The sequence below is a fragment of the Aeromonas sp. s10 genome, from assembly GCF_040907975.1.
Classification (GTDB): Bacteria; Pseudomonadota; Gammaproteobacteria; order Enterobacterales; family Aeromonadaceae; genus Aeromonas; species Aeromonas caviae.
In genome coordinates this window covers 1-57,671 of the sequence record NZ_JBFOCV010000003.1, presented here as the reverse complement: position 1 = coordinate 57,671, position 57,671 = coordinate 1, and the positions used below count along the sequence as shown (strand labels likewise).

Genomic DNA, 57,671 nt, shown 5'->3' with positions numbered 1-57,671 from the left:
GTTTGCATGTCTGGTGCATGGCCAGGGCTTCGCGGCCATCGGCGGCATGCAGGGTGCGCAATCCGTGGCGTTGCAGGTAAGCGGCAAGGATGTCGGCAATCTCGGCTTCATCCTCTGCAATCAGTACCAGTGACTGGGCCGCCAGGTTGGCGGAAGCAGGAAGATACGACATGGTCGGACTCGAAAATGGTGGGCTTGAACTTTATCACCGCCTCCATGGATTCTCCACAAAGCCTCGAATCATTCGCAATAGCCCCTCTCCATAATGCCCGTTCGATGTGCTCTCGCGGCAGCACCATGCCCGGGAGACGGTTTAACGAGGTGAGTATGATGTTTGTCAAACAGCGGTATGCGGGCACCCTGCTCGCCGTCATTGCCGTATTCGGATTGGCAGGTTGCGATGGGGCGTCGCAAGCGCAAGATGCGCCGACCCGTCCTCAGGTGTCGGTGATGACGCTGGCAGGTCAGGACCTGGTCATCAGCGAGGATCTGCCCGCCCGGGTAGCCGCGCTGCGCAGCGCCGAAATTCGGGCCCAGATCAGCGGCATCGTGCAGCGCCGCCTGTTCGAGCAGGGCGCCGAAATCGGCGCAGGTACCGTGCTGTTCCAGATAAATCCGGCCCCCTTCAAGGCGGATGTCGACAGCGCCGCCGCCGCATTGCAGCGCGCGGAGGCCGTGCTGGCCCGCGCCCGTATCCAGATTGACCGTCTGGTGCCGCTGCTGCGCACCGAGGCCATCAGCCGCCAGACCTATGACGATGCCGTCTCCCAGCGGGATCAGGCGGCCGCCGACGTGGCTCAGGCCAGGGCGACCCTGGCCCGGCACCAGCTGAGCCTGCAATTTGCCAGCGTGGAAGCCCCCATCGCCGGGCGCATCGATCAGGCGCTGGTGAGTGAAGGGGCCCTGGTGTCCCCCACCGATGCCACCCCCATGGCCAGGATCCAGCAGATCGATCAGGTCTACGTCGATGTGCGTCAACCAGCCTCTGTGCTGGACACCCTGCGCCAGCAGGCTGGCTCGACGGCACCGGAACTGGCGGTGGACATCCTCGGCAGCGACGGCAAGCCGCTCGGCATGCAGGGGCACATCCTCTTCTCCGGCATCGAGGTGGATGCCGGTACCGGTGACGTACTGCTGCGGGTACTGGTGGACAACCCGGAGCGGCGGCTCTTGCCCGGCCTCTACGTACAGGCGCGCATTCCCCGTGCCCGCTATGCCAACGCCCTGAGCGTGCCTCAGCAGGCGGTGGTGCGCACATCGGGCCAGACCAGCGTGTGGGTGGTGGATGGCCAGGGGCAGGCACAACTGGTTCCGGTCAACACCGCTGAACTGGTGAATAGCCAGTACCGAATCGCGTCCGGACTCAGCGCCGGACAGCGGGTGGTGATCGAGGGGATCGGCCGCCTGACCCCGGGGACGCAAGTCATTGCCCATCCCTGGCAATCCCCCGCAGTCAGCCAGCAGGCTGACGCCGGTAACCGTTGAATCGGAGACATTTCATGCCGCAGTTTTTCATTCATCGCCCGGTGTTTGCCTGGGTGATCGCCCTCTTCATCGTGCTGGCGGGGGTCATCGCCATCCCCAAGCTGCCCATCTCCCGCTATCCCTCGGCGGCGCCGGTGTCGGTGACCCTCTATGCCACCTATCCGGGCGCCACGCCGCAGACCCTGAACGATGCGGTGGTGAGCCTGATCGAGCGCGAGCTGTCTGGGGTGAAGAACCTGCTCTACTTCGAGTCGTCGGTAGATGCCTCCGGCAGCGCGCAGATCACCGCCACCTTCAAGCCGGGCACCGATCCGGAGCTGGCCCAGATGGACGTGCAAAACCGCATCAAGGCGGTCGAGCCTCGCTTGCCACAGGCGGTGCGGCAAACCGGCCTGCAGGTGGAGTCCGCCTCGTCCGGCTTTCTGATGATGGTCGGCATGACTTCACCGGATGGCCGCTTCGATGAGGTCGCGCTGAACGACTACATGGCGCGCAATATCGTGCAGGAGCTGCGCCGCATCGACGGGGTGGGGCGAGTGCAGCTGTTCGGCGCCGAGCAGGCCATGCGCATCTGGGTAGATCCGGGCAAGCTCGCCGCCTACGGGTTGACCATCAGCGAGGTGGCGCAGGCCATCGAGCAGCAGAACGTGCAGATTGCACCGGGGCGCCTCGGCGACGAACCCGCCCTGCCTGGCCAGCGACTGACGGTTCCCCTCACGGTACAGGGGCAGCTGACCACTCCCGAGGCGTTCGCCGCCATCGTGCTGCGGGCCGGTAGTGATGGCGCCAAGCTGGTGCTGGGTGACGTCGCCCGGGTCGAGCTGGGGGCGCAATCCTACGCCTTTTCCAACCGGGAGAACGGCGTGGCCGCCACCAGCGCTGCCATTCAGCTCTCCCCCGGCGCCAACGCCGTGCGCACCGCCGATGCGGTGCGCACCCGTCTCGCTCAGCTCGCCCCCACTCTGCCGGCGGGCATGGCCTATTCGATCCCGTTCGACTCGGCCCCCTTCGTCAAGGTCTCCATCGACAAGGTGATCCACACCCTGCTGGAAGCCATGGTGCTGGTGTTCCTGGTGATGTTTCTCTTCCTGCAGAACCTGCGCTACACCCTGATCCCGGCCATCGTCGCCCCCATCGCCCTGCTTGGCACCTTCGCGGTGATGCTGCTGGCCGGTTTTTCGATCAACTCCCTCACCATGTTCGGCATGGTGCTGGCCATCGGCATCATCGTCGACGACGCCATCGTGGTGGTGGAGAACGTCGAGCGCCTGATGGCCACCCAGGGGCTATCGCCCAGGGAGGCGACATCGCGGGCCATGAAGGAGATCACCGGGGCGGTGATCGGCATCACCCTGGTGCTCACGGCGGTGTTCATCCCCATGGCGTTCGGCAGCGGCTCCGTGGGGGTCATCTACCAGCAGTTCACCCTGTCGATGGCGGTGTCGATCCTGATTTCCGCCTTCCTCGCCCTGACCCTGACGCCAGCGCTCTGCGCCACCCTGCTGCGTCCGGTCAGCCCGGATCACCATGAGAAGCGCGGTTTCTTCGGCGCCTTCAACCGGGGCGTCAAGCGGCTCACGGTGGGCTACGGCGTTCGGGTCACCCGGCTGGTCGGGCGCAGCGGACGCATGATGGTCACCTTCGCCGCCCTCTGCGCCGTGCTGGCCATCGCCGCCACCCAGCTGCCCTCCTCCTTTCTGCCGGACGAGGATCAGGGCTACTTCATGACTTCCATCCAGCTGCCGACCGGCGCCACCAGCGAGCGCACCCTGGCCGTCATCAAGGAGTTCGAGGCCCATGTGGCCTCTCGCGAGGCGCTCGACACCAATCTGGTGGTGCAGGGCTTCAGCTTCTCCGGCGCCGGCCCCAATGCGGCCATGGCCTTCACCATGCTCAAAGAGTGGGATCAGCGCCATGGTGCCACGGCTGCCGAAGAGGCGGAGCTGGCACAGGCCGCCATGGCCAACAGCAAGGAAGGCACTGTGATGAGCCTGTTGCCGCCCGCCATCGACGAACTGGGCACCTCTTCGGGTTTCACGCTCTTCCTGCAAGACAGGGCCAACCAGGGGGAGGCCGCGCTGCTGGCCGCCCAGGCGCAACTGCTGGCACTGGCGGCCCAAAGCGAAGTGGTGAGCGATGTCTATCCCGACAGCCTGCCCCCCGGCGAGAGCATTCACCTCGAGATCAACCGGCAGAAGGCCGAGGCCATGGGACTCTCGTTCACCAGCGTGAGCAGCACCCTGTCGGCGGCGATGGGGTCGCTCTACATCAACGACTTTCCCAACGGCGGGCACATGCAGCAGGTCATCCTGCAGGCCGACGCGTCGGCGCGCATGCAGCTCGATGACGTACTCGGCCTGCGGGTGCGCAATGCCAGCGGCGGCATGGTGCCCCTGCGGGAGGTGGTGACGCCGACCTGGCGCCAGTCGCCGCAACAGATGATGCGCTTCGAGGGCTTCCCCGCCGTGCGTCTCTCCGGGAGTGCCGCCCCCGGGGTTTCCAGTGGCGCCGCGATGGCGGAAATGGATCGCCTGGTGGCGCAATTGCCGCCAGGCTTCGCCCTGGCCTGGACGGGACAGTCGCTGCAGGAGCGCCAGTCCGCGGCCGAGGCCCCCCTGCTGATGCTGCTGTCGGCGCTGGTGGTCTTCCTGGTGCTGGCCGCGCTCTACGAGAGCTGGTCCATTCCGCTCTCCGTGATGCTGGTGGTCCCCCTGGGCCTGCTCGGCGCCGTGGCGGCGGTGATGCTGCGCGGCATGCCCAACGACGTCTTCTTCAAGGTGGGCATGATCACCATCATCGGCCTGTCGGCCAAGAACGCCATCCTCATCGTGGAGTTTGCCCGCCAGTTGTACGGCGAAGGGCGCTCGCTGCTTGACGCTGCGGTGACCGCCGCCCGCCTGCGCCTGCGCCCCATCCTGATGACGTCGCTCGCCTTCACCCTCGGCGTGGTGCCGCTGATGCTTGCCAGTGGTGCCAGCGCCGAGACCCAGCATGCCATCGGCACCGGCGTGTTCGGCGGCATGATCAGTGGCACCCTGCTAGCCATCTTCTTCGTGCCGGTCTTTTTTGTCTTCGTCATCGGCACCCAGGCGCGCATTCAGGCCTGGCGGGCACAGCGAGCACAGCGAGCACAGCACCGATCATGTTGACCGCTGCGCGGGTTTGCTGGCCCTGAGGAGGCGATGATCATGCAGTGCATGCCTGGCACCATTTTGCGTTCCTTCGAAGAGGATGAGCGCGCCATGGTGCCGGGCCTGTGGTTCATGGCCGATGCTGCGGGGGTGGCCTTATCGCGGGTTACCTCTCCAGGGTTTGTGACCAGCGCTCCGTCGCCGGTGCATCCTTGGTCTTCTCCAAGATGGCGATCTGCTATCTGGCACAGGGGGCTTGCACCATCCCGGGTCGGTGCCGACCCAGCAGGAACCCGGCCTCAGCATCGCTCTGACGGCCGACTCCCTTGGCCTCATCGACTGCATGCTGTCTGCCATCACCAGTCAAGGCTGGACACTCCTGGTGCTTGAACCGCTGGAGAGGCCCCCGCAATGTTGATGACAGCCTGAGTCTCATTCAACACACTATGAAATCGAAGTCAATTTAAGTGTTACTCAGAAATCGACACATCGCAATCACCTCAGATACATTGCAGATCTACTCCGATACTTTCCCTCTGATCGTCAGCCTCAAGAGAAAAAGAAAATAATCCATTAAAAACAACACCATGAACTCTTTTCATTTAAAGATAACTCTTTCTTGCACATCCCATCAGCTGGTCATCAGGACACGCTTTCTGTGATTTGAAACACAAACTTTGATCATCACAGGGGATAAGCATTGCATTGGAAATCGATTTCAAGAAAATGAAGCCAGCATGATTTGTCTTGGCATCGATTGCATAGCGTCTGTTTGAGTCTTGACGGTTCATCGCGGTGGATATTTTTCCCATTGATTGGAGTGGTCAGTATGAATGCATCAAAAAAAGGACTTTTGGCGTCGTTGATCGCCGCTGCCCTGCTTGGCGGGTGTGGTGGGGCCGATAATATCGACTCGAATAGTGGCAACACCGGTGGTAATAACGGTGGCGACAACGGTGGTACCACGCCCCCTGGCGACAGCACCCTGATCCTGTTCGGGGTCGGTGCCAATGGGGGTACAACCCCCAGCATCCAGTCAGAGAAGGACAACTGGAGCTTGCAACCGGTCACCGCTTCTCCCGTCGCCATGACCAGCATCAGCGCCGTGCTCATCAACAATGCCGGTACCGATGACACCGCCGATGTGCAGGTAGCCGGTGACGGAGATGGCACCTTCATGCTCAAATCCGCCACCCCTCTGAACCTGAGCAAATACGCCTCCGGTTTCATCGAGTTCCAGCTGCGGACCAAGAGCAAGGTGCCGGAAGTGCTCAATGCCTCCATCGACAACGAATATCCCAACCGCAGCAGCCTGCCCATTGCCAGCGCCCTGACCGGTTCGGGCGACTGGGAAACGCTCACGCTGCCCATCAACTGCATGAAGCCCTTCCCCGGTGCCACGGCCATCAACCTCGCCACTGTGGGCACACCGTTCCACCTGGCCACCAAAGAAGCCTTCAACTACGAAATCACCAACATCAAGTACCTGCTCACCACCTCGGCCAAGCCCGTTGTCGACCCGGTCACCTGTGAAGCGCCTGGCGGTGCTACCGACCCGGGCACAGACCCAGGCACCGACCCGGGAACCGATCCCGGTACCGATCCTGGCACCGATCCAGGTACCAATCCGGACACAGGCTCCGGCGTCAACAATGCCCCAGCGCTGGTGGCCACCGATGCCGCACTCTACTACTCCGGTGACAAGAGCCAGGCCCAGGACCGCAGCGCCGATTACCCGGCAGCCAGCTTCGGCGGCACCCTGACCGATGAAAACCAGGTCATCACCATGGACCTGCCAGGCAATGGCGCCGCCTTCCTCGGGACCGACAGCGCCAATGGGGATCTCTCCGCCTATCAGGACGGCGCCATGCTGCTCGACCTGAAAGTCTCCAGCTACGGTGACTCCCCCAACATCCAGATCCGCATGGACGGTACCGCAGGCCCGGACTTTGGCACCTTCTTCACCATGGACAGCAACATCGTGCCCGATGACGACACCTGGTACCGCTGCATCCTGCCGGTCGCCTCTCTCATTCCTGCGGCCAACACAGGCTCGGTGCAAAAGGCGCTCTACCTGAGCGGGGCCTGGGACTCCATGGCCGGTCTGCGCTTCGCCTTCACCAACGTGGCCCTGAAAACAGCCATCCCGGCAGATTTTGACAGCAATCAGCCCTGCCAGCAGATCAGGTGACAAGGCATTGAATCTTCGAGAAATCGATTGAAAATAATTTTCTACGGATTGGAGCAATAAGATGAAATTGAAGTCACTCGCCTTGTTTGTCGGGGCATGTTGCGGGCTGGCAGTGCCCGCAGTATCGAATGCCGCCGAGAGTTTTGGCTTCCACGGTTATATTCGTGCCGGCTCGATGTTTGACGCCAAGGACAACTTCGCCAAGGCGGGGTACGAATATGAGATGGACAAGACCATGGGGCGCCTGGGCTCCGAGCTGGACAACAGCTGGGAAGCGGGCCTGAACAAGTTGTGGGATCTGGGCAGCAACAAGTCGGTCAACATCCACTTCAAGGTGGAGTCCGATGCCGACGGCCTGCAAACCCGTGCCGCGCCTCGCGAAAGCGGTGTGTCAGAAACCTATGTGGAGCTGGGTGGCATCACCCCGACCGGGACCATGTGGGGCGGCCTGCGCTATTACGACCGCGAGAACTACATCTGGACCACCGACTATTTCTACACGGACTACTCGGGAACCGGCGTCGGCATCAAAGCCATGGAGATGGCGGGTGGCAAGTGGGACTTTGCCTATATCAACAGCAACGACACCAGCCACTCCGACCGCGCCAATGGCACTGAAGCCACCATGCACACCCTCCACACTAGCGCCCTCTACGGTGCCTGGGACATGGAGATCGCACTCAAGCAGATGCCCAGCAACGAGTTCACCGGCGACAACAAGCAATATGCCACCAAGGGGGCAGAAGGAACCGTCATCTATTCCCGCGACGACTTCTTCTTCATGCCGGGCGGCTTCTCCAAGTTCATCGCCCAGGCAGGACGTGGGCTGGGTTCAGGGGACTTGCTGGGTGCCAACCTGACCAATACCGCCATGTATCGCAAGGGCTCCCTGTATCAGAAGACACTGCAGGACAAGGCGGATGGCTATAAACCCTACCAGTCCAAGGTGATGGAAGGCGATCAATCCTACCGCCTCTTCCTCTGGGGTGGCTGGTATGGCGCCAATATTCATCTGCTGCCGACCCTCTCCTACCAGTACAACGATTACGAGCTGGGTGGCCATGACTCCTGGTATGCCGCATCTCTGCGCCCGGTATTCCCGATCAATGAGTTCTTCTCCATCCAAACGGAAGTCGGATATGTGAAAAACAACCTGATCATCGACAACGTCGAACGGGGTGGCACCTCTCACAAGGTCAGCATAGTGCCGACCTTCACCGTCAATACCGGCATGGGGCCCTCACCGGAGATCCGCATTCTGACGACCTATGTCGATCACAACAACGAGACCCCCTGGCAGGAAGACCGGGAAGATTTCCTGGTCGGTGTACAGGCGGACATGTGGTGGTAGGTTAGGTCGCGATACTTATCTGCACTATAATCTCGGGTCCCTTGGGGGGCCCGCATTGCATACGAGGAAACACGATGAAGGGAACGAAGCAGTGTCTGCCTTTCCTGGTCAGTCTGCTGATGGCCGGATGCGCCGGCATGGGCCCGGAGCATTCGCCAGGATCGGCAGTCTCCGCCCTGCAGCAACAGGTTGAACAAGGTCGGGAACAATTGTCGAACAAGGTGGCGGTCGAGTCATTCAAGGAACTTCGCTTCCAGTCCCTCGGGCAGGAGAGCCGCTGGATCGATGTGAGCACCGACAGCCAGGTCTATGCATTTGATTCAGGCAAAAGCTATGTAATGGCCTTCTCGCTGCCCGAAGTCAGCCAGGCAACTCGCGTCAAAATAACCATTCCGGTCGACTATACCGTCTTCCTGCCCAGCATCCTGTTGCTGGACGAGCAATACAACGCCGTTCAAACCATTCCCGGTTCCACATTCAGTTATGACGGTCGTTCGTTAATTTCAGGGCAGAACATTCAGGGGGAATTCACCATTCCGGCCCCCATTGGCAGCGCTCGGGCCGCCTATATGGTGATCTATTCCACGGCGAAGGACATGCAGGGCAGTACCCGGCTCAACCCGGACGATCTCCAGCGCGCCATGCAATATGATCGCACCACGGATGTCGCCCGCCTCATCAATGTGGAAGTGCCTCACTCTGCTACCGGACGCCTATATTTGACGCTGGACGCAGAGCCTGCTGCGAATGCGACACAGATCGCAAAAATCATATCGCCCGTGATGGCCTCACCAGATAAATCGTTGGGTGAACTGGATTATTATCAGCATATTCGCACTGCCGTTCAGAGCAAAAACTATGAGCAGGCGCTCGCCTGGGTCAAAGCCGCCGAGCAAGCCGGTTTTACCAAGGCAAAAGAGGTCTTTTTTGCCGCCCAGCAGTAGCATTCCCTCCCCTGGCAAGGCGCATCATCGCTTGTCACCACCAGGGGAAACGGGTATCCTAACTTGCTGATTTATTAAGAAGATATTCATATAACACTGGCCATGACCAGGGGTTTTCACAGTCGAGTACGGAGGGGGGATGTCGAAGTCAGCTCAGGAGAAAAAAGCCACTGTCTATGATATCGCCCGCCGAGCCGGTGTCTCGGCAAGCACTGTATCCCGGATATTGAACGGCTCGGCCAAAGTGGCCGCAGATAAACGTCAGGCGGTGGAAGATGCCATTCAGGAATTGAATTTTCGTCCCAACCTGATGGCGCAATATTTGAAAACGGGTCAGTCCATGACCCTGGGTGTTTTGACCCAACATGTGGAGAGTCCATTTTCCAACGAAATGTTGCGGGGTGTTGAACACACTCTTCAGGGCATGGAGTATGTGCCACTGATTGTCAGCGGTCACTGGAATGCGGAAGAAGAAGTTGAGCGGTTGCGCCTGCTGGTAGCCCGGCGGGTTGATGGCCTTATTATTTTGACCGGCCACGTCAATCAGCAAACACTGCTCGAGTTTTCCCAGCAAATACCGATTGTGGCCACAGGTCACAATATCATGACCGAGCGGGTACACTCCTTCAGCATCAATAACCGGCTGGGTGGCTACATGGCGACTCGCTATTTATTGGATCTGGGTCATCGTGACATCGCTCATATCGTCGGTTTACCGGATCATAACGATGCCATCGAGCGTCATCATGGCTATCGCCAGGCCCTGGTGAGCGCAGGTATCGAATATGACCCCTCCCTGGTCATCCAGGGGGATTTCGCCGAAGTCGGCGGGCTCAATGCCGTCAAGAAGCTGGTGGAGAGCGGCCGGAAATTCTCCGCCATCTTCTGCGCCAACGATCAGACCTGTTACGGTGCCATTCTGGGGCTCAAGCAGTGCGGCTTGCGGGTGCCTGAGGATGTCTCGCTCATCGGTTTTGACGACCTGCCCTTCTCTACTTATTCCAACCCGCCATTGACCACGGTACGTCAGCCCATCTACGAGATGGGTGTCAAGATGGTCAAGACTCTGTTGGGTTTGATCGAGAACACGGAGCTGAACTCGGACGAACTGCCCGAGTTGAGCATTGTGGTGCGTGATACCACACTGCCGTACAAGGGGTGAACACAGACCGGGGCGGTTCCCTGCGCAGCATCAGATCCCAGCACAGCATCAGCGCAAAGCGGCCTTCGGGCCGTTTTTCTTTTGTCAGCCACCTGCCCAGCGAATGACTTGCCCCTGTCGCGTCTTCCACCTTGACTCTCTGACATAGCACAGAGACTACGCACAACCTGGCGTCCCTCTTCTGCCGGCCCCTCAATCCGGCCTGGCCCGATGACACCAGCCAAAGCCTGGCAATCACAACCCGATGAACCCGGTCGACCTGAATGAAACAAGGCGCCTGAAGGCGCCTTGGGGAGTGTGCAGATCCCTGCGGGAGCAGGGCCACCGTCAAGGCGCTGCGAAGGGGGATTCCGTCCCGGTGGCCGCGCTGGTTGCCAGCGTGGGGAGAGGCTCGTCCGCTTCACACAGACTGGCTCTTCTCGTGGCCGCCTTCTGGGGGGGATACCAGTTTGCCAACCCCTGCTGGATGCGCGCGGCGGCCGCTTCCGGCGTCATGGTGCCGAGCACCACGGATTGCGATACCTCCGCAAGCTCTGTGGTAAGCGATGGCTCACCCCGGGTGAGGAACTGCGCCCCCAGACGCAAGGTGGAATCGCAGGTATCCCGCCAGCCCATCATGGTGCTCGCCACCGGGTCCTTGAGCTCGAAGAAGTGATTGGAGAGGGAGAAAAAGCCGGGCACCGAATTGGAGAAACGCTCCGCAAAGTCGGCGCTTGCCATCCACTCCACCAGTTTCAGGGCGGCCTCCTTGTTCGGGCTGGCGGCATTGATGCCGATCCCCATGTCGGTGTGATCGGTGAAATAGCAGGTGTCCCCCTCCCGCGCGACGGGGGGCGGGAAGGCACCAAAATTGACCTTGCCGGTGAACTGGGCCAGCGACCAGGAGCCCGCCACTATCATGGCGGCCTTGCCCGCGGCAAAGGCATCCACCGCCTGTGCTTCGGTGGCATCGGCAGGATGATCCCCTATGTAGGGCCGCCAGCTTGCCAGCTCACGAAACGCCGCCACATAAGGGGCATCGGTCACTCGCGCCTGACCGTTGATCAGCGCCAGGCGGCCATCTTCCCCATGCCAGTAATTGGGACCGATATTCTGATAACCAAGCTCGGAGACCACCCAGCTGTCGTGAGCAGCCAGTGCCAGCGGCAGATAGCGGCCATCCTGCTTCACCTTCTCCAGCACGGCGAAGAAGTCGGCACGGGTTCGCGGCGGTGTCAGCCCAAGGGCGTTGAAGATATCGACATTGAAGTAGAAACCCTGGATCACGGAGGCAATGGGCAGGCAGAAGGTCTGGGCCCCGGAGTCGGTCTGCCAGGCGGCCTTGGCAAAGCTCGGGAAGTTCTCCATCCCGGGCAGGTCCGTCAGATCCAGCAGATGCCCCTGCTGGAACAGCCGCAGGGACTGATCATAAGGACGGCAAGTGATGAGATCCCCCGCCTTCCCTGCCGCCAGCCGCTCGGCAAGCTCCCGATCGTAATCCGCCGAGCGCTGCGAATGCAGCTTAAGGGTGATCTCGGGATGGATCGCCTGAAAACGGGGCAGAAACTGCTCCTTCCAAAGCGCCTCGTCATCCACGCGCCAGGTTTCCAGCACCAGCTCCTGGGATACCGCCGCCGTACTCAGCCCCCAGACCAGCAGGGCACTCACAGATTTCCACATCGCCTCTCTCCTACACCTTGAAACGGGCCACCAGACTCTGCTGCTGGCTGGCCAGCCCCGACAACACCTCACCACTGCTCGCCGATACCCGGGACGCCTGCTCGGTCTCGTGAGCCACGTCTGCGATGGCCGCCACGTGCTGGGCCACTCCCTGACTCACCGAAATCTGCTCCGCTGCGGCATAAGCCATGTGATCCGCAATCTCCTTGATGGCCTCCATGCGCGAGGCGATCCCCGCCAGGGCACTCTCGACATCCCGGGTCTGCTGCACACTCTGCTGGGTCTGCTCATGGCTCTGGGCCATCACGCTCGCCACATCGCGGGCGCATCCCTGCAGGTTGTCGATCATCACCTGGATCTCCTGGGTCGCCCCTTGTGAACGGGTAGCCAGCGCCCGCACCTCCTCGGCCACCACGGCAAAGCCCCGCCCGGCCTCCCCGGCACGGGCCGCTTCGATGGCCGCATTGAGGGCAAGCAGGTTGGTCTGTTCAGCCATGCCACGGATCACCTCGAGAATGTTGCCAATGTTGCTGCTGTAGCCTTCGAGCTTGCGGGTGATCGCCATGGCCCCGGCGATGTCGGTCGCCAGTTGTTCGATGCCATCCCGATTGGCCTGCATCAGATGACGTCCGCGCCGGCTCTCGTCATTGGCCTCCCCCACCTCCCGACGAACATGATCGCTCGAGCGCGCCACTTCGGTCGCACTGGTCTCCAGCTCGAAGATGGCGGCCGCCACCTGATCGGTCTGGGCCTTCTGCGCCTGCACCTGCGACATCACCTGCTCGCCGATCTCCGCGGTCTTGCGCGTCTCGCTCACCAGGTACTCAGAGCCGGTCTGGACCTCCATCAGGAGCGTCTTGGTGTGGTGGGCCAGCTGGTCGATGGAGTTCGCGACCTCACCAAGCTCGTTCCTGGCGGGGTAGCGCACCCGCAGCGTCATGTCCCCTTGTGCCATCAAACCGAGAACCCGATTGATCCGCACCAGCGGCACCTGGATGCTGCGGGCCGTACTCCAGGCAACAATGAGAGCGATGAGCACGGAACACAGGGCCACCATCACGATCCAGGTGCGGGCGCTGTCAACCGCGACGTCGGCACTCAGCCTGTCCTCCTGCATGCTCTGGTTGCTGATGGCGATAAGCCTGTCCAAGACCTCCCCCAGTTGCTGGCTCTGCGCCTCCTGCTGTTCACGCAAGCCATGGAGTTGCTGGCTGATTTGCTGACGGCGCACCAGGGTGGCAATCAGCCCCTTGTCGCCAAATACCAGCTGGGGAATGCGCGCCACATGACGGGTGAACCTGGCCTTGACGTCATCGGGGACAACAATCCGCTCCAGACGCTGGTTCGCAATGTCGATGTCTTTGGCCAGCCCCCCCTGTAGTGCCACTAGATCCGTGTTGCCGTCGGCACGCAGGATCAGCTTGAGATCCCGTGCAATACCGCTGGTGATGAGCTCCGCCTTGTTCTGCAAAGAGCGCCGACCCGCCGTGTAACGCACCAGCAGGTCTGCCGCCGAACGGTAGTTGTCGTCCAGGTGCAGCAGCTCGCTCCGCATCCGTGAGAGCACCCGCTCCAGCTCGACCGACTCTTCGTGCAGGCTCATCAACTGCTCAGAGATGGTAAACAGCCGGGGGGCCTGGTCGGTGACCCGGGCGAGTTGCCGCTCACTCTCGGTATCGAGTGTCAGGGCCGCGAATGCCTTGATGTGCTGCTCATAGCGGACCTTGTCATGGGCAACACGCTGACGGGACTCGGGGAACGCCGACGTCTCCCGGATGGCGAGATGCGCCAGGCTGTCCCTGTCGGCCATCAGCAACGCGGCGCGCAGCCGGCTGGCGGTCAGGGCCTGAGGTGTCGCCTCCTCGGTCACCTGCTGGAAACGACCGTGAATGGAGGTCGTCTTCAGGTAACTGATGGCCCCGAGCAATAGCAACAGGACCAGCAGCAGCGTAAAGCCCAATCTGATCCGCCGTACGATCGACATCCTTCTCTCCCACCTCTCCCTCCGCATAGGGGCGGAGCCGGTTATCAAGGCACCAGGAGCCCGACAGGCATCCTGGTGCATCTGGCTGACGGCTTATCGACTCAACCTGCCCTGGCAATCGAGCCTGACCACTTCCCCTGAGGCCCCCAGCAGAGAAGCCGGTACCCAGCGAACGGTCGCCATGTCGATACGCGCCTGTCCACTGGTACCCAGGATGAAGGGGGTATTGACCTTCGCGAAGTCCATGCCCTCTTCGAGGCAGCGCAGGGGCAGACTCAGGGTCACCCACTTCTGCGGGGGCAACTGGCGCAAGGCCGGAGCAATCTCGATGGATTTGCCGCAGGGCCAGCCACACTGCAGCCCCAGCGTCATGTCCCCCGCTGGCGCCTGCTGCACCCGCAGCGTCACCTGCAGCTCGCTCTCGCCCTTCAGGTAGGTGCGACGATCCGCCCCCTTGACCTGGGTGGTCTGCAACTGGATCGTGGCCCCGGAGTCGACACCCGGCTTGTTAGCCCCGAGGAAGGTGACCGCTCGCGCATCCTGCTGGCGCAGGTAGTCGATGGGCTGAACCTTGATGAAGGTCATCTCGGTCACGCTGTTGCCGGAGACTTCAGTCCCCGTCCAGTTGCTGGCATCCCCCATGCGCAGACGGTGTTCTTCACCCGCCTTTGGCCCGAACAGCTCGAGCACCTTGTCAGCGGCGCTCAGTTTGGCGGGGTCGCTCTCGTTGCAGCCGAAGGTACGATTATCCAGGGTCAGGGTATTGAGGTTGCTGACCCGGGCCGCCACAGGGGAAGGCTTGCCGTAGCTGAGCCCGTAGCCATAGGGGAAGAGCGGTGCGTACTCACCCGCTGGATCCTGCTCGAAGGCTGGGCGCTGCCAGCCCGGGATATGGGTGGGCGTGCGATTGATGGTGGTGGCGCACTTGCTGAAGGGCCATGAGAAGGAGAGGCGTCCCTGGAAGTCATGGGCCACCTTGCCCTTGGCATCCCTGAACAGCAGATCGGTGATCCCCTCCCCCTCGGTGCCCGGCAGCCAGGCGGCGACAAAGGCGGAAGAGAGATTGAGCTCCTCATTGACGTAGAGCGGACGTCCGGAGAAAAGCACGGTCACCACGGGGATGCCGGCCGCCTTCAGCCGCTTGAGGGTCAACAGATCCTCGTGATAGCTGCTCTTGAGATCCCCATAGGCAAGGGTCTTGTTGTCAGGAATGTCGCCGAACCACTCGGCATAGGGATCCTCCCCTATGACCAGGATGGCGACATCGGGCTTGGCTCCCGCAAACTCACCGGATCCCGTGCTCACCTGCACATGATCCGCACCGACGGTGGCGGTCACCGCATCCAGCACGCTCTGGGCACCGGGGAAATCACCGCGCCCGTTCTCGCTGCCTTGCCAGGTCAGGCTCCAGCCCCCCACCTGCTTGCCCAGATCGTTGGCGGCGCTCCCAGCCACCAGCACCCGGCTCTGCCGGCTCAGGGGCAGGATCCTGCCCTCGTTCTTGAGCAGCACCAGCGACTTGCGTACCGCCTCCCGGGCCAGCGCCTTGTGCGTCACGGCACCAAGTTCACCCTGCTTGCCCGCCAGCTCACGGGCCGACGGCATGGGTTTCTCCCACAGCCCGGCCCGCATCTTGACCCGCAGGATACGCGTCACGGCATCGTCGATCCGGCTTATCGGGATCTGCCGGCTCGCCACGCCATCGAGCAGGCTCTGGCGAAACTCCATCCAGTCTTTGCGCGCAGTGACCATGAAGATGTCGACCCCGGCCAGCACCGCAGGCAGGCAGCTCCCCATGGTGCAACCGGCGATCTCGCTGTGACCGTTCCAATCAGAGACGACAAGGCCATCAAAGCCCATCTTGCCCTTGAGCACGTCGGTCAGCAGATAGCGGCTGCCGTGCAGCTTGCCGTTGTACTCAACCCCGTCTTCTGGCAGCACGTCGCGGTTGAGCTCGTTGTGCCAGCTGTTGAACGAAGCCATCACCACCTGGGCACCGGCATCCAGCCCCGAGAAGTAGCCCACCGCGTGCAGGTTGCGCAGGTCCTCTTCCGAATAGAAGTTCTGACCCCGGTCGACCCCGTTCAGGGTACCGCCGTCCCCCACGAAGTGTTTCACGTTCGAGATGACATGGCGCTGGCCGCGCAGATCCGTCGCGGAACCTTGCAGGCCACGCACCATCTCTCCGGCATAGTGATAGACGATGGCGGGATCTTCGGAATAGCCCTCATAGGTCCGGCCCCAGCGATCATCCCTCGGCACCGCCACCGTCGGGGCGAAGGTCCAATCCAGCCCGGTGGCGGCAACTTCCCGCGCCGTCACCTGGCCGATACGGTAGATGAGATCCGGATCCCGCGCCGCCCCCAGGCCGATATTGTGCGGGAACAGGGTCGCCGCGAAGACGTTGTTGTGGCCGTGCACCGCATCGGTCGCCCACATGAAGGGGATGCGATACCCCCTGCCCTCAAAGCCCGCTTCCGCCGCCTGCCAATAGGTGTCGGCCTGGTGTGCCCAGTCCTGGGCCGACGCGTGTTTGTTGTTGCCGGGCCAGCCCCCCCCCCCGTTGAGGACGGAGCCAATCTTGTAGCGCGTCACCTCCTCAGGTGTCACTTCACGAAAGTCGGGCTGGATCATCTGGCCAACCTTCTCCTCCAGGGTCATCCGGGAGAGCAGAGCCTGGATCTGATGCTCCATCCCCTCGTCCCTGGCAATGGCGCTGTGGATCTGCGGCCAGGTGGAAAAATAGGGCATGGTCGACAACTCATCCGCCATCCCGGCACTCCAGATGCCGCACCCCACGAATAGGCAGGTCATAGACCTGGTGAGACCTGTAGTTTTACGCATTTTCCTTATGACTCTCCGGATGTTCTCGTTCATCGCCTGGACTCATCGTTCATGGCGAGTCGTCTTGAAAAACAGTCAAATTTGAAATCGATTGCAAAGATATTAAATGGTAAACAGAAATCTCTTCGTCATTCCAGCAGTATCTTTGTCATGCCATGATAAAGATCCCGCTGAAAGAGAAAATAGTGATGCAACTCACAAACTCGGGGGCGTGCATCACCAGCAGAATACCCAGGAAGGAACAGAGAGAACGGGTAGACTCATGCCAGGAAGATCAACAAAATAAAATTAAAACAATGATTTAAATGCAACCCACCACATTGATTTGCCGCATGAGCTGCCTGGAACGACACCGATATGGCCAAACGGCTGGGGAGTCAGAGGAATGTTGAAAGGATTCAATGGAATTCAATTCAAGTGCATGAATATATCAATAAACGAAAATTTGCCGTCTCCATCACATTTCATAAAAGCAAACTTGATCTGCCAAAAAATTTACTGTTACCTGAATCGTGAAATCGATTTCCACTCAGGGGTTGTGTGTGAATCTTGACAGTGAAATGCGGACCGCAGGATGACTCGGTCATTTTCTGCGTGAGTGCGAAAATCGACGCCATTATTTCCGTCTGTGATCAAAGGGGTAACAATGAAAACATCTCGGCTTAGTGCCCTGACGCTTGCCATGTCTTGCGTCATTGGCTTGCATGGCTGCTCCCTGCCCAGCGCAGGGGCATCTGGTTCAGGTACCTCCTCGGCATCTGCCGGGCCTGTGGGTGAATTGCTGACCAATGGGGGCTTCCAGGGAACCAATGGATGGTGGACGGCCGGGGGGACCCTGAACGCCGAGAACCAGATGGGCTGTATCACCTTCACCGAGTCGGGCTCCAATCCCTGGGATGTCATCCTGGGTCAGTCCAATCTCGGCCTGGTGCAGGGGCAAACCTACAAACTCCATTTCACTGCCATGGCCAAGAGCGACATCAACGTCAAGGCCCTGATCCAGCATGATGGCGCCCCCTACACCAACTACATGGTGCAGGACCTCGCCCTCGGCAGCACGCCCAAACCGTTCGATATCCAGTTCACACCTTCTGCCACTGACGAGAAGACCCAGTTCCAACTTCAGATGGGCACCCAGACACCGACCACTGTCTGTATCGGTGAAGCCACGCTATCGGGCCCCTCCTTGATCAAGAAATCGGAGCTGGGCAGCGTGCGCGTCAACCAGGTCGGCTATCTGAGCAAGGCTCTGAAACGGGCGACCATCGCCACCGACAGCAAGGACTCGCTCCCCTGGACCCTGCGCAATGCCCAGGGTGAGACCATCGCGGAAGGCAAGACCACGCCCTTTGGCCTGAATGCCGCATCCGGCGAGAACGTACAGATTGCCGACTTCAGTCAGGTCACCACCCCGGGCACCGGCCTGGTACTGGATGTCGCCGGCCAGAAGAGTCATCCGTTCAGCATCGGCGATGACATCTATCACACCATGAAATTCGATGCCCTCTCCTTCTTCTATCAGCAGCGTAGCGGCATCGACATCGAAGCCAAATATGTCCAGCGCCCCGACCTTGCTCGCCCGGCAGGACACAAGCCCGAGAACGTAACCTGCTTCAACAAGCAGGACGCCAAGGGCAACCAGTGGCCTGGCTGTGACTTCACGCTGGATGTGACCGGCGGCTGGTACGACGCTGGCGATCAGGGCAAGTACGTGGTCAACGGGGGGATCTCGGTATGGACCTTGATGAACCTTTATGAACGGGAGCAGCTGGCGAAAGAGGGTGACAAGAGCGCCTTTGCCGACGGCAAGGTCAAGATCCCGGAACAGCACAACGGCTACAACGATCTGCTGGACGAGTCCCGCTGGATGATGGAGTTCTTCCTCGCCATGCAGGTGCCCGAAGGCAAGAAGGCCTGGGTGCCGGTAGGCGATCAGTCCAAGCAGCTCGACAGCCTGAAACTGACCGAGATCGATGCCTCCGGCATGGTCTTCCACAAGGTCGCCGACGAAGCCTGGACCGGGATGCCGCTCCCGCCCCACAAGGATCCACAACCCCGTTTCCTGAGCCACCCCAGCACGGCTGCGACTCTGAACCTGGCGGCCACCGCCGCCCAGTCTGCTCGCGTATGGAAAGATCTGGATCCGGCCTTCGCACAGCGCAGCCTGCAGGCAGCGGAACGAGCCTGGAAGGCGGCCAACCGCCATCCGGACGTCTATGCCTATGACAACTTTGTGGGATCCGGTCCCTATGATGACACCAACCTGAAGGACGAATTCTACTGGGCTGCCGCCGAGCTGTTTGCCACCACCGGCAAAGCCGAGTACAAGCAGGCCGTCCAGCAGTCCCCTCTCTATCTGGCCGCCCCCAAGGGGGATCGCAGCGCAAGCGGTGATCTCTACTGGCAGGATCTAAGCAGCGCAGGGACCATCACGCTGGCCATGGTGCCTAACAAACTGGGCAAACAGGAAGTGGAGAAGGCGCGCGCCGCTATCATCGCCGCAGCTGACGGCTACCAGAAGAGCGTGGTGACGGAGGGTTACCTTATCCCCTATCAGGCGACCGAATACCCCTGGGGCTCCAACTCCAACCTGATGAACCGCAGCATCTTCCTCGGGTTGGCCCATGACTTCACGGGAGAGCGCAAATACCTGCAGGCCATGTCCGATGCCATGGACTATGTGCTCGGCCGCAACCCCCTCGACCAGTCCTATGTGTCGGGCTACGGCAGCCGTCCGCTGAAGAATCCGCACCACAGGTTCTGGGCTCACCCCATCGACCCCGCGTCTCCCCTGGTACCACCAGGCGTACTCTCGGGCGGACCGAACTCCATCAACTTCAGCGATCCCGTTGCCTCCACCCTCAAGGGCAAGTGTACCGGCCAGACCTGCTGGAAAGATGAGATTGGTGCCTGGACGCTGAACGAGGTCACCGTCAACTGGAATGCCCCCTTCTTCTGGACGGTCAGCGTACTGGATGAAGGTGGATTGACCCGCTGATCACCCTTCCAATGCTCCGTCCCCGTGACGGAGCATTGTTTTACTCCCCTGCCATTCTTGCCCAGGACAGCTCCCGCACCGGTCGCCACCCTCAGCTTTACGTTTTCCTTTTCCCTTTTCCCTTTTCCATCATCATTCAGAGGCTGACGGCAGCAGAACCCTCTCTTATCGATCATTTCATCTGACCGCACCTTCGCAACCCTGTCATTTACATGTCCGTCTCTTGGCCACCTTATTTGCGCATCCACTTGATCCCTCATTTGCCATCAGATCTGCTGACGCCAACTGGGCATCACCCGCCCCCCGCCTCTTCTACAGTGCCCCGCGCGCGAAGAAGGCGGGACAGCAAGATACCCGGCTCCTGAATCGGGTTTCGTGACCCTCAGCGAGAACCACAAGGAAACCCCAGGCTGAGCCCGCCATCTGAGCAAGACACTGTACAGAGCCCCTTAGCCGCCACCATGACGCCCTGCCACCAGAGGGTGAAGGAGCACGGCGATGGGCTCGGTTACCCGGGGTTGCTGGCATGGTCGCCGGATCGACACCATGCCGAAAGCGCCCCCTGCATCATGCAGGGGTCCAGGAGCAGCATGAAAACCACGACAAACTTGAAATCGATATTTCAAAATACCAAATCGAATAAACATGGCTTAAACCACATCATAAAAACAATTATAACTAACTAATAAATAACGATATTTTATTTTATATGCCTTATATCAGATATCCATCAAGTGATCGCGATCACAATTACAAAACCCCATTCGTGAAATCGATTTCCCACTTTGTTGCATCGATCTATAGTGAGCCCAGCTTAATAACTGAGGAATGATCATGAAAAAAATCATGTTGTGCTGCTCTGCCGGGATGTCCACCAGCCTGCTGGTGAAAAAAATGCTGGTAGAAGCCGAAAAACGGGGCCTGGCTGCCGAGATCAAGGCTTTTGGCGCATCGGAGTTCGATGACCAGATGCCCCATTACCAGGTGGTCTTGCTGGGACCGCAGATCAAGTACATGCAACCGGAGTTGCAAGCCAAGGCGGCGGCTCACGGCATCAAGGTACAACCTATCGACATGATGGATTACGGCATGCAGCGCGGCGACAAGGTGCTGGACTACGCCCTGTCCCTGATTGGTTAAGCGTGCTCACAAGGAAGGACACACACTATGAGTTCACTCTATGGGATGCTGGTCAAGTTGATCGAACAACGGATCGGCCCATTGGCAGGAAAACTGGGCCAGCAACGCTATGTTCTGGCCATCCGTGACGGTTTTATTGCCGCGCTGCCGTTCATGATCGTCGGCAGCTTCATGCTGGTCTTCATCTTCCCACCCATCTCCAGCGAAACCACCTGGGGCTTTGCCAGAGCCTGGCTCGATTTTTCCAACACCTATCGTGCCGAACTCATGTTGCCCTTCAACATGAGCATGGGGCTGATGACGGTCTTCATCTCGGTGGGCGTCGCATCCAGCCTGGCCAAGCAATACTCCCTGGACCCCATCACCACGGGCCTGCTGTCGCTGATGTCGTTCATGCTGGTGGCAGCGCAATACAAAGACGGCACCATCTCCACCCAGTATTTCTCCGGTCAGGGCATCTTTACCGCTCTTATTTGCGCCATCTATTCGACCGAGGTCTATGCCTGGCTCAAGCGCAACAACATCACCATCCGTCTGCCCGAGCAGGTGCCGATGGGGGTGGCGCGCTCCTTCGAGGTGCTGATCCCGGTCCTGGCGATTATCCTGACCCTGCACCCCTTCAACATGCTGCTGCAGGAAACCACAGGCATGATCCTGCCCGAGGCGATCATGTCCATGCTCAAACCGCTGGTGGCGGCTTCCGACAGCCTGCCTGCCGTCTTGTTGGCGGTGCTGTTGTGCCAGATCCTCTGGTTTGCCGGCATCCACGGCACCATGATCGTCACCGGCATCATGAACCCCTTCTGGATGGCAAACCTGGCCAGCAACCAGGCCGCATTGGCCGCCGGCCAAGCTATTCCCCACACCTTCCTGCCCGGTTTCTGGGATCACTTCCTGTTTATCGGCGGCGTGGGCTCCACCTTGCCACTGGCATTCCTGCTGATGCGCAGCCGTGCCGTGCACCTGCGCACCATAGGGCGAATGGGCGTGGTCCCCGGGTTCTTCAACATCAACGAGCCGATCCTGTTTGGTGCTCCCATCATCATGAACCCGGTCTTCTTCCTGCCCTTCATCCTGGTGCCGGTGATCAACGCCATCCTGGCCTGGTTCGCGGTGGATCTGGGTCTGGTTGAGAAGGTCGTGATGCTGACCGCATGGACCACGCCGGCCCCCATCGGCGCCTCCTGGGCGACCAACTGGGCCTTCAGTCCGGTCATCATGTGCTTCATCTGCATGGGGATCTCCGCCCTGATGTATTACCCCTTCGTGCGAGCTTACGAACGCACCCTGCTCAAGCAGGAAGCCGAGACGGCTGAAGCGGAAGAAGCCGCCAGATCAGAAAAAGCAGACACAATCACACCGATTCAGAGTCAGGCGTAAGCGCCAGGCGTGCGGGCGCCACGCCGCCTGCACGCCGGTCATCAAGAGGAAACTGCAATGCAATATACATTCCCCGAAGGCTTCTGGTGGGGTAGCGCCTCGTCGGCCGCACAATCGGAAGGAGCTGCCAATGTGGGCGGCAAGGCACCGACCATCTGGGATCACTGGTTCGAGACGGAGCCACACCGTTTCCATGGTCAGGTTGGCCCGGCCAACACCTCCACCTTCTACGATCGTTATCGTGAAGACATCGCATTGATGGAACAGATTGGCCACAACAGCTTCCGCACATCCATCTCCTGGGCCCGGTTGCTGCCGGATGGCCACACCGTCAACCAGGAGGCCGTAGACTTCTACAACAAGGTTATCGATGAGCTGCTGGCCAAGGGGATCAAACCCTTCATCGGCCTGTTCCACTTCGACATGCCGATGTACTGGCAGGAGCAGGGAGGCTGGGAGAGCCGCGAAACCGTGGCGGCTTATGCCGAGTACGCAGCGCTCTGCTTCAAACTGTTCGGTGATCGCGTCGCCTGCTGGATGACCTTCAATGAACCCGTTGTGGTAGTGGAAGGAGGGTATCTGTATGACTTCCATTACCCGAACCAGATGGACTTCAAACGGGCAGCCCAGGTGGCCTATCACATGATGCTGGCCCACAGTCTGGCGGTGAAGCGTTATCGCACACTCTCCCTGCCCGGTCAGATCGGCATCGTCCTGAACCTGACCCCCTCCTATCCGCGCTCTTCAAACCCGGCAGACTTGAAGGCCTCGTTCATTGCCGACCTGTTCTTCAACCGTGCCTTCCTCGATCCTGCGGTGAAGGGGGTTTATCCCCAGGAGCTGATCGATATCCTGCGCGAGCACGATCAGATGCCAGTTGTGCAAAGCGGCGACTGCGAACTGCTGGCCGCCGGCAAGATCGATCTGCTCGGCATCAACTACTACCAGCCGCGGCGAGTGAAGGCACGCATGACGGCCATCAACCCGGACTCCCCTTTCCTGCCTGACTGGTTCTTCGAGAATTACGAGATGCCAGGCCGCAAAATGAACCCTTATCGCGGCTGGGAAATATATGAGCGCGGTATTTATGACATATTGATCAACCTGCGAGATAACTATGGAAATATCCCAAGCTATATCTCCGAAAATGGTATGGGTGTCGAAGGGGAGCACAGATTCATTGGTGAAGATGGTCAGGTAAAAGACGATTATCGTATCGACTTCATTCGCGGCCACCTCCAGTGGATTCATACCGCCATTGCCGAAGGAAGTAATTGCCGTGGTTATCACCTGTGGACCTTTATTGACAGCTGGTCCTGGATGAATGCCTACAAGAACCGTTATGGATTCATCAGCCTTGATTTGGAAAGCCAGCAGCGCACCGTCAAGAAAAGTGGTGAATGGTTCGCCAACGTCTCTCGTAATAATGGATTTTAAGGAGTCATAAATGATGGATCTTGAAGAAGCAGTCATGGGCATCATCGTCAATGCCGGCCAATCTCGCAGTCTCTGTTTCGAAGCCCTGCGTCAAGCTCGTGCTGGCCAGTTCAGCGAAGCGGATGCCTTGCTGCTCCAGGCCACCGACGCGGGGAAGGCTGCCCATGCCGTACAAACCAAACTGATTGAAGCCGATGAGGGCGAAGGCAAGACCAAGATGACACTGGTCATGGTACATGCCCAGGATCACCTGATGACCTCCATTCTGTGCCGCGAACTGGCCACCGAACTGGTCGAAATCTATCGCCGCCAAGCCAGCTGATTTTAACTCATCGGATCGGGAGTCCGTGCTTTTGCCACCGTTATATACGGTGGCTTTTTTTATTCTGGTTATACCAGCCAACCGTCATGTCTTTCATACCTTTTTCAGGCAATTTCAAAATTATGAAACTGTCATGACGCGATACCAGTATAAGTTTCAATATCTGTTTATGGCTATTCTGATGCTGCTTGTAGTCATCAATAAAACACTCATTAATAAACACACAGGAATGTGGATAATATGCGTAAACTTGGACTGATGTCAGTATTGCTGATGGCGGGAGGATTATATTCCACTCAGGCATCGGCATGGTGGTGGAGCAATCAGGATTGGCAGGTCTCTGATGGTTGGCGCAATGGCGGGTCAGAATTCGACTGCACCTGGCGCGCCGCCAACGTCTGGATGGAGTCCGGCACGGCCATCCTCCATGCGAAATCCGACAAAGGGAACAAGAGCTGTGCTGAGCTGCGAACCTACAACTACACCCGCAAGGGTCGTTATGAGGTGCAGATGCAGGCAGGATCGGTGCCCGGCACCATCAGCTCCTTCTTTACCTATACCGGAGATGCAGGTACCAGCTCTCACTATGAAGTCGACATCGAGCTGATGGGGGGCACCAACCTGCTCCATACCAACGTCTGGATCCAGGGGCGTCAGTATCCCCAGGACATCGACCTGGGCAAGTACGGTATCTCCATCTGGAACATGGAGCGCTACGCCTTCAACATCGACGAGGCGGGAGTCACCTGGCAGGTCTTCAGCCGCACCCAGAACAAATGGGTGAGCGTGCGCCGCGAGAGCCGCCCCGTCACCAGCTGGATGCAGACGTTTGTGAATAACTGGATCAGCGCCAACCCGAGCTTCCCGCCCAGTTCCTACAACGGCCAGCCCGTCTACGCCAAATACAAGTACGCCAATGTGACGCCCTGGGAGTGATCGCGATGGTCAACTAAATCCGGGCACACGGCGGCATACCCAAAACCGAAGACACAAAAAAGCCCAACTGAATAAATCAGTTGGGCTATGTAGATGGCGGAGGAGGTGGGATTTGAACCCACGGATGGTCGCCCATCGCCGGTTTTCAAGACCGGTGCATTCAGCCGCTCTGCCACCCCTCCGCAGCAGTGCGACGCATATTACCCATGCCCCCAGCCCTTGTAAATCCCCACTCCGTTTGTTTGCCCATTTATTGGGCTATCTGGCGCACAAAACCGGCAAAACCGCTGCAAACCGTGCTTTTTCAAGCGGATGGCTTGACTTGAAAACAGACTCACCCACTATAGGGGCCACTACCACATCCCCAGCAAGATGGACTTATGAGAATCAAACATGCCCTGTTCGCCGCCCTGACCGGCGCGACCCTGCTTGCGGCGCCCGTGCAGGCGAGCGAGCTGACCAAGAGCGATGTCGAGCAGATCGTGCGCGACTATCTGGTCAAGAATCCGGAGATCCTGGTCGAGATGTCCAACGCCCTGCGTGCCAAGCAGGAGAGCCAGCAGGCCGAGAACGACAAGACGCTGATAGAAGCCCATGCCAAGCAGCTCTTCGCCAACCAGGATCCCGAGAGCGGCAATCCCAAGGGCAGCCTGACGGTGGTGGAGTTCTTCGACTACAACTGCGGCTACTGCAAGCGCGCTCATCCCCTCATTCAGCAACTGCTCTCTGAGGACAAGGAGATCCGCTACATCTACAAGCAGTTCCCCATCCTGAGCGAAACTTCCTACTACGCCGCCCGCGCGGCGCTGGCGGTGAAGCTCGGCCAGCCCGACAAATACCAGGCCTTCCACGACAAGCTGTACGCCCATCAGGGACCCCTCTCCGACGAAGCCCAGGTGAAAGACGTCGCCAGGGCCGCCGGCGTGGACTGGAGCAAGGTCGAGGCGAAGATCAAGGACGGCAGCATCGATCAGAATCTGGGTACCAACCGGGCGCTGGCCGAAGCCATGGCCATTTCCGGTACCCCGGCCTTTATCATCGGCGATCAGATCCTGCGCGGCGCACCGCGGGATCTGGCCAGCCTCAAGGCCATCATCAAGGATGTCCGCGCCGGCAAGAGCATTCAGTAACCCGCGCGTTGTTCATGAAAAAACGCCCCGGCATGCCGGGGCGTTTTGCTATTCAGGCTGCAAACCATCAGGCCTGATGGGCCGTCGCAAGAAGCTGTCAGCAAGGCGAAGAGCAGCGCTGGGACCCGAGTTGATATGAATAAATGAGGTTCCTGAGCAGCCCATGACCCTTGATCACGGCTTCGCAGCAGGGCCATAACCGTTCGGGTTCTGGCTTTGCCAGCGCCAGGTATCCACCATCATCTGCTCCAGACCCCGCTCAGCCTGCCAGTCCAGCTCGTCACGGGCCAGAGCCGGTTCAGCCCAGCACTCGGCAATGTCGCCGGGGCGACGGGGCTTGATCTGGTAGGGAATGGCACGGCCACTGGCTGCCTCGAACGCCTTGACCATCTCCAGCACGGAATAGCCCTGACCGGTGCCGAGGTTATAGGTGAAGACGCCGGTATCACTCTTGATGCGGGCCAACGCTTTGAGGTGACCGATGGCGAGATCCACCACGTGGATATAGTCGCGCACCCCGGTGCCGTCCGGCGTCGGGTAGTCGTTGCCAAAGACCCCCAGCTCCTTGAGCTTGCCCACGCCGACCTGACTGATGTAAGGCAGCAGGTTGTTGGGGATGCCGTTGGGATCTTCACCGATGAGGCCGCTCTCGTGAGCACCCACCGGGTTGAAGTAGCGCAGCAGCACGATGGCCCAGCGAGGATCGGATATGGAGAGGTCACGCAGGATCTCTTCGACCATCAGCTTGGAGCGGCCATAGGGGTTGGTGGCGCTGGTGGGGAAATCTTCCCGCAGGGGTACCGAGGCCGGATCCCCATAGACGGTGGCCGAGGAGCTGAACACCAGCCGGAACACGCCGGCCCTGGCCATCTCTTCGCACAGCACCAGGGTGCCGGTCACGTTGTTCTGATAGTAGGTAAGCGGGATCTGGCCGGATTCCCCCACCGCCTTGAGGCCGGCGAAGTGGATCACGGATGCTATCCTGTGCTCGGCAAACAGCCGCTGCAGGCAGGCTCTGTCCAGAATGTCCCCTTCCACGAAGGTGACCGGCTTGCCGGTGATCCGCTCGACCCGTTTGAGAGATTCGGGGGAAGCGTTGGAGAGGTTGTCCAGTACTACGACCTGCTGCCCGGTACCAAGCAGCTCGACCAGGGTGTGGGAACCGATGTAACCGGCTCCCCCCGTCACCAGAATTGTCATTTTTTATCCCGTACTTTGCTGAAACTGGGGTTGAGTCTACCCGCACGACCCGTCCGGGAAAAGCTCGGGATACCAATGACGCCCGTCAGTACTCCAGGCTCACATCCCCTCTGGCGGTGCAGGAACAGGCCAGCGCCACCCCGTTCTCGAGATCTTGCGCGCTCAAGGTCATCACGCTCTGGCGCTCGATTTCGCCTTCCGTGGTGCAGCGACAGGCGCCGCACACCCCGGCGCGGCAAGCGGCCATCATGGTCTCCCCCGCCCCCTCCAGTGCCGCCAGCAGGGTCTGGCCAGGCAGTATCTTCACTTTCTTGCCGCTCTTTTTCAGGGTCAGCCAGAAGTGGTCGCTGCCGGCCGCAACTGGCGCCGCGCCCGATGTAACAGCAGGCAGGCCGAACGACTCCTGGTGCAACTGCGCTGCCGGCAGTCCCAGCTCCGCCAGCATGGTGCAGACTGCGGTCATGTAGGGGGCAGGCCCGCACAGATAGACATGGCGGCTCAAGAGATCCGGCGCCAATTCCTTGAGCATCCCCGGTGTGAGCCGGCCAACCCAGGGATGAGCCGTTGGCGCCTCTTCCCCTACTTTCTCCAGCACTAAAGCATGGCGCACACCGGCATGAGCCTCGGCCAGCGAAGCCAGTTCCCTTGCGAAGATCACATCCCCGGGGGTTCTGGCGCTGTGAATAAAGCGAATGTCTGCATCCGGCCGTTTGGCGAGCTCGTCCCGCAGCATGGCCCACATGGGGGTGATGCCGGAGCCGGCGCTGAGCAGCAGCGGCCGCTCGCAGGGGAACGCGGTCAGGTGGAAATCGCCGAAGGGGCCGTCTACCCGGATCTCGTCCCCCACTTGCAGGCTCTGGTGCAGATGGTGAGAGACCAGCCCCACATCCTTGATGGTGACCTGCCAGAAAGGATCCTGCGGGCTGGAGGAGAGGGTGTAGGCGCGACAGTGAGGCTTGCCGTCAATCATCGTGTGCAGGGTGACGCACTGGCCGGCCAGCACGGAGGGCAGGTCGCCAGCCAGGGGTTCAAATTGCCAGCTCGCCACGTCGTGGGTCTCTGCCCGGCGGGCTATACAGCGCAGGCTCAAAGAGGTGGAGGTCATCGCAAGGCTCCTCTTGCTCGGAAATTGCGTTGAAAAAAGGCGAGCCATCAGGCTCGCCAAAGGCTTACAACATGCTGAGCGTGTAAGGCTGTATCTTTGCTCAGGCCGCCAGGATCTCGGCGAGATCCGCGTCTGCCGTGGTGGTGCCTTTCAGGCCGAACTGCTCCTCCAGCACCTTGAGCAGGGCCGGGGTGAGGAAGGCCGGGGCGGTCGGGCCGGTGCGGATGTCCTTCACACCGAGCGCAAGCAGAGTGAGCAAAATGACGATGGCTTTTTGCTCGAACCAGGAGAGCACAAGGGTCAGGGGCAGATCGTTGACGCCGCACTCGAACGCGTCGGCGAGCGCCAGGGCCAGCTGGATGGCGGAGTAGGCATCATTGCACTGACCCACGTCCAGCAGGCGCGGAATGCCGCCGATGTCGCCGAAATCGAGCTTGTTGAACTTGTACTTGCCGCAGCCCAGGGTCAGCAGCAGGCTGTCCTGCGGGATCGCCTTGGCAAACTCGGTGTAGTAGGCGCGCTCGGCACGGTCGCCGTCACATCCCCCCACCAGGAAGAAGTGGCTGATTTCGCCAGCCTTGACCTTGTCGATCACTGCGGGAGCGGCCTGCATCAGGGCGTTGCGGGCAAAACCGATGGTGATGAAGTGCTCGAGCTCAACGTGCTTGAAGCCTTCCAGCGCTTGCGCCTTGGCGATAACGACGGAGAAATCTTCCCCTTCCAGGTGGGTCACACCGGGCCAGCCGACGATGGAGCGGGTGAAGATGCGATCGCTGTAGTTGCCCACGTTCGGGTCGATGATGCAGTTGGAGGTCATCACCACAGCGCCCGGGAAATTGGCAAACTCCTTCTGCTGGTTCTGCCAGGCGGAGCCGTAGTTGCCCACCAGGTGCGGGTACTGCTTGAAGAAGGGGTAGGCCAGGGCCGGCAGCATCTCGCCATGGGTGTAGACGTTGATGCCAGTGCCCCTGGTCTGCTCCAGGATGAGCTTGAGATCCACCATGTCGTGGCCGGAGACCAGAATGCACTTGCCCGGTACCGGAGTGACGCGTACCTGGGTCGGCTCGGGGTGGCCAAAGGCGGTGGTTTCACCGAGATCCAGCATCTCCATGATCTTGAAGTTCAGCAGGCCGATCTCCATGGCGCACTTGAACAGGGGATCCAGATCGCAGGGATCCGTGCCGAGCCAGCTCATGATGCGATGGAATTCGGCGGCGACCCCGGCATCCTGCTGATCCAGCACCCGGGCGTGTTCCATGTAGGCGGCGGCGCCCTTGAGGCCGTAGAGGCAGAGCAAGCGCAGCCCCATGATGTCTTCGTTGACCTCGTTCTTGCCCCGGTTGACCGCAGTCTGCGGCGCCTGGGCAAGCTGGGCCAGCAGATCGGCACCCGGCTCGAAGCGGGCGGCAGCGGGCAGTGCATCGGCCTGCACCGCCAGCGGTGCCAGCTTGGCGGCCAGTTGCTGGCGATAGGCCAGCGCCTGGTTGACGTAGGCGACGATGCGAGCGGAGTCGAAGTTGACGTTGGTGAGGGTGGCAAAGAACGCCTTGGGCACGAAAGCGTCTATTTCGCTGTCGACGATGCCGTGCTCGCGGGCCGCCAGGGCCCAGGCGCTGAGCCCTTGCAGGGTATAGATCAGCACATCCTGCAGGTCGGAGGTTTCCGCCGTCTTGCCGCACATGCCTTGTGCATAGGCGCAGCCGTTGCCTGCCGGGGTACGAATAGTCTGTTCACATTGCACACAAAACATCATGTCTCTCCTAATTGGACATTTCAGTTATCTGTTTTGTGGCGATTCTATTCCCCTCCTGGAAAACTTAATAGGCATTCAATTTACCAATTAACATTTCATTGATGCAGATCAAATAGAAAAAAGCCGCCCAAATCGGGCGGCAAGCGGGTGGGAAATCAAGGAGAGACAACTCGGGTTTGCAACAACAGGGGCAATGATACGGGCCGGAGCATGGGCAGCCGGCCCCAGGTTTATCAGGCCAGATAGGCGCGCAGCATCCAGACCAGTTTCTCCTGCTGCTGCACATAGTCGGAGAGGATGGACGCAGTCCCTTCATCACCGGCATCGGCGGCCTGACCCAGGATGCGGCGCTGGGCAACCAGCAGTTCGCGGAAGCTCGCCAGCAGGGATTCCACGCAGGCACGACCGTCATGCAACCCCTTCTGCTCGGGGATGGCGGACACCTGGATGTAGTCGCTGAAGCTGTGCAGGGGCACCCCATCCAGGGTCAGAATGCGTTCGGCCAGGGCATCGACTTTCAGCAGCAGGTCGTTGTAGATCTCTTCGAATTTCAGGTGCAGCTCGAAGAACTGGTTGCCGCGGATGTTCCAGTGGAAGCCACGGACGTTCATGTAGAGGATCTGGTAGCTGGCCAGCAGCTTGTTGAGCTCGGCGGCCAGGGCTTGTGATTGAACGGTATCAAGACCAATGGGGCTCTTCATGATTCACCTCCAGGTGGTAAGCATTATCGGGAACGGAGTCAGCTTATCCAGAAGCAGACTCAAAGGACAATCGTCTGTGCCTTGCCGATCCATAGCCAATAGCTATTGTCGGCAAAAATGCACCGGCTTTCATTGCTCAAGCCGTTCGATATAGAGGATCACCTCGCCGAGGTGAATGCCGAACTTGCTGATCTTCGCGCGGTTGATCAGGCGATCGTCGTCCAGCAGATACATCCAGTCATCAAAGCTCACCCTCACCACGCTCTCATCCGGCAGTGCCAGATCGAGTTGATAACGCCAATTGAGGGCAAAGCCCTCTGTCTTGCCTACCGCCTCCCCCACCACGTCTGAAGCCGTGCCGCGCCAGTGGCCATCCGCCCCCTTGCTCAAAAACCAGGTGCGGGTCTGCCGACGGCCATCATCGAAGTAAAACTGCTCGAACAGCTCCCCCTTGCCCTCTCGCCAGTGCCCCTGCATCTCGACCCGAAAGCGACTGGTCACTTCGCCGCTGCGGTCCGTCACCAGGCCGTGGGCCACCAGCTTGCCATTGAAGAAACGGGCGAGATCCCAGCCCGGCCGGGAGCCGCGATAATCGTCAAGACCCGCGCCGCAACCAGAGAGCCACAGCAGGGGCAGCAACCAGGCAAGACGCCACCAGGAAGAGAACTTCATGGAATACTCCATCAGGATTGGCCGCGCAGACGGCGGGTCAGAGCGGGATCCCGGCTGTCGTCAGTCAGCCAGATAGCAAGAAACGCGGGGGCGAAGGCGGGATCATCAAGAGAGCCCAGGAGGCGATCTCGCAACCAGAAGTGGCCCGTGCCTTGCTCGTCCACATAAAAAACCAGCTTGTCGCCGGGGGCGACATCCGGCCAGAACGTGGCCAGTCGAGCCAGCCAGCGTTGGCGCTCACTCTCGCTGCCAAGGCCGAGCCGCTGCCACTCGGCGGCGGTCGCCTCCAGCAGATCCTGGCGCTCGATGGCCCTCGCGTAGGTAATGCTGAGGGCCTGCGGGTAGCGCCCCGGCTGATAGCGACCGCTCTCGCTGTAGAGGGTGGCGTCATAGAGCTTGAACCAGAGCCAGCGCATCTCCCCCTGTCCCACGGTTCGCAGCCCCTGCCAGGGGGCGGCAACACTCTGGGCGGTCGCAAGCAGTGGCAGGCTCAAGGCCGCCAGCAGCAGGCTAGTTCCACCCCATGTGCCAACGGGCGGGATCCTCCAGTTCATGCCAGTCCATCTCCTGTTCCTGCAGGGTGTTGATATCCTGCATCACCACGCTCGCCAGATGCCCCTGGGCATCGCGCTGGCAGGCCACCACCAGGTAGAAACGATCGGCCAGCTCGCACTGGCCATCCCTGGTCCACTTGGAAAACAACAAGGTGTCGGTCGAAAAGGTGTTCATCTCGTCTCACCCTCCAGCTTGACCGTTACCCACAGGAGTACGGGTAACCACCACATCCAGATCACCGCCAGCAGCACTGCGCTTGTCCAGATGCCCCAGGGTAAGTTTACTGCCCCCATGGCGGCCCCCGCCATATAGGAGGAGCCCCCCCCCACCATGCCGAACAGCCCCTGTTGCCAGCGCGGCAAGAGGCGAAGCCAGGGAAGGCCGTGGGAGAGGGTCAGGGCGAAACCGCACCAGAGCAGCAACAGCCAGAGCGGAAAACCGGACGGAAAGTGAAACAGGCCGAGGCGCCAGAGCAGGATGTCGAGCAGGCAGCCTGCCAGGGCGACCGGGATGAGGCGCCAGTCCTGCCCGCGGCGGGGGGAGAAGATGAAATGGAGCAGCAGCATCCCGAGCAGCGGGCCCGGTTGCTGCCATCTCACCGCCAGCAACCAGTAGAGGTTGAATCCCAGCAGGTGGGCCCACTGCCACATGATCAGCGACCGTGTGCCGGCAAGTCCCCGGACCAGCCATGGGGCCCCGGCTTGGCGGCCTCCAGTTGCACCAGGCTGATGGCCCGCTCCCAGAATCCCCCTTCACAGTAGGCGAAATAGAAGTGCCAGAGCCGGATGAAATCCTGGCTGTAACCGAGCTTGGGCAGCTCTGGGGCCAGCGCCAGGAAGCGTTCGCACCAGTGGGCCAGGGTACGGGCATAGTGGTGGCCGTGATCGTGCAGCCGTACCAGCTGCATGTCGGTCTCCCGCGCCAGCAGACCCGCCATCTGGGAGACGCAGGGCAGGCAGCCTCCCGGGAAGATGTAGCGCTGGATGAAGTCCACCCCGCGCAGATACTGGGCGTGGCGCTGATCGGCGATGGTGATGGCCTGGATCAGCAGGCGTCCGCCGGGCTTGAGCAGGCGCGACAACTGGCGGAAATAGTCGGGCAGGAAGGCGTGCCCCACCGCCTCGATCATCTCGATGGAGACCAGCTTGTCATAGCGTCCCTCCAGCTTGCGGTAATCCTCCAGCAGCAAGGTGATGCGATCCCCCAGCCCCTCCCGCTCGATCCACGCCTTGGCATAGTCGTGCTGGGCCCGGGAGATGGTAGTGGTGGTGACCCGGCAGCCGTAGTGACGGGCCGCATAGACGGCAAGACCGCCCCAGCCGGTGCCTATCTCCAGCAGGTGGTCGTCCGGCCCAAGCTCAAGCCGCTCACAGATGGTGCGCAGCTTGGCCTGCTGCCCCTCCTCCAGGGTGGCATCCGGGTGGGGATAGATGGCGCTCGAATACTGCATGTGATCGTCGAGAAAGCCCTGATAGAGGGTGTTGCCAAGGTCATAGTGGGCGGCGATGTTGGCACGCGAACCGGTCAGGGTATTGCGATTGAACCAGTGGCGCACCTTGTTGAACGGGAAGCTGAGCCAGCCGAGGCGCCGTTCCAGGGCGTCGAGCAGCGGCAGATTGCGGGCCAGCAGGCGCACCAGTGCCACCGGCTCCGGGCTGGTCCAGAGACCCTCCACCCAGGTCTCTCCTGCGGCGATGCTGCCCCCCAGCAGCAGGCGGCGATAAAACGCCGGATCCTGCACCACCAGCTCGGCATGCAGGTCGCTGCCCGCCTTGCCGAAGCGGTGGCACTCGCTGCCGTCGTGAAGCACCAGTTGACCCTGCTCAAGGCGCGCCAGCAATTTGAGCAGCAGTTGCTTGGCCCCCTTGTCGATGAAAGAGGCAGAGAGGGTTGATTGAGCAAGTTCCATTAGCGGCTCTCCGAATGGGTCAAGAGTGAGGTCGTTCGGTTGGGATGAACCCGCACCATGGGCTGCTGACAACACCAGGAAGCGGAATTAAACGGGTGTGTCGGCGTCATGGGCGGCTCTCCGGATGGGTGAAGACGGGGGTGCGTTTGATAAAAAGGCGCAGGGCCTGCCAGTAGATCCCGAGCAGCACCTTCAGGGTCATCCAGGGCCAGCGAACCAGCAGCGCCGCCAGCCCCTTGCGCGACAGCGGCGCGCGGCGCAGGGCCAGGGTGGCGTCAAACAGCTTGCTCTCACCGGATACGGGGTGGCTCTCGATATGGATCAGCGCCTCCTCTTTCGGCGCCCGGATGCGCCAGTGGTAGCGCATCCCCAGTCCCATGAAGGGGGAGACATGGAAATCCTTGTCATGGGGGGAGAGCGCCGCCAGATCCAGCAGGTAGTAGTGGCGCTCGTTCCAGGGGGTATTGGAGACCTCCGCCAGCAGGTAGCGGGTCTCCCCCGCCCGATCGCAGAAGTAGAAATTGACCGGGCTGAAATAAAACCCGAGGCAGCGCACGTTGCCAAGGAGCAGCACCCGCCCGCCGGGCTCCGCATCCCCCCCAAGGGCCGCCACCTTGTCCCAGACCGCCTGCTTGAGGGGCCCTTCGCTGCCCCGCAGATAGTCCTCGCGGCGAAACGAGAGCAGTCCGGCCCGCTCCACGGCAAACCAGCGCCCCTGCTCAAGCCCGGGCAGTTCGTCCAGATCCAGCCCCAGCATGAAGAGGCTGTATGAAAAAGCGTGGGCCCTGGGGGCGAAGCGGCGATGGCGCACCGAGCCTTGCCAGATGGCGCTGATCCCCTCCCCCATTCCCTCGTCCCCTTGCGTCAAGGCTGCGGCGCCGCTCATAACTCGGCCCCGAAGCGTCTGGCCACGTCCAGGGCGCTGCGCACCCCGTCCTCGTGAAAACCGTTGTACCAGTAAGCCCCGCAGAAGTGGGTGCGCTGATGGCCACAGATCTCGCCCCGTCGCTGCTGGGCGGCGATGGAGCCCTGATTGAATACCGGATGATGATAGACGAAACGGCGCAACACCTTGCTCTCGTCCACCCGTCCACGGGGATTGAGGCTGACGCAGAAGGGCGCTGGGGAGCTCACCCCCTGCAGGATGTTCATGTTGTAGCTCACCAGGGGGCGCGCCCCGTCATCCTCACCGAGCTGGTAGTTCCAGCTCGCCCACGCCTTGCGGCGCATCGGCAGGCAGGAGGCGTCGGTGTGCAGCCAGACGTCGTTGGCCTGATAGGGCATGTTCCCGAGGATGGCCCTCTCTGCGTCGCTCGCATCCGCCAGCAGGGCCAGGGCCTGATCGCTGTGACAGGCGAAGATCACCTCGTCAAAATGGGCCTCCTGCCCCTGGCTGGTGACCACGACGCCATCCGCCACCCGGCGCACCGCCTCCACCGGGGTAGCGAGGCGGATGCGCGACTGCCAGCCCGCCGTGAGCGGCCCTATGTACTCTCGCGAGCCACCCGGGATCACATACCACTGGGGGCGGTTCGCCACCTCCAGCAGCCCGTGGTTGGCGAAAAACCGCAGGAAGAAGCTCAAGGGGAAGGCACGCATGTCCGCCAGGGTGGAGGACCAGATGGCCGCCCCCATGGGCAGGATGTAGTGGCGGGCGAAATAGTCGCTGAATTTCCCCCCCTGCAGGAAGTCCCCCAGGGTCAGCTCGGGGGTCAGCTCCCGCTGGCGATGCGCGGCCAGCCAGGCCCGCGCCTCCCGGTTGAAGCGCAGGATCTCGGCGACGAAGCGATAGAAGCGCGGGCTCAGCAGATTGCGGCGCCGGGCGAACAGGGTATCGAGGTTGTGGCCGTTGTACTCCATCCCCTCGGGACTCTTGACCGAGAAGCTCATCTCGGCGGGTTGGCGCCCCACACCGATGCGCTCCAGCAATTTGAGGAAGTTGGGATAGGTGCGGTCATTGAAGACGATGAAGCCGGTGTCGATGGCATAGTGGCGCCCAGCCTGTTCCACCTCCACGGTGGCGGTGTGGCCTCCCAGGGTCGGCGCCGCCTCGAACAGGGTGATGTCATGCAGCTTGTGGAGCAGAAAACCGGCGGTGAGACCGGAGATACCGGAGCCGACGATGGCGATCTTTTTCTTCATGAAGAGCGTCCTTTCGAAACGAGTGTGCGGCCAAGGCGCAGCCAGAGCCCCGTCGGCAGAGCGCCGAGCAGGCGCAGCAGCCAGATGAAGCGACGGGGAAAGTGGATCTGGTGGCGACCGGCGGCAAGCCCCGTCATGATGGCGCGGGAAGCCTCTTCCACCGTCACCAGGCAGGGCATGGGAAAATCATTCTTGTCGGTGAGCGGCGTCTGCACGAAGCCCGGGCGGATCAGGGTCACCCCGATGCCCTTGCTGGCCAGATCCAGGCGCAACGTATTCGCCAGATAATCGAGGGCCGCCTTGGAGGCGCCATAGGCCTCCGCCCGTGGCAGGGGCAGCCAGCTCACCGAGGAGCTGACGATGGCAAGCCGTCCACCCGCCCCCAGCCGTGGCAGCAAGGCGGCCATGGCGTTGCCGGTGGCGATGAGGTTGGTCTCGATGACCCGGGCAAACAGGGCGCCGTCAAAGCCTTCTGCCGGATCCATGTATTCACAGTTGCCCGCATTGAGAATGAGCAGGTCGAGGGCGGGCAAGCTTGCGGCCACCCCGGCCATGGCGGCGCTGTCGCGCGCATCGAATCGCAAAGGGGTGATCCCCTGGTCGGTCAGTGCCTGCAAGCGCGCCTCGTCCCGGCCACAACCCCACACCTGCCAGCCGGCGCGCCGATAATCCAGCGCCAGCTGGCGGCCGATGCCCGAGGTGGCCCCGGTGATCAGCACCCGGCCGCTCATGTCCCCAGCCTCCCCTTGATGGCCCGTACCACGGGCCCCAGCAGCGGCAACTGCTCGTAGAGCATGGCCCCGAGATCGAAGTAGTCCCGGTGCAGGCACACCTTGCCCCAGGAGTCGAACGTCAGCCGGGTGGCACCCTCGACCCTGACAGCCCGGCCACCGGCAATCCTGGGGTGGGAGAAGGTCATGACCCAGGCGAGCCAGGCTTCGTTGCCCGACTGCTGCTGACTCGTTATCTCGAAACTGCACTGGGCAAGGCGCTCATAAAGGGAGGAAAAGTAACGGGTGAGCGCGGCCAGCCCCTCTATCCGGTGCGCAGGATCGATGAAGAGCACCTCATCGGCATAGACCTCCGGCAAGCGGTGCAACTGATGCTTGTCCAATTGCAGGTAGAGGATGACAAAGCGGGCCAGCGCGTCATTCATGCTAGTTTTTCTCCAGTTCGCGGAACATCTCGATGGCCCTCACCCGTGCAACGGCATGATCCACCATGGGGGCCGGATAATCCTGCCGCCCCTTGAGCCGCAACCAGCCGTGGGGCTCGTGGAGATAGGCAGCAGGCACATCCGCCAGCTCAGTGACCCAGGTACGAATGAACTCCCCTTGTGGATCAAATCGTTGCCCCTGGGTGGTGGGGTTGAAGACCCGGAAATAGGGCGCCGCATCGGCCCCGGTCCCCGCCGCCCACTGCCAGCCACCATTGTTGGCCGCCAGATCCCCGTCGATGAGCCGGCTCATGAAGTAGTCCTCCCCGAGCCGCCAGTGGATGTGGAGATCCTTGGTGAGGAAGCTCGCCACTATCATCCGCAGCCGGTTGTGCATCCAGCCCGTGGCGTTGAGGCAGCGCATGGCCGCATCGACCACGGGGTAGCCGGTGCGCCCCTCGCACCAGGCGGCGAAGGCATCCGGATCCCAGCTCCACGGCAGGGCCGCCGTCTCCGGCTTGAAGGGGCGGTTCATGGAGAGGCTAGGGATCAGCACCAGCAAGTGGCGGTAGAACTCGCGCCAGATGAGCTCGTTGAGCCAGACGAAACCGGGTTGGGCCTTCGACTGGGGCCGGTAGCCGAGACGCTGCTGCAGCGCCCCCACGCACTGGCGGGCACTGATGATGCCCGCCGCCAGATAGGGGGAGAGCACGGAGGTGCCCGCCAGCGCCGGAAAGTCCCGGGTCTCGCCGTAATCGAGCACCGCCTGATCCAGAAAAGCGTGCAATCGGCGGCTCGCCTCAGCCTCCCCCACCGGCCAGCGGGTGTCCGGCGTCAGATCCCCCAGCCCGTCGTCCACCCACTCCCGCTCGGCCAGGGGCAGCCACGGCAACGGCTCGCCGCGTGGTGCGGGGGCACGGTGAATGACGAAACCATCCTCCTCGAGAGCCTTGAGCCAGGCACGGCTGAAGGGGGTAAAGACCTTGAACATCTCCCCCGACCCGGTCAGCACCCGACCGGGCGGCAACACGCAGCAGCCATTGAACCAGTGGCTGGTCATGCCCTGCTCCCCCAGCGCGGCGCTGACGGCGTGGTCGCGGCGCAGCTCGTCGATCTCGATGGCCTGGTTGGCGTAGAGCTGGCTCACCCCGAGATCCCGGCAAAGCGCCGTCAGCGCCGTCGGCACCTCGGCAAAGGTCTCGACCCGCAGCAGATGAAGCGGAATGCCGAGCGCCGCCAGCTCGCGGCCCATGGCATCCACCTGTGCCAGCATGAAGCGCTGGCGGACCGGGGCCAGCTTGTGCGCCTGCCACTGGGTCGGCGAGACGATGAAGAGTGCGGCGACCGGTTCATCTCCGGCGCAGGCGTGGCGCAGGGCCGGGTTGTCGGCCAGACGCAGATCGTTGCGAAACCAGACCAGCCTCATGACGGTGTTCTCCCGCCCTTGCCCTTCGCCTTGGCAGTGCGGGGCGTCACACTGACCTCTGCCAGGGTGGCGTGCCAGTTGCGGGCACGCCGCCACGGCTCATCGTAGAGGCGTCCCAGCTCGCCAAAGAAGCGGGTACCCGCAGGCCATTCGGCGGCCTGGTCCTGCTTGCCGAGCCCGGCCCCCAGCAGGATCAGCCAGGGGGGAGTGGCGCGCCCTTCCAGCAAGGTGGCATGGCGGGGCTCCACCGCCCCCAGCAGTTGCACCTCATAACCCTGACCGATGAGCTCATACGCAGCCCAGACCAGATCCAGCGGCCCCACCTGCCCCCAGCTTGCCAGGGTGACGGGGACGCCCTTCTCCTGCTCGATGAGGTGGCGGGCGAAGCGGGTATGCAGCCAGCCGAGCCACACCTGTTGCAGCAGCTCGCCATCGGGGCGCTCGCGCCACAGCCCCAGCAGCCGCTCCACCAGGGGCTGCAGCACCCGGCTGCGCACCAGCTCGAAGGGGTAGCTCGCCAGCAGATCGCCAAGCTCGGCCTCCGCCTTGCGCTGGTTGAAGGCGAGCAGCGCCTGGCTGAACTGCTCCAGGGTCTGCTGCCAGTGATCGCTCACCGGCGCACTCTGGGGCTCGCTCAGCAGCCCCTTCACCTGACCTATGCTCACCCCCCGCTCCAGCCAGCTCAGGATCTCGCCTATCTGGCGGATATCCTGCTCGCTGTAGAGGCGATGGCCCTTCTCGGTTCGGGCCGGTTGCACCAGCCCGTAGCGGCGCTGCCAGGCGCGCAGGGTGACGGCGTTGACGCCGGTGAGACGGGAGACCTCGCGAATGGGGTAGACGCCCTCGTCGGGGAGAGGCGCGGCTGCTTGTGATTCATCAGACATGAGAGAGTCCATCAGACGTTGGGAAGAGGCCCCGGTCATCCACCGGGGCCTGCACAGGGGGTTCAGAGCCCGTAGCGCAGCTTGAGCGTGTCGGGATGAAGGTCGAGGTAGGCCTGATCGGCCAAATCCAGCCACACCTTCACAGCCCGTAACGCAATTTCAGCGTGTCGGGATGGGGATTGAGGTACACCTGCTCGGCGAGATAGGGGTTCGGGTACTCGCGCAGGTAGTGGCGGATCAGGGTAAGGGGTACCAGCAACGGGAAGACTCCGGTGCGGTACTTGTCGATGGTGTCGCACAGCTCCTGCTTCTGGGCCGGGGTCAGCACCCGCTTGAAGTAGCCCTGCAGGTGCATCAGCACATTGGTGTGGCTGCGGCGGTTGGCGCGAAGAGTCAGCGCCGCCATCAACCCCTGGATGTAGCTGTCGGCCACCTCCTGCAGGTTGGCCTTGCCAAGGTTGGCGAGCAGGCGCCCCAGCGCCCGGTAGTGGGTGGTGGCGTGGGAGAGCACCAGGTACTTGTAGCGTGAATGGAAGCGGATCAGGGCTGAGGCGGTGATCCCCCGGGCGCAAAGCTGCTGCCAGTCGTGGTAGGCAAAGACCCGCAGGACGAAGTTCTCCCGCAGGATGGGGTCGCACAGGCGGCCATCTTCCTCCACCGGCAGCAGGGGGTTGGCCTCCATCAGCGCCTTGGCGAAGAGGCCGACCCCCTCCTTGGCGCTCCCCTCGTTGTTGGCGCCATAGATGCGCACCCGCTCCATGCCGCAGCTGGGGGACTTGGCGCAGAGGATGTAGCCGGAGAGAAAGTCGAGCTGGCGTGCCTTCTGCTCGCTGAAGGCACTCAGCTTGTCGGTGACGTCGAAGCTGCCGTTGCTTGCCTCGGCCCGCACCTCGCCCTGGCGCTTCACCAGCCGGATGGCGGCGCGGGGGGCGCCCAGGCCAATGGCCATCTCGGGGCAGACGGGGTGATAGTCGAAATGGGCACCCAGATCCCGTTCGCAGAAACTGGATCGTTTGTGGCCTCCGTCGAAGCGCACTTCCTGGCCGAGCAGACAGGCACTGATACCGACCTTGATCTTGTACATGATGAAGCCCCTTGTATAAGCCTTGAGTAAGTTATAGCAGTTATACAAAAAATTGGAAGCTGTATAACTATTGCGAACTGATACGGCCAGGGGCGGCGGGCGGATCAGCACCCATAAAAAAACCCATGACCGAAGTCATGGGTAAAGGTGAAGACCCTGCAGGAAGGATGATCAGAAGCTGTATTTCACACCCAGGCTGGAGATGGAGCCTTTTTGCAGATCCCAGTTGCGATAGGTGTAGTCGGCGGTGAGGGCCAGGTTCTGGGTCAGCTTGTAGGCCGCCCCCGCCTTGAAGTCGTGCATGTCGTCGGTCATGTTGGCGTAGCGATAGCCGGTGGAGAGCTCGACGGCGCCGATGTCGTAGCGCAGGCCCACTTCTCCGTAGAGGCTGCCGCTCTTCTTGCGGGCCAGGGTATCCCAACCGGAATGGTTCACGTCGGAGGCCAGCTCCCGTTCCAGGCTGTAGCCCATCAGGCCGGTTTCACCGTAGAGGTTCAGTCCGGTGCTGAGGGGGGTGTAGACACCCATCCCCAGGCTGGAGATGGCCATGCTGTCGTTGCCGCTGCTGCGGGAGGTGTATTCGCTGCCGATCCGGCCATAGACATTGCTGGTGAAGCTCTTGGAGAGATCCAGGCTCAGGCCGCCGAAGTCGCGGTTCTCCCCATCCTTGCCACCGATGTAGTCAGACTTGGTGTGGGCCCAGGTAGCAGAGCCCTTGGCATAGCTGAAGGCATCTTGCGCCAGGACGGAGGTGGAAGAGAGACCGGCCAGAACCAGAACAGACAGTGCGATCTTTTGCATTTTGTTGACTCCATGGGTTGAGTTAGGCGGACCTAACTGGAATGGAGCCATTGTGACGGGCAAAGGGGGCAACGCCGAGGAGCAAGCTGTTGCCAAACCATGTCAGATGTAAGCGGATATTGCTGGCGGTTACCGGTGCAACACTCTGCGGGGGAGCCAGGGCTCCCCCGCCGTCATCCTAGCGGAACTCCACCTCGTCGATCTGCACCCGCACCAGCGGCTTGCCGGTGAGGCCGGCGGGTCGTGCCAGCTCGATGGCCCGGGAGGCGCGTGCCTCCCCCTTGCGCAGGTAGGAGTCAGGCAGGCGGTTCTCCCCGACCCAGAAGCGCACGGGCTCGCTCGAGAGCTGCACCCCGTCGGCGCTGAACAGGGTCAGGCTGCCGTTGACGCGCACCACGTTGCGACTGCCGGTGTTGCTCACCACGAACTGCAGGCTGAGGGGATCGTCCCCCGCCACCTGGTCCAGCTTCACCGTGATGCCGTCCCGGGTCGCCTGGGAGAGCAAGTCGGGATGGGCCATGGCCTGCTCGGTCAGCACCGGGGCCGCGACACTCGCCGTCACTGCCTGACCGGCTACCGTGGCTGCCGGCTTGACCAGCAGGTATTCCCAGGTGAAATCGTCATTGAGTTGCACCTGGCGACCATCCGGCAAGGTGATCTGGTGCAGGGGAGCCGCCTCGGCCAGCAGAGGGCACAGACAGAGGGCGACCAGCAGTCGGGAGAGGGGTTTCATGGGCAGGCACTCGATAAAGGATGCGAAGGGGGCAGTATAAAGAGTCGCGCCCTCCTTGCCTATGACCCCCCTCACGTTACGCCCCGGCTCAGATGACCAGGGGGGGGGGATCCTCCAGCGTGGCCAGATCCAGGGTCACCAGATCGAACTGGGCACTCCTGAGGGCCTTCTGGATGGTGGGCTGCATGTCGAACACCAGGGCCCGCAGCCGTTCGGGCACCCGGATCCTCGCAAGGGTGGTGACCCTGTCACCCAGGGTATGGAAGAAGACCTGGGCGCCCCCCAGCCCCATGTCCACCAGCATCTGCTCGGCCATGTCGACCATCCGCAGGTGCCGCCTGTCCAGGGAGGTCATATCGACAAACCGCCGGCTCAGGCAGGCCTCCCCCACGTCTCCCCAGAGCGCCAGTTGCCGCTGGTGAAAGCCGTAGCGAAAATCCCGGTTGGTCATCCCCTGCTCGGCAAAGATCCAGAGGGTGTTGGCGGGCAGGCTGTGGAATCGGCGCAGGTACTCCCGCTTCTCCTCCACCGAGGCCGACATCAGCAGCGGCGGGCCCTCTTCATGTTCGAGCTGCTGGCAGAGGTAGCGCACCGGGTCGGTCACCTCGGCGAGGTGGCCCAGGTGGGCGCTGAAGATCATCTCGTCGGTCTTGAGCACCTGATGGGGGATGCCGTAGTGCCGGCAGTAGCGCTGTGCCCTGGCCACCGACTGGCGGCTGAGGGTGGGGTTGTCCAGGGTGATGGCGCGAAATCGCACCCCGCTGGCCCGGCACAGATCCATGCTGTAGCAGGATTCCAGTCGGCCGGAGAAGGAGACAAGCAGTTCGCTGTAACCAGCCAGGGTGTTGATGAGCCTCTGTTCCCTGGCTTGAAAGGTCTGATCGTATCCCCGATTCAGCGCAACAACATTGGCATCCATAACAACAACTCCGGATGATGAACTGGATACCATTTTGCCCGCCCCAAGCTGAATATACACTTAAAGAGTGCGGGTAAAACTGTACATTATTTGCCCCAAATCAACGCTTCCCCCACTTTTTTCGCTGCGAAGCGAAACTGGCTCCCCTCAGGCAGGCAACAACCCCTGAGCGATCAGATGCGCCCGGCACCGGGTCGGATCGGTGAAGACCAGCCCCCGCAGACCGAGCGCCTCGGCCGCCGCCACGTTGGCCGGGCTGTCGTCGATAAAGAGACACTCCCCAGCCTTGAGGTCGAACGACACCAGCAGATAACGGTAGATGTCGGGCTCGGGCTTGAGCATCCGCACCCGGGCCGACACCACCTTGCCGCTGAAGAAGCGCCAGAAGGACTGATGCTGCTCCAGCCAGTCGATGCTGGCGTGCCCCATGTTGGAGAGGGCATAGAGGGTGTGGCCTGCACCGTGCAGTTCTTCGATGAGCGCCACCATGTCGGGATCCGGCACAAGGGAGGGCGGCACCGCCTGCAAGATGGCCAGATTCTCCGCCATCGACAGGCCGGTGCGCCCCTGCGCCTGACGGGCCATGGTGTGCAGGGAGAGGGTCCCCCTGTCCACCTCCAGCCAGTCCGGGTGGTTGAACAGCTGCTCCGCGATCGCTGTCGCCCCCTCGGGTCCGCGCACCCCACTCACTATGGCCACCGGATCCCAGCGCACCACCACCCTGCCCAGATCGAAGATCACCGCCATCGTCTCGTCCCCTCTATGTGTTGTTGCCACGGATGTGGTCACGGCGGTCGCCACAAAAAGGGACCAGAACGACGCTCACTCTCCCTCGGCAACCCGAGCCACCACCCTGCCCCGTTCAACGCCCCCGGGCAAGTTTTACTTGCATCGCACCGCCAAATCCCTTAATGGTTATGGCGTTACATTCAGGACACGCCCATGAACACACCATTCTTCTTTGTTTTCTCGTTTACCCGGCCCACATGAGGGAAGGCCCGTCGTCACGTGAACCATTCGCGTAAACAGAAACCAAAGACGAATCGAGCCTCCCCAGCGGAGGCTTTTTTTTGCACCACACACCACAGAATCACTGGATAGGGAACCACCATGGCAACGCTCGACGAGATCAGACACGACATCACCCAGTTGGATCAGGAGCTGCTCGCCCTGCTGGCCAAACGCAAGACCCTCAGCATCGAGGTCGCCCGCGCCAAGCAGGCCAATCCCCGTCCCATCCGTGACCACCAGCGCGAACAGGACTTGCTGGTCGCCCTGATCCAGAAAGGGCGCGCCCTCGGACTGGATGCCCAGTACATCACCCGCATCTACCACACCATCATCGAAGACTCCGTGCTCTCCCAGCAGGCCTACCTGCAGAGCCTGCTCAATCCCCAGCAGCAGGAGCCCATGACCAGCGTCGCCTACCTGGGACCGCGCGGCTCCTACTCGAGCCTGGCCGCCCGCAAGTACCTGGCCCGCTACAAGGATCAGGTGATCGAGGTGAACTGCCAGAACTTCCGCGAGGTGCTGGACACCGTGGAGTCGGGCCGCGCCGCCTTCGGGGTGCTGCCCATCGAGAACACCAGCTCGGGCTCCATCAACGAGGTGTACGACGTGATGCAGCACACCACCCTCTCCATCGTGGGTGAGCTCACCTATCCCATCGAGCACTGCATCCTCACCGCCGTGCCCACCGAGATCGAACGCATCAAGACCTTCTACGCCCATCCCCAGGTGTTCCAGCAGTGCTCCCATTACCTCAGCAAGCTGGAAGGGGCGCGCCACGAGATCTGCGACTCCTCCTCCAGCGCCATGATGAAGGTCAAGGAGCTGGCAAGCCCGGAAGCGGCGGCCATCGGCAGCGCCGCCGGCGGCGAGCTCTACGGCCTGGACGTGCTGGCCGAGCAGCTCGCCAACCAGAAGGAGAACTACAGCCGCTTCATCGTGGTGGCGCGCAAGCCCATCGACGTGGCGCCCCAGATCCCGGCCAAGACCACCCTCATCATGTCCACCTCCCAGAAGCCGGGCTCCCTGGTGGAGGCGCTGCTGGTGCTGCGCAGCCACGAGATCAACATGACCAAGCTGGAATCCCGTCCGGTGCAGGGCAACCCCTGGGAGGAGATGTTCTACCTGGATGTCTCCGCCAACCTGCAGACCCCGGCCATGCAGGCCGCCCTGCTGGAGCTGACCAAGATCACCCGCTACATCAAGGTGCTGGGCTGCTACCCGAGCGAAGACGTCAAGCCGACCGCCGTGCCGCCCGTCTTGATGGGAAGCTGATGGGGAGCGGATCCCGCCCCTGCCACACAAAGGCGAGCCCCGGCTCGCCTTTGTGCTCTCTGCGCCCTCCCCGTGAGACGCGGCCCAGTCCCGCCCTTCCCTTCCGGCGTTAAACCGCCCTCCACCCCCTTCCTCGTGGACCCGGGATCCTGGCGCGGCTGTCTTTCCACTCACCATCAGGCCATCTTCCTCCCGTTGCGGCCCCCTTTTGCCGCCTGCCGGGCCTTCCTATCGTTTGGCTTTATTTAACGACATGGCTATATCGTTAGATTTTCCTAAACAAAAAAGGCCGCCATTCCGGCGCCCGGGCGCCTCTTGTACTACCTCGGCCCCCTTTTTCCTCGCCACAGGCCGGATCCCGCCCGGCCCCTCAACCCCGGTTACCCTCACCGCAGGTCCTATCCCGTCCAAGGCGCCAACCCCGGTGATTCCCCGCAGATCCGAGCCCCTTCCCGACCAAACAAAAAGGCGAGCCTGCGCTCGCCTTTGTCTGTGCCGTGATGCTCGCCGGGCTCATGCCGGCGCCCCCCGGACCCGCCCTAGAACTGGCCCGCCATCAGCTGGTTCAGGTGATAGAGGTTGCGGGTGTCGAGCTCCAGCTCGGTGGCATAGGTGTTGCCACGGGGATAGGTCGCCACCACCCGGGCACCGCGCACCATGCCCGCCACCGACACATCCAGGGAGTTGGAGGTCTGGGTCAGGTCCTTGTAGCTGCTCTGGCCGCGCACCTGCTGGCCGTTGAGCTGCTCCGCCAGCTCCCGGTAGGCGTCCATCTTGGAGGCGCGGATCGCCTGCAACATCTTCTCGGACTGGGAGGGACCGGGCTGGATGTCGATCACCGCATACCCCACCGCCTTGAGCACCGGGAAGTCATCGGGCTTCTCGCCCACGTCATAGTTCACCACCCGGTTGCCACTGCACGCCGTCAGCAACATGGCCATCAGGCAACCCAACAAGATTTTCATCGCTGTTTCCCCGTTTTCCTGTTCACCACACCCGATGTTTCACGGCTCAATGTCAGCCAGCCCGCTTCACGCTTCATGACGCGCCACCTCAAGGGGTCAGGTTGACCAGATGACCGGACGGGCTCTGGCCCCCCCGCATCAGGTAACCGCGATTGATGGAGGCCCGGCCAAAGGAGTTGCTGGCACCGGACAAATATTGTTTCGGGATCAGGCTCTGGGCCGTGGTCTCCACCATCTTGGTGCGCAGATCGATGATGCGGGCGTTGACCAGGATCCCCTGCTGATTGCGGCTGAAGGTGCCGGTCAGAATGCGGGAGATGGGCAGCCGGGACGAGAGATCCTTGTAGTTGCGGCTCATCACGAAGTCCCCCTGCGGGGTCACCTGGATGCTGCCCGTGGTCTTGAAGTCCACCACCACCTCACCGCGCCGGTTCAGCTCGTAGATGAAGCTCTCCTCGATCTGCTGCCCCATCCAGTTGGTGTCCTTCAGGGTGTCGAGATCGACAAAGGAGGCGACCGCAATGGGCTCGGTCAGGGTCGTGAGAGACTTGCGCTCCATCAGCTGATCCGTCATGCGGGCCACCAGCCAGTTGAGCTCCATCCCCTTCGCCGCCTGGCGAGGGTCTCCCAGCTCCCGATTGATGGGGTCGGCCGACCCGCAACCGACCAATGCCAGCGCCACCGCCAGCACCGTGATAACTCTCTTCATGGATACCTTTCCTGTATCTGCACCTGACCTGTTATCGGTCGCAACCGCCAACACTTGAGGCGGGAATGCGCGCAGGATCCTCGATGATCCCCGGGCAAAGGCGCGCACTGTGCCACCGGAGCCCACCGTACGGGCTCCGGCCAGGGAAGAAGGCATGGTTCTTGCTTTTATTTGGTCACCCGCTCCGGTGCAGACCGGATCTGTGTCCAGGATCCCTGACCCGCCCCACCGGCGGCAGCGGGGTCGCCCACTCAAGGTGTTTGTTATGAAAGTTTCGCTGCTGTTCACCCTGCTGCTGGCCAGCCTGTCGGCCAGGGCCGAACTTATCGAGGCCCAGGGCAGTGCCGCCATTCTGGGGGGCGACGAGGTCTACGCCCGCGAGCAGGCGACCCGGGATGCCCTGCGCCAGGCGCTGCTGGCCAGCGGTGCCTCCGTCTCCAGCATCCAGCGCCTGGAAAACGGCAGCCTGCGCTCCGAGCAGATCCAGATCCGCTCCGGCGGCGACATCCGTCAGTACCGCCTCAAGCGCGAAGAGGTGCGCAACGGCCGCATGTACATCACCCTCGTGGCCGACATCCAGGCGGAGCGGCAGATCTGCCAGACCCAGCACTACGCCAAGGATTTGACGCTGGTGCGCCTGCGCATGCGCTACCCGGACCAGGCGAGCACCGGTGCCCTGGACGACATGCCCGCCGATCTCTCCCGCCGGCTGTTTGAAACCCTGGCGACGACGCCCCAGGTGGTCGCACGCCAGTGGCTGGACGAGAACCTGCGCATCGACCCTCTCCATCTGCAACAGGGGGATCGCAGCGCCCTCGAGGAGATCAAGGCCCTGAGCCTGCGCACCGACAGCCAGTATCTGGTGCTCGGCAGCATCGACGACCTCTCCCTCGAGCCCCAGGGCAACGCCCTCACCAGCTGGTATGAGGATCCCGTGCGCAATTTCTCCATGCAGCTCTACCTGTTCGACGGCATCAACGGCAGCCTGCTCGGCCGCAAGGAGTACAAGGGCCGCGCCAACTGGACCTTCTCCAAGCGGGAACAGGTGGGCAGCAGCGGCGGCCAGTTCTGGCAGTCGAGCTTTGGCCAGGAGGTGGGCTACCAGTTGAAGGAGGCGGCCCAGGACATCGCCGCCGAACTCGCCTGTGCCCCCGTCACCGCCCGGATCGTGGCCCAGCACGAGCGCGGCCCCCACATCAACCTGGGCCGTCGCAACGGGGTCAAACTCGGGGACCAGTTCCGGGTCCAGCACAGCGCCGACTTCGTCGACCCCTATGGCAAGTCCAGGGTGATGCGCAACCCCGCAGACGGTCTGTTCGAGGTGGTGCAGCTGTTCGAGGATGGCGCCATCATCAGCAGTCAGAACAAATATTCGCCGTTCAATGTCCAAATCGGTGACCTGGCCGTATTGGAATAGGAATCAAGGGTTTAAAAGCACAATGCTTCTTGTATAATGCCCGCCACAAGGTTCCCGTAGCTCAGCAGGATAGAGCGGTCCCCTCCTAAGGGACAGGCCACTGGTTCGACTCCAGTCGGGAACACCATACACAGCAAGGGGCTGGCATCGTCATGATGCCAGCCCCTTGTGCGTTTCTGCGCCATTTCCCCCCTCATCCCGGGCGCCACATGGCGGGCCTCGGGGAGCGATGACCCTCGCCACGGCCTGTGCGCCATGCCCGCCAGATCAGGCAGGCATCAGCTCGGGGACGAGGTCACGTCCCCTCAATCCCATCTAGCGCTCTCCGAATGACTCGCTCAGGGTCTTGCGCAGGGGCTTGAGCAGGTAGTCCATCACGGTACGATCACCGGTGCGGATATCCACCTGGGCCGTCATCCCCGGCAACACGTCGATCTCCCTGCCCGTCGTGGAGGTCACGGGGTAGCTGGCAGGCTTGATCCGCACGCGATAATAGATGTCCATGCCGCGACTGGTCTCTTCCTTGAGGCTGTCAGCACTGACATAGGCCACCTCCCCCTTCACGCCGCCAAAGATGGTGTAGTCAAAGGTGTCGAAACGGATCGTCGCTTCCAGACCCGGCACCACACGGGCAATGTCCGCGGTGCTCACCTTGGCCTCAATCATCAGATCGTCGTCGACCGGGATGATCTGCATCAGCTCCTCCCCGGCCCTGAGCACACCGCCCACCGTGGTGACCCGGATGTTCTTGACGATGCCAGGCACCATGGCGGTAAACATGCTGTCCTGCTGCTCCTGCTTGCGCAGGGTCAGGGTCTGCGCGCCCTGCGCCATGTCATCCTCCGCCTTGGCCAGCTCCAGTCTGGCCTCCTCAAGGAACTGGTTGCGCCGGTTCACCAGCCGGGCCTCGGCCTCGTTGAGCCCACGCTGCACCCGCAGCAGCTCGGAGCCGCTGGCATCGCCATCAGCATAGAGCTGCTCCACCAGACGCAGCTCCTTCTGGGCCAGTGACACCGCCACTCGCATGGTTCTCAGCTCTTCCCTGAGGCCGGTCTGGCGCTGCTTGAACAGCGCCTCCTCGACACGGGCCGTCTCGGGAGAGCGTGCCAGCAGGTCAGGTGAGAAGGTGAGTCGCGGTTCACCGATGACTTCCGCCCGCAGCCGGGTGGCCCTCGCCTCCAGCGCAAACAGGCGGGCCTCCACTTCTCCGACCGACGCCCCCACTCTGGTCTGCTCCAGACGGGCGAGCAACTGACCGGGGGCCACCCTGTCCCCCTCCTTGACCAGCAACTGCTCCAGCACGCCGCCATCCACCGACTGGATAATCTGCACCCGGCTGCTGGCAATGACCTCGCCCGTGGCACGGGCGACTTCGTCCACCCGAAACCATGAGGCCCAGGCAACAAAGATCGCCATCAGGAGCGCCGTCATCCACAACCAGCCCTGACGGCCCCGGTGAGAGTTCTGCAACTTGCGGATCCGAGCCTGGGTACGCGCATCATCGTCTTGCAGGAAACGATCAGACCACATCAAGCATTCCTCCTTTGCCAGGGTGCAAAGATGCCGCCGGTCGGGCGAGCATCTGTGTCAGCACCCGATCCGGCGTGCCATCTTTGACCACCCGCCCCTGTTGCATGGCGATGACCCTCGTCGCCAGCCGGGCGGCCGCCATGGGCCTGTGGGTCGCCACGATCACGATATCCTCGGGCTGTATCGCCCTTTGCAAGGCCGTCCAGACACGCTGTTCGGATTCGCCGTCAAGGGCCGCCGTCGGTTCGTCCAGCAGCCATACCCTGGGCTGGTTGATCAGGACGCGAGCAAGCGCAACCAGCTGCCTCTGGCCGCCAGAGAGCCCCTCTCCTCCCTCGCTGATCACGAGATCCATCCCCTGAGGGCTGGATGCCGCAATGCCGTCGATGCCGAGCTCGCGGGTGATCTGCAGCAGGCGAGAGTCGCTGGTCACGCCGGTCAGGGCCAGATTGCTGCGCAGGGTGCCCTTGAACAGCTGTACGGCTTGCGGCAGATACCCCACCTGGCTTGCCACCAGTTGGGGATCGATCTCCCACAGATCGGCGTCTCCCAGACGGATGCGGCCTTCGCTGGGGCAATACAGACCGGCCAGCATCTTGAGCAGCGTCGACTTGCCACACCCGATCGGCCCGACCAGCAATACCCGCTCACCGGATTTGAACTGCAGGCGCTCGATGTCGAGCTGGCAGATGGGCGATTCGGGATAAGCGAAACGCACGCGCTCCGGGGCCACCTCCCTGGGGAGTTCGTCCGGCAGCAGCAGTTGCTGCTCCGGGCGCCGATCCCGCGACAGGGACAAGACCTGGTGCACCATCTGCAACGCCTGTCTGACTTGCTGCCACTGCGCAAGATACTGGACGCTCTGGGCGATGGGGGCGATCACCCGCCCCCCCAGGATGCTGCACGCGATCATCCCCCCCATCGTCAGGAGGCCAGCCTCGATCTGCCATACCCCGACAACCACGGCGGCCACATAGGCCAGGGTTGACAGGCTGCTGGTGCTGACGCTGGAGAAACTGCTGACCGCCTTCTGCTGGATGTTGTAGCCATCGATGGTCGCCGTCACGTCTTGCCACTCCTGTGCAAAACGCCAGCCGGCATTGTTGGCGCGAATCGTCTCTGCGCCCCGGATCGTGTCGACCAGCAACCCCTGGCGCTCGTTGCTGCGCAGCATCTGCTGTGACAGCAAGGCGCGAAGGCGCCACTGGCTGACATATCCCAGCAGCAATGCCACTGGCAGCAGCAGGGTGTACACCCAGCCCACCGCACCGCCGATGATGGCGATAAATGCCAGAAACAGGGCGGCAAAGGGCAGATCCACCAGTGCAAACACCACGCCGGCACTGAAGAACTGACGCACGGCATCCAGCCCGCCAACCTGGGCCGCCAGAGTTCCCAGGCTGCGCGGCTGCTGATCCAGACGCAGATGCAGCACATGCTCGAAGACCTGCTGCGAAACCCGCTTGTCGACGGCACAAGAGAGGCTGTCCAGGATCCTGGCCCGGGTGATCTTCAGCATCCAGTCCAGCAGGATGATCAATCCCATGCCGGTTACCAGGGTGGTCAGGGTCGAATAGGCCAGGGTCGGCACCACACGGTCATAGACCTGCATGGCGAAAATGGACGTGCCGACGGCCAGCAGGTTCACCAGCACGGTGGCCACGATGACTTTCCACAGCCAGCCCCGCTCTCGAAAGAGTTCTCGCCACACCAGGCGAGACGCCAGGTTGCCGGAGAAGACACTGTCGGCATCGGCACGTCTGCTCACCGGAGCCCGCAGCCAGACCACCAGGGCATCCTGCAGCTCGCTCTCATCGGCCTCACGGCGCATCCCTGCCCCATCGAGCAGGGTCAGGCAACCCGTGGCATCCCGCTCCGCCAGCACCCACTCCCCCTGGGAACAGACCAGTGCCGGCAAGCGGCGCTGATCAAGACGACGCCAGGCGAGTTGCACGGGTGCAAGGTTCTTCAATCCGGCCTGGATCAGTACCTGCCTCAACCACTGTGCGGGCCCGAGGGTGGCAGTGGCTGGCGCCGCCTGCTCCCACGCCTGTGCCAGTGCATCGCGGTCGAACGGGATCTGTAACGTAGCCAACAAGTGTGTCACCAACGCAGATGACATGCCGTGCGGCGCCTGCTCGGCGGTTTGCCTATCCATGGGGTTGTAACTCCTCACCGTTCAAGGTCACCAGGGGATCCAGCCCCCCTGTCAGGGCAGCCAATTGCAAGGAGTAAATCTCCCAGTCACTCTTTGCCTGGACCAGTTGCAACTGCTGTTCACTGAATTCGCGCTGGATATTCAGCACATCGAGCCAGCTCTTGGTCCCTGCCACATACTGGCGTTGATAGGATCCCAGCACGGCCCCCAACTCCGCCAGCGACTCAGTCTGTACCCGCACCAGCCCGGCCTGCAGCTCACGGCTGCGTTGCAGGCGACGCACGCTGCGCTCCAGCTCGCTGACGGCGTAGGCCAGGTCATCTTCGGCCGCGCTCTGCTGCGCCACCGCCGCGTCTGTCCTGCCACGGGTCGCAAAGCCCATCCCCTCCAGCGTGCCCTCCAGCACCAAACTGACCCGGGTATCATCCCGGTAGGATGGCTGATCGTAATCCTGCTCTGCTTGCAGGTAGAGCGTGGGCATGGAGGCTGTTCTGACCTGCTCCACACTCGCCCTGGCCCGCTCGATCTCCTGCTTCTTGTAACGCACTTCGGCGCTGCCCTGCAGGGCGGCCTGGTGCAATGCCTCGCCCTCGCTGACCTGCAGCAGATCCGGTGTCACCGGTTGTCGGGCCGGTACGGGCGTCTGGGTCAGTGCCAGCAGATCGCTTCTCGCAATGGCCAGCTCCCCTTCGTATCGCTCCACCCTCGCCCTGGCTTGCGCGAGGCGAGTGGCCGCCAGGCGAACATCGGCCGTCGACGCCAGCTGACCCTGCTCCCGGCGGCTGATCTGCTCGAACAGCGACTGATGGGCAGCCAGACTGGCTTGAACCACCTCCAGGCGCTGACGGCTGCCAAGGACATTGGAGTAGGCCACGGCGGTCTGTTCCAGCAACTGGCGCCGCACTCGCAGCAGGTCGACACGCTCGACCTCTGTGTCGGCATCGGCAAACGCAATGCTGTTGTCGATGCGCCCGAATGCCCACAAAGGTTGGCGAGCGCGCAACGTCACCGGCGTGGAGAGGTCCTCTCCGGTCGCAGTATCCCGACTCGATTCTGAATACTGCTGCACCTGGGCAGTCACGCTGGGGTAGCGCTGACTGCGGGCTGCATCGGCAGAGTATTCCCTTGCCTCGATCTGTGCCCGTTTGCCACTCACGGCAGGGTGCTGGCTCAGGGCCGCCTGCAACGCCGCCTGCAAGCCATCGGCCTGTTGTGCATTCGCGGGCAGGGTCAACACGGCCAGGCTCAGGAGCAGCAGGCCATGCCGCCTCAGCCGCGGCAAGCTAGTTACCATGAACATTCTTCGTCGATTTCCTGTTCGTTGTGGGGCAAGGCTGTCTGTGCCACAGGCGGCGCCTTGCGCAACAGTTGCGCCGCCTTTTCCGGCTCGCCCGATAGCGTATATGCCTGCGCCAGATCTTCGCGCCATTGCCCATGCCAGGGGCACTGTTCGTGGGCCTTGTGCATCAGGGCGATGCCCTCGGCCAGATGGCCCTTGCGCACATAGACAAGCCCCACCATGAAGGTGGCGGCAGCGTGCTCGGGCAGGTGATGCAGCAACTGCTTGAAGCAGTGCTCGGCCTCGTCCAGCTTCTCTTCGCGGTAGCGCGCCACGCCCGTTTCCAGCAAGCCGGGCACGGGTAGCGCCACCATGTCGTCGATTGGCTGCCATTGGATGCGCCCATTGGTGCCACGCAGCAGCGGGGCAAGATGGGCCTCGTAACGCGCCCATCTGGCCATGGAGCTCTTGTACAGCGGCTGGCGCACCTGCCAGACGCTGGCTGTTTTCACCGGCCGTTGCAACTCGCTGAAATTGAGGACCTGAGGCTCCCAGGCCACCCCGACGTAATCCAGCATGCGCCGCGCCTCGCGTTCGGGGTCCGCCAGCACATCCTCGTAGCTCACCTCCAGGATCTCCCCGGGGAAGAGCTGGTTCCAGTGGTGCATCAGCAGGTTATGGTCGGCGAGCTGTTCCCCTATCCAGGTCAGGTCATAGGCAAAGCCCATGCCGCCGTGTTTGGCCGCGTAATCGGTAAAGTAGTTGGAGATGGCGATATCGCGGGGATCCCGCCGCACCGAGATGATCCGCGCATGGGGGAAGAGCAGCTTGATGAGACCGATGTTCTCGAAGTTGTGGGGCAGCTTGTCCACCACATGCCGCGCCCCGGGAGCATACTCCTGCAGCTCTTTGAGAAGATTGCCCGTGATGCCCGCGATCACCTTGGCGTCCAGATCGTCCACACAGTCGGGGTAATGTCGGCCGGAACCGACCCGGCGCTCCCACCGTTCAAGGCCCGCAATCACGCCGGGGATGAGCCCCAGCTCGCCCGCACCGTGGACCTGGCTGTGGCCGGCCAGCATCTGCTCGATCAACGTGGTGCCGGAGCGCGGCATGCCCAGCACGAACACCGGCAGCGTCGAGTCATTGCCAATACCCCGGCGATGTTCATAGAGCGATCTGCTGAAGGCATGACGGATGCGTGCGCAAGCTTGCCGGTGCGCCGCCGGATCATAGCCGAGCAAGGCGCGGCTGGCGCTGTTGGCCTCATCGGCGAGGGCAAAGGCCTTGGCATAGTCCTGGCGCTTCTCCCAGGAGGCCGCCAACTGCAACAGCAGACCGGGTTTCACCAGCCCCTCTGGACCGGGGCGGCGGGCCAGCACCTCCAGATGGTGCAGGGTGGCGTCATCCTCCGGGAAGCGCCGCGCATTGATAAGCGAGGCATATCCGCGCACCGGGTCGAGCTCCTTGACCCGTTCAAACAGCGCCACCGCCTCCTCAATACGTCCCAGTTGCAGGTACAACTGCCCCAGCCCCAGCAAGGCCGGCACCTGTTGCGGATGCGCTTGCAGCACCTGGCTGTAGCGCGCGTCGGCTTCGTCATACTGCTGCTCCTGCGCCTCGACCCCGGCCAGCGCCACCTGTGCTTCGGCCAGCCAGTGGGATCGGGGAGCCCCGTCGAGATGCTCTGACGGCGGCAATGCCTGCGCCTCTTCGAGGGCCTGAGTGGCCATCTCTCTGGCCAACGCCGTCTGCCCCTGGGTCGCAACGGCAACCAGCTTGAGGCGCAATGCCAGCACGGGCTGTTGCTGCTGGCCCGCCAGATGGATGGCCCGCTGCAGCAAGGCAATGGCCTGGGACGAGCGCCCTTGCAGCTCAGCCAGCTCGGCGCGATGCTGATGCAAGCCGGGATGGTCGGGATACTCTCTTCCTCCCCGGCACAAGGCATCCTCAGCCTGGGCATGGCGACCTTGCTCGGCCAGCCGCTGGGCGTACCCCCTGACCAGGCCACAATAATCCTCTTCGCCCAGCAAGCGTTGCTGCTCGTCCAGCCAGGCATCGGCGGCGGCATATTCCTCTGCCGCCAGCCACAACTCCAGACGCAGACCTCGCAATTGCTGGCCATGCCAAGCCGCCTGTGGCTCGGGCCAGTGCTCCCGCTCCCCCTCCCAGAAGTCCTCGGCCCGGGTCAGCAGTTGCTCGCCCAATGCAATGGCCCCGTCCTGCAAATAGAGGCGCAGCAGTTGTTGGTAGAACAGGATATTGGGCGCCAGGAAAAGGCTTCGCTCATACAGTTGCCGCGCCGCCTCCGTCTGCTGGCGTCGAAGCTGGCAGGTCGCCAGCCGTGCCAACAGCAGCGCATGATCCGGTGCGTCATGCCGGGCTGCCTCGAGCAGCCCCTGCGCCATATCGAGCTCACCCAAGAGCAGTTGGACGGCAGCCAGGTCGACACGTCCGTCGACGTCAAGAGCGGCAAGATCCAGCCCTGCCAGCGCGTGGCGTGCGGCATCCAGCTCGCCAAGCTGGGCACAGGCCAGCGCCAGCAATACCTGTTCGGCGGGGTTTTGTGGGGCGCAGCAGGCCTCCTGCAACAGCACAAATTGTTGCTGCATGGCCAGCGTGCGCAATAGGGAGGGTGAACTCATGGGAACCGCGAGATCCTGGGGCTAGATCGCCCCTCAATGAGGGGCGATTAAGGGTGAATAATTAGAGCCGGGTCAGACCAGCCCTTGAGAGGTCAGGACACCGTTTGGCATCTGGAGCAGATAAACATCATTGAGCGCTTTGCCCGCATTCAAGTTGGCCCAGTAACCGCTTGTCCAAAGCTGTGCTTGACCCTGATTGCCCCAATTTATTGCTCGATTAAAGATACCGTTGGCATACGCAGTGGCACCTAAAGCTGTAGGGTCATACCACCCTACGTAATGAGTTCCACCACCTGCGTTAACTCCTACCTGGAGGCGAGAGACAAAATTATTCGAGAAGGTGCTTCCACGCACAGGAGTACCAGTGCCCACAAGAACGATCTTGTCATCTGCCCCCAAATTGCTGGCCCCTTTCCATTCGTCCCATGTCGCACCGGGGTTGGTCGATGTGCCATCTGTACTCAATTGGTATGAATTGCTGTTGACCCGGACATAAATGGTGTAGCTAGTATTGGCATCGAAAGTGCGGCTGCTGTGGTCCGAACTGACCCCCTGCACCAGGTCAAACACCACTATGCTGGTGTCGGCCACAGGCCCGGATGTATCGATCACGATGGCTTCATTTGCCCCAAGCGAACCGGCCCCGCCCGGGGTCGGCAAGGTCAGCGTGGCGTTGTTGCCAGCAGCGTCGCGGATGGTGCCGCCGTTGAGGCCGAGTGCCGCCGCGCTCAGGTAATCCAGATCGGCGCTGGTGTCCCCCGCCTGCACCGTGTAGTTGAAGGTCAGGGTATTGGAGCCTGAACCACTGACGTAATTGATGGTCCGATCCGTGGCACCGGTCTCCAGCGTCAGTTGCGGCGTGCCAGAGACGGTGACCGCCTCGCTGAAACTGACCTGGATGCTGATCACACTCCCCACGCCGTAGGTGCCCGCCGCCGTGGTGCTGCTGACCCCGCTCACCACAGGCGCCGTGGTATCCACCAGGTAGCTGGCGTTGTCGGCCACCAGGGAATGGCTCAGGTTCGCATCATTACCCGCGGCATCGCTCAGGGTGCCACCGTGGGCCTCCAGGCCATTGGCAACGATCGAGATGCCGTTGGCATCGGTCTGACCCGCCAGAATGGTGTATTGGAAGAGCAATGAGGCCGTGCCACTGCCCGAGACGTAATTGGCGTAGACGGTGCTGCCCCCGATATTCAGCGCCACACGGGGTGTGCCGCCCGTGGTATCGACCACGGTCGCTTCATCCATGGTCACGGTGACGCTGACCACGTCACCGGCATTCAGGGTATTGCTCTGCACACCGCTGGCCCCCGTGATACCCACACTGCTGACAGCTGGGGCCGTGGTGTCCACCAGGTAGCCGGCGTTATCCGCCACCACGCCATGAGCCAGATTGGCGGCATTGCCCGCTGCATCGCGCAACGTGCCGCCGTTTGCTTGCAGTGCATCGGCATCCAGGCTGATGCCGTTGGCATCGGTCTGGCCCGCCAGAATAGTGTATTGGAACAGCAAGGAGGCCGTGCCACTGCCCGAGACGTAATCGGCGTA

Annotated in this window: 46 protein-coding genes, 2 tRNA genes and 1 other annotated feature (1 of these 49 running past the window's edge); of the genes, 16 read left to right on the top strand and 32 right to left on the bottom strand. The window is 62.0% G+C overall.

What is annotated here, in order from left to right; translation table 11 throughout:
* Positions 1–172, bottom strand: the 5' end (the start) of a protein-coding gene (locus AB5Y59_RS00290; protein WP_368211230.1) for a response regulator. The gene continues 557 nt to the left of window position 1, outside the view; 172 of the gene's 729 nt are visible here — the first part of the coding sequence; its start codon is at positions 170–172; its stop codon lies off the left edge, out of view.
* A gap of 155 nt (positions 173–327) precedes the next feature.
* Here AB5Y59_RS00290 and AB5Y59_RS00285 point away from each other — a divergent pair, with 155 nt between their 5' ends.
* The 6 genes from AB5Y59_RS00285 (at position 328) to AB5Y59_RS00260 (ending at position 10,264) form a co-directional block, all read left to right on the top strand.
* A complete protein-coding gene (locus AB5Y59_RS00285) occupies positions 328–1,485 on the top strand; it encodes an efflux RND transporter periplasmic adaptor subunit (protein ID WP_069651755.1) in 1,158 nt (385 codons plus the stop codon).
* Between the two features lie 14 nt (positions 1,486–1,499).
* Complete coding sequence (locus AB5Y59_RS00280) at positions 1,500–4,634, top strand: multidrug efflux RND transporter permease subunit (RefSeq protein WP_368211229.1); 3,135 nt, start codon at positions 1,500–1,502, stop codon at positions 4,632–4,634.
* Between the two features lie 835 nt (positions 4,635–5,469).
* Positions 5,470–6,807 (top strand): putative glycoside hydrolase, encoded by a 1,338-nt coding sequence (locus AB5Y59_RS00275; RefSeq protein ID WP_141712012.1) that lies wholly within the window; start codon positions 5,470–5,472, stop codon positions 6,805–6,807.
* Between the two features lie 61 nt (positions 6,808–6,868).
* On the top strand, positions 6,869–8,158 hold the full coding sequence (locus AB5Y59_RS00270) for a carbohydrate porin (RefSeq protein WP_039041336.1): 1,290 nt from the start codon (positions 6,869–6,871) through the stop codon (positions 8,156–8,158).
* A gap of 74 nt (positions 8,159–8,232) precedes the next feature.
* Positions 8,233–9,102 carry a MalM family protein gene (locus AB5Y59_RS00265; protein ID WP_134997562.1) on the top strand — a complete coding sequence of 290 codons (870 nt, stop codon included), beginning with the start codon at positions 8,233–8,235 and terminating at the stop codon, positions 9,100–9,102.
* A gap of 139 nt (positions 9,103–9,241) precedes the next feature.
* Positions 9,242–10,264, top strand: a complete 1,023-nt coding sequence (locus AB5Y59_RS00260) for a LacI family DNA-binding transcriptional regulator (RefSeq protein ID WP_041201452.1) — start codon at positions 9,242–9,244, stop codon at positions 10,262–10,264.
* A 327-nt stretch (positions 10,265–10,591) separates the two neighbouring features.
* Here the strand turns inward: AB5Y59_RS00260 and AB5Y59_RS00255 are convergent, their stop codons facing one another.
* From AB5Y59_RS00255 to AB5Y59_RS00245, 3 genes are all read right to left on the bottom strand, one after another.
* Positions 10,592–11,923: an ABC transporter substrate-binding protein gene (locus tag AB5Y59_RS00255; protein ID WP_124244621.1), complete on the bottom strand. Its 1,332-nt coding sequence runs from the start codon at positions 11,921–11,923 to the stop codon at positions 10,592–10,594.
* 10 nt (positions 11,924–11,933) lie between these two features.
* Complete coding sequence (locus AB5Y59_RS00250; protein ID WP_368211228.1) at positions 11,934–13,907, bottom strand: methyl-accepting chemotaxis protein; 1,974 nt, start codon at positions 13,905–13,907, stop codon at positions 11,934–11,936.
* A 93-nt stretch (positions 13,908–14,000) separates the two neighbouring features.
* A complete protein-coding gene (locus AB5Y59_RS00245) occupies positions 14,001–16,679 on the bottom strand; it encodes a glycoside hydrolase family 3 N-terminal domain-containing protein (RefSeq protein ID WP_342040264.1) in 2,679 nt (892 codons plus the stop codon).
* 718 nt (positions 16,680–17,397) lie between these two features.
* Here AB5Y59_RS00245 and AB5Y59_RS00240 point away from each other — a divergent pair.
* From AB5Y59_RS00240 to AB5Y59_RS00215, 6 genes are all read left to right on the top strand, one after another.
* Positions 17,398–19,749 (top strand): glycoside hydrolase family 9 protein, encoded by a 2,352-nt coding sequence (locus AB5Y59_RS00240; protein ID WP_368211227.1) that lies wholly within the window; start codon positions 17,398–17,400, stop codon positions 19,747–19,749.
* Positions 19,750–20,583: 834 nt separating this feature from the next.
* A complete protein-coding gene (locus AB5Y59_RS00235; RefSeq protein WP_010673339.1) occupies positions 20,584–20,889 on the top strand; it encodes a PTS sugar transporter subunit IIB in 306 nt (101 codons plus the stop codon).
* 27 nt (positions 20,890–20,916) lie between these two features.
* Positions 20,917–22,269 (top strand): PTS cellobiose transporter subunit IIC, encoded by a 1,353-nt coding sequence (locus AB5Y59_RS00230; protein WP_010673338.1) that lies wholly within the window; start codon positions 20,917–20,919, stop codon positions 22,267–22,269.
* A gap of 57 nt (positions 22,270–22,326) precedes the next feature.
* A complete protein-coding gene (locus AB5Y59_RS00225) occupies positions 22,327–23,706 on the top strand; it encodes a glycoside hydrolase family 1 protein (RefSeq protein WP_368211226.1) in 1,380 nt (459 codons plus the stop codon).
* A gap of 10 nt (positions 23,707–23,716) precedes the next feature.
* Complete coding sequence (locus AB5Y59_RS00220; RefSeq protein WP_010673336.1) at positions 23,717–24,028, top strand: PTS lactose/cellobiose transporter subunit IIA; 312 nt, start codon at positions 23,717–23,719, stop codon at positions 24,026–24,028.
* A 240-nt stretch (positions 24,029–24,268) separates the two neighbouring features.
* Entirely contained in the window at positions 24,269–24,964 is a 696-nt protein-coding gene (locus AB5Y59_RS00215; protein ID WP_080560416.1) for a family 16 glycosylhydrolase, read from the top strand.
* Positions 24,965–25,058: 94 nt separating this feature from the next.
* Here AB5Y59_RS00215 and AB5Y59_RS00210 read toward each other — a convergent pair.
* Positions 25,059–25,146 (bottom strand) — tRNA-Ser (locus AB5Y59_RS00210).
* A gap of 198 nt (positions 25,147–25,344) precedes the next feature.
* On the opposite strand from AB5Y59_RS00210, the gene AB5Y59_RS00205 reads away from it, so the two are divergent.
* A complete protein-coding gene (locus AB5Y59_RS00205) occupies positions 25,345–26,094 on the top strand; it encodes a DsbA family protein (RefSeq protein ID WP_039041345.1) in 750 nt (249 codons plus the stop codon).
* 174 nt (positions 26,095–26,268) lie between these two features.
* On the opposite strand, the gene galE is transcribed toward AB5Y59_RS00205, so the two are convergent.
* From galE to AB5Y59_RS00105, 20 genes are all read right to left on the bottom strand, one after another.
* A complete protein-coding gene (gene galE / locus AB5Y59_RS00200) occupies positions 26,269–27,294 on the bottom strand; it encodes a UDP-glucose 4-epimerase GalE (RefSeq protein ID WP_043152501.1) in 1,026 nt (341 codons plus the stop codon).
* Positions 27,295–27,379: 85 nt separating this feature from the next.
* The gene (locus AB5Y59_RS00195; RefSeq protein WP_368211225.1) at positions 27,380–28,399 is read right to left on the bottom strand and encodes an FAD-binding oxidoreductase; all 1,020 of its coding nucleotides are present in this window, start codon (positions 28,397–28,399) and stop codon (positions 27,380–27,382) included.
* Between the two features lie 100 nt (positions 28,400–28,499).
* Complete coding sequence (gene hcp, locus AB5Y59_RS00190; protein ID WP_368211236.1) at positions 28,500–30,149, bottom strand: hydroxylamine reductase; 1,650 nt, start codon at positions 30,147–30,149, stop codon at positions 28,500–28,502.
* Between the two features lie 236 nt (positions 30,150–30,385).
* Complete coding sequence (locus AB5Y59_RS00185) at positions 30,386–30,853, bottom strand: Dps family protein (RefSeq protein ID WP_010673329.1); 468 nt, start codon at positions 30,851–30,853, stop codon at positions 30,386–30,388.
* Positions 30,854–30,982: 129 nt separating this feature from the next.
* A complete protein-coding gene (locus tag AB5Y59_RS00180) occupies positions 30,983–31,525 on the bottom strand; it encodes a DUF3833 domain-containing protein (RefSeq protein WP_080768134.1) in 543 nt (180 codons plus the stop codon).
* 11 nt (positions 31,526–31,536) lie between these two features.
* Positions 31,537–32,079 (bottom strand): chalcone isomerase family protein, encoded by a 543-nt coding sequence (locus AB5Y59_RS00175; RefSeq protein ID WP_270821134.1) that lies wholly within the window; start codon positions 32,077–32,079, stop codon positions 31,537–31,539.
* On the bottom strand, positions 32,036–32,254 hold the full coding sequence (locus AB5Y59_RS00170) for a TIGR02450 family Trp-rich protein (protein WP_042880015.1): 219 nt from the start codon (positions 32,252–32,254) through the stop codon (positions 32,036–32,038). The genes AB5Y59_RS00175 and AB5Y59_RS00170 overlap by 44 nt, the downstream gene beginning before the upstream one ends.
* Complete coding sequence (locus AB5Y59_RS00165) at positions 32,251–32,730, bottom strand: DUF2878 domain-containing protein (RefSeq protein WP_104454622.1); 480 nt, start codon at positions 32,728–32,730, stop codon at positions 32,251–32,253. Before AB5Y59_RS00165 ends, AB5Y59_RS00170 begins: the two co-directional genes overlap by 4 nt.
* A gap of 2 nt (positions 32,731–32,732) precedes the next feature.
* Entirely contained in the window at positions 32,733–33,989 is a 1,257-nt protein-coding gene (locus AB5Y59_RS00160) for a cyclopropane-fatty-acyl-phospholipid synthase family protein (protein ID WP_039041352.1), read from the bottom strand.
* A 106-nt stretch (positions 33,990–34,095) separates the two neighbouring features.
* Positions 34,096–34,875: a DUF1365 domain-containing protein gene (locus tag AB5Y59_RS00155; protein ID WP_039041353.1), complete on the bottom strand. Its 780-nt coding sequence runs from the start codon at positions 34,873–34,875 to the stop codon at positions 34,096–34,098.
* Positions 34,872–36,131: an FAD-dependent oxidoreductase gene (locus tag AB5Y59_RS00150; protein ID WP_323907861.1), complete on the bottom strand. Its 1,260-nt coding sequence runs from the start codon at positions 36,129–36,131 to the stop codon at positions 34,872–34,874. The genes AB5Y59_RS00155 and AB5Y59_RS00150 overlap by 4 nt, the downstream gene beginning before the upstream one ends.
* Positions 36,128–36,862: an SDR family NAD(P)-dependent oxidoreductase gene (locus AB5Y59_RS00145; protein ID WP_368211222.1), complete on the bottom strand. Its 735-nt coding sequence runs from the start codon at positions 36,860–36,862 to the stop codon at positions 36,128–36,130. Before AB5Y59_RS00145 ends, AB5Y59_RS00150 begins: the two co-directional genes overlap by 4 nt.
* Positions 36,859–37,287, bottom strand: a complete 429-nt coding sequence (locus tag AB5Y59_RS00140) for a nuclear transport factor 2 family protein (RefSeq protein ID WP_010673320.1) — start codon at positions 37,285–37,287, stop codon at positions 36,859–36,861. Before AB5Y59_RS00140 ends, AB5Y59_RS00145 begins: the two co-directional genes overlap by 4 nt.
* Before the next feature lies 1 nt (position 37,288).
* Positions 37,289–38,713 (bottom strand): deoxyribodipyrimidine photo-lyase, encoded by a 1,425-nt coding sequence (gene phrB / locus AB5Y59_RS00135; RefSeq protein WP_128272432.1) that lies wholly within the window; start codon positions 38,711–38,713, stop codon positions 37,289–37,291.
* On the bottom strand, positions 38,710–39,597 hold the full coding sequence (locus AB5Y59_RS00130) for a MerR family transcriptional regulator (RefSeq protein WP_103260687.1): 888 nt from the start codon (positions 39,595–39,597) through the stop codon (positions 38,710–38,712). The genes phrB and AB5Y59_RS00130 overlap by 4 nt, the downstream gene beginning before the upstream one ends.
* Positions 39,598–39,736: 139 nt before the next feature.
* Positions 39,737–40,681, bottom strand: coding sequence for a DUF523 and DUF1722 domain-containing protein (locus tag AB5Y59_RS00125; RefSeq protein ID WP_167825321.1), 945 nt, complete (start codon positions 40,679–40,681; stop codon positions 39,737–39,739).
* A gap of 171 nt (positions 40,682–40,852) precedes the next feature.
* Positions 40,853–41,482, bottom strand: coding sequence for an outer membrane beta-barrel protein (locus AB5Y59_RS00120; protein WP_039041374.1), 630 nt, complete (start codon positions 41,480–41,482; stop codon positions 40,853–40,855).
* A gap of 178 nt (positions 41,483–41,660) precedes the next feature.
* A complete protein-coding gene (locus tag AB5Y59_RS00115) occupies positions 41,661–42,215 on the bottom strand; it encodes a DUF3157 family protein (protein ID WP_039041373.1) in 555 nt (184 codons plus the stop codon).
* Positions 42,216–42,303: 88 nt separating this feature from the next.
* Complete coding sequence (locus AB5Y59_RS00110) at positions 42,304–43,167, bottom strand: hypothetical protein (RefSeq protein WP_368211220.1); 864 nt, start codon at positions 43,165–43,167, stop codon at positions 42,304–42,306.
* Between the two features lie 114 nt (positions 43,168–43,281).
* Positions 43,282–43,881, bottom strand: coding sequence for an HAD family hydrolase (locus AB5Y59_RS00105; protein WP_368211234.1), 600 nt, complete (start codon positions 43,879–43,881; stop codon positions 43,282–43,284).
* A 191-nt stretch (positions 43,882–44,072) separates the two neighbouring features.
* Positions 44,073–44,206, top strand: a sequence feature (Phe leader region).
* A 38-nt stretch (positions 44,207–44,244) separates the two neighbouring features.
* Between AB5Y59_RS00105 and pheA the strand changes: the two genes are divergently transcribed.
* Complete coding sequence (pheA, locus tag AB5Y59_RS00100) at positions 44,245–45,417, top strand: prephenate dehydratase (RefSeq protein ID WP_010673312.1); 1,173 nt, start codon at positions 44,245–44,247, stop codon at positions 45,415–45,417.
* Between the two features lie 539 nt (positions 45,418–45,956).
* Here the strand turns inward: pheA and AB5Y59_RS00095 are convergent.
* Complete coding sequence (locus AB5Y59_RS00095; RefSeq protein ID WP_010673311.1) at positions 45,957–46,382, bottom strand: LPP20 family lipoprotein; 426 nt, start codon at positions 46,380–46,382, stop codon at positions 45,957–45,959.
* A gap of 88 nt (positions 46,383–46,470) precedes the next feature.
* Complete coding sequence (locus tag AB5Y59_RS00090) at positions 46,471–47,091, bottom strand: FlgO family outer membrane protein (protein ID WP_368211218.1); 621 nt, start codon at positions 47,089–47,091, stop codon at positions 46,471–46,473.
* 265 nt (positions 47,092–47,356) lie between these two features.
* Between AB5Y59_RS00090 and AB5Y59_RS00085 the strand changes: the two genes are divergently transcribed.
* Together AB5Y59_RS00085 and AB5Y59_RS00080 are read left to right on the top strand one after the other, a co-directional pair.
* Positions 47,357–48,508 carry a flagellar assembly protein FlgT gene (locus AB5Y59_RS00085; protein WP_368211216.1) on the top strand — a complete coding sequence of 384 codons (1,152 nt, stop codon included), beginning with the start codon at positions 47,357–47,359 and terminating at the stop codon, positions 48,506–48,508.
* Between the two features lie 50 nt (positions 48,509–48,558).
* Positions 48,559–48,635: transfer RNA gene (locus AB5Y59_RS00080), tRNA-Arg, on the top strand.
* 188 nt (positions 48,636–48,823) lie between these two features.
* Here the strand turns inward: AB5Y59_RS00080 and AB5Y59_RS00075 are convergent.
* From AB5Y59_RS00075 to AB5Y59_RS00055, 5 genes are all read right to left on the bottom strand, one after another.
* Positions 48,824–50,038, bottom strand: a complete 1,215-nt coding sequence (locus AB5Y59_RS00075; RefSeq protein WP_052688010.1) for an HlyD family efflux transporter periplasmic adaptor subunit — start codon at positions 50,036–50,038, stop codon at positions 48,824–48,826.
* A complete protein-coding gene (locus AB5Y59_RS00070) occupies positions 50,028–52,136 on the bottom strand; it encodes an ATP-binding cassette domain-containing protein (protein ID WP_368211214.1) in 2,109 nt (702 codons plus the stop codon). The genes AB5Y59_RS00075 and AB5Y59_RS00070 overlap by 11 nt, the downstream gene beginning before the upstream one ends.
* 52 nt (positions 52,137–52,188) lie before the next feature.
* Positions 52,189–53,490, bottom strand: coding sequence for a TolC family protein (locus AB5Y59_RS00065; RefSeq protein ID WP_213320747.1), 1,302 nt, complete (start codon positions 53,488–53,490; stop codon positions 52,189–52,191).
* The gene (locus tag AB5Y59_RS00060; RefSeq protein ID WP_368211212.1) at positions 53,484–56,120 is read right to left on the bottom strand and encodes a sulfotransferase; all 2,637 of its coding nucleotides are present in this window, start codon (positions 56,118–56,120) and stop codon (positions 53,484–53,486) included. The genes AB5Y59_RS00065 and AB5Y59_RS00060 overlap by 7 nt, the downstream gene beginning before the upstream one ends.
* Before the next feature lie 72 nt (positions 56,121–56,192).
* The coding region (locus tag AB5Y59_RS00055) for a hypothetical protein (RefSeq protein ID WP_368211211.1) at positions 56,193–57,671 on the bottom strand (1,479 nt) is incomplete at its 5' end.

Bases quoted from the DNA above. Each gene is read 5' to 3' on its own strand.
- AB5Y59_RS00150 (WP_323907861.1), bottom strand. From the start codon at position 36,131: ATGAAGAAAAAGATCGCCATCGTCGGCTCCGGTATCTCCGGTCTCACC.
- AB5Y59_RS00265 (WP_134997562.1), top strand. From the start codon at position 8,233: ATGAAGGGAACGAAGCAGTGTCTGCCTTTCCTGGTCAGTCTGCTGATG.
- AB5Y59_RS00260 (WP_041201452.1), top strand. From the start codon at position 9,242: ATGTCGAAGTCAGCTCAGGAGAAAAAAGCCACTGTCTATGATATCGCC.
- AB5Y59_RS00125 (WP_167825321.1), bottom strand. From the start codon at position 40,681: ATGTACAAGATCAAGGTCGGTATCAGTGCCTGTCTGCTCGGCCAGGAA.
- AB5Y59_RS00175 (WP_270821134.1), bottom strand. From the start codon at position 32,079: ATGAACTGGAGGATCCCGCCCGTTGGCACATGGGGTGGAACTAGCCTG.
- AB5Y59_RS00090 (WP_368211218.1), bottom strand. From the start codon at position 47,091: ATGAAGAGAGTTATCACGGTGCTGGCGGTGGCGCTGGCATTGGTCGGT.
- AB5Y59_RS00115 (WP_039041373.1), bottom strand. From the start codon at position 42,215: ATGAAACCCCTCTCCCGACTGCTGGTCGCCCTCTGTCTGTGCCCTCTG.
- AB5Y59_RS00095 (WP_010673311.1), bottom strand. From the start codon at position 46,382: ATGAAAATCTTGTTGGGTTGCCTGATGGCCATGTTGCTGACGGCGTGC.
- AB5Y59_RS00085 (WP_368211216.1), top strand. From the start codon at position 47,357: ATGAAAGTTTCGCTGCTGTTCACCCTGCTGCTGGCCAGCCTGTCGGCC.
- AB5Y59_RS00250 (WP_368211228.1), bottom strand. From the start codon at position 13,907: ATGTCGATCGTACGGCGGATCAGATTGGGCTTTACGCTGCTGCTGGTC.
- AB5Y59_RS00145 (WP_368211222.1), bottom strand. From the start codon at position 36,862: ATGAGCGGCCGGGTGCTGATCACCGGGGCCACCTCGGGCATCGGCCGC.
- AB5Y59_RS00255 (WP_124244621.1), bottom strand. From the start codon at position 11,923: ATGTGGAAATCTGTGAGTGCCCTGCTGGTCTGGGGGCTGAGTACGGCG.
- AB5Y59_RS00170 (WP_042880015.1), bottom strand. From the start codon at position 32,254: ATGAACACCTTTTCGACCGACACCTTGTTGTTTTCCAAGTGGACCAGG.
- hcp (WP_368211236.1), bottom strand. From the start codon at position 30,149: ATGTTTTGTGTGCAATGTGAACAGACTATTCGTACCCCGGCAGGCAAC.
- AB5Y59_RS00075 (WP_052688010.1), bottom strand. From the start codon at position 50,038: ATGTGGTCTGATCGTTTCCTGCAAGACGATGATGCGCGTACCCAGGCT.
- AB5Y59_RS00270 (WP_039041336.1), top strand. From the start codon at position 6,869: ATGAAATTGAAGTCACTCGCCTTGTTTGTCGGGGCATGTTGCGGGCTG.
- AB5Y59_RS00225 (WP_368211226.1), top strand. From the start codon at position 22,327: ATGCAATATACATTCCCCGAAGGCTTCTGGTGGGGTAGCGCCTCGTCG.
- AB5Y59_RS00285 (WP_069651755.1), top strand. From the start codon at position 328: ATGATGTTTGTCAAACAGCGGTATGCGGGCACCCTGCTCGCCGTCATT.
- AB5Y59_RS00160 (WP_039041352.1), bottom strand. From the start codon at position 33,989: ATGGAACTTGCTCAATCAACCCTCTCTGCCTCTTTCATCGACAAGGGG.
- AB5Y59_RS00065 (WP_213320747.1), bottom strand. From the start codon at position 53,490: ATGGTAACTAGCTTGCCGCGGCTGAGGCGGCATGGCCTGCTGCTCCTG.
- AB5Y59_RS00180 (WP_080768134.1), bottom strand. From the start codon at position 31,525: ATGAAGTTCTCTTCCTGGTGGCGTCTTGCCTGGTTGCTGCCCCTGCTG.
- AB5Y59_RS00230 (WP_010673338.1), top strand. From the start codon at position 20,917: ATGAGTTCACTCTATGGGATGCTGGTCAAGTTGATCGAACAACGGATC.
- pheA (WP_010673312.1), top strand. From the start codon at position 44,245: ATGGCAACGCTCGACGAGATCAGACACGACATCACCCAGTTGGATCAG.
- AB5Y59_RS00165 (WP_104454622.1), bottom strand. From the start codon at position 32,730: ATGTGGCAGTGGGCCCACCTGCTGGGATTCAACCTCTACTGGTTGCTG.
- AB5Y59_RS00280 (WP_368211229.1), top strand. From the start codon at position 1,500: ATGCCGCAGTTTTTCATTCATCGCCCGGTGTTTGCCTGGGTGATCGCC.
- AB5Y59_RS00110 (WP_368211220.1), bottom strand. From the start codon at position 43,167: ATGGTATCCAGTTCATCATCCGGAGTTGTTGTTATGGATGCCAATGTT.
- AB5Y59_RS00140 (WP_010673320.1), bottom strand. From the start codon at position 37,287: ATGAATGACGCGCTGGCCCGCTTTGTCATCCTCTACCTGCAATTGGAC.
- AB5Y59_RS00120 (WP_039041374.1), bottom strand. From the start codon at position 41,482: ATGCAAAAGATCGCACTGTCTGTTCTGGTTCTGGCCGGTCTCTCTTCC.
- AB5Y59_RS00195 (WP_368211225.1), bottom strand. From the start codon at position 28,399: ATGACCTCCACCTCTTTGAGCCTGCGCTGTATAGCCCGCCGGGCAGAG.
- AB5Y59_RS00205 (WP_039041345.1), top strand. From the start codon at position 25,345: ATGAGAATCAAACATGCCCTGTTCGCCGCCCTGACCGGCGCGACCCTG.
- phrB (WP_128272432.1), bottom strand. From the start codon at position 38,713: ATGAGGCTGGTCTGGTTTCGCAACGATCTGCGTCTGGCCGACAACCCG.
- galE (WP_043152501.1), bottom strand. From the start codon at position 27,294: ATGACAATTCTGGTGACGGGGGGAGCCGGTTACATCGGTTCCCACACC.
- AB5Y59_RS00215 (WP_080560416.1), top strand. From the start codon at position 24,269: ATGCGTAAACTTGGACTGATGTCAGTATTGCTGATGGCGGGAGGATTA.
- AB5Y59_RS00220 (WP_010673336.1), top strand. From the start codon at position 23,717: ATGATGGATCTTGAAGAAGCAGTCATGGGCATCATCGTCAATGCCGGC.
- AB5Y59_RS00185 (WP_010673329.1), bottom strand. From the start codon at position 30,853: ATGAAGAGCCCCATTGGTCTTGATACCGTTCAATCACAAGCCCTGGCC.
- AB5Y59_RS00130 (WP_103260687.1), bottom strand. From the start codon at position 39,597: ATGTCTGATGAATCACAAGCAGCCGCGCCTCTCCCCGACGAGGGCGTC.
- AB5Y59_RS00155 (WP_039041353.1), bottom strand. From the start codon at position 34,875: ATGAGCGGCGCCGCAGCCTTGACGCAAGGGGACGAGGGAATGGGGGAG.
- AB5Y59_RS00240 (WP_368211227.1), top strand. From the start codon at position 17,398: ATGAAAACATCTCGGCTTAGTGCCCTGACGCTTGCCATGTCTTGCGTC.
- AB5Y59_RS00235 (WP_010673339.1), top strand. From the start codon at position 20,584: ATGAAAAAAATCATGTTGTGCTGCTCTGCCGGGATGTCCACCAGCCTG.
- AB5Y59_RS00060 (WP_368211212.1), bottom strand. From the start codon at position 56,120: ATGAGTTCACCCTCCCTATTGCGCACGCTGGCCATGCAGCAACAATTT.
- AB5Y59_RS00245 (WP_342040264.1), bottom strand. From the start codon at position 16,679: ATGGCGGATGAGTTGTCGACCATGCCCTATTTTTCCACCTGGCCGCAG.
- AB5Y59_RS00105 (WP_368211234.1), bottom strand. From the start codon at position 43,881: ATGGCGGTGATCTTCGATCTGGGCAGGGTGGTGGTGCGCTGGGATCCG.